Origin of the sequence: Mycolicibacterium brisbanense (genome assembly GCF_001570425.1) — a bacterium.
Lineage (GTDB): Bacteria > Actinomycetota > Actinomycetes > Mycobacteriales > Mycobacteriaceae > Mycobacterium > Mycobacterium brisbanense.
Genome location: NZ_BCSX01000019.1, coordinates 1 through 54,977, shown reverse-complemented (window position 1 = coordinate 54,977; position 54,977 = coordinate 1). Strand labels below are relative to the sequence as shown.

Below are 54,977 nucleotides of genomic sequence, written 5' to 3'. Positions count from 1 at the left end.
TTTCTCAGCCCACTCGACACTCGTTCTAACGCCGCGGCGCTGGAGTATTTCGAGCTCTTCTTCGTCGCCGAAGATGCCATCGAATGCGATCTGCACCTCAGCGCAAGCCGTCAGAATGCGCCGACGCGCCAGAATCATCTGACGCTTGAGTCTTTCTTCCGCACTTGCGAATTGAGCTTCGCCGCCAATTTCGTCACCGAGATTGTAGACGGTTAACGGGAAGTTCAGAATATCCGCTATAGCGAGCGCCTCTGTTATTCGGGGTTCGCGAGAGCCGTTCTCGATTCTAGTTATCGCAGAACTGTCGAGCTTGATGCGGTGATATTCCTCCAGTATCTCGGCGAGCTGCCTCTGCGTGAAGCCCTGGTCCTCCCTGGCTCGCTTCACTCGTTGCCCAAAGCCCCGAAAGCGGGCTATCCCACCAGACTCATCCGCCTCTTTGTTGGCCATAACGGGAGCTTACTGCACTGGTGCAGCGCGGCAGCGTTGACTGCAGCAGATTCCAGTGGTAGTTGTTGATGCGTCCTCGCAGCATTGCTGCACCAGAACAGCAGAAAGGGGCTACACATGGACGACGAGCTCATCGGCACCCCGGCGGTGTCGCAGATGACCGGGTTGCCGGTCGGGACGTTGCGGTACTTCCGCAGCACGGACCAGGGGCCGGCGAGCTTCACCCTGGGAAAGCGCGTGGTGTACCGGCGCAGTGAGGTTGAGCGCTGGATCGCTGAGCAGGAGCAGGCGACTAGGCGCGGCGGTACCAGCCCGGAGGTCGCCTGATGCGGGATCTCCCCCAGCAGGATCACGCCGACCTCGGATTGATCGAGGACGACAACACCCCGGATATGCGAAAGGCCCCGGCGGCAACCGAGGCCCTTCGGAACGAACCACCAAGCAGCAGTCACCACAACCACGAACTGGAGTTCTAGATCATGACTGTACAGATGCAGTGCAAGCACTGCACGGTTCCCACCGATGGTGGCGACACCTGCAGCTTCTGCGCCACCTACACCCCGCCGGCCACCGTCTCTCAGCGGCTCGACGTCCTCGTGAACCGTCTGGACCTGCTGCGCCACGACGGCAACGAGATCCTGAGGGAACTCCCCACGGACGCACCACTGTTCGCTGTCGCCGACCTAGTGACGGCGCTCGGTCATCTGCGCCAAGGCGCAATAGCGATCGACAAGGCCAGCGACCGCCTTGAAGCCGATGCCCAGGCGGTGAAGTAATGACGCACAGCGACAGCATGATGATTCACGAACCCGTACTGCCCGTCGGTGCTGAATCCGCTGACAGTTGGGAGCCGGGCGACAGCGAGTTCCCCCCGTACCGCATCGTCTCCGGATCTGAGCGCCGCGTCACCGACAGTGACATCGAGGTGAAAGCCACCGCGATCCAGTGGGCCAACGGCAGCATCGAGGACGGCACGGTCGATGAGTGCCCGAAGATCTGGATCAACCGGACCGACCTGAATTCGGACCAATCCCGGGAACTTGCGGCTCATCTGCTGGAGCTGGCCGCGCTGGTCGACGGGTGGGTACGGCGATGAGCTACGACGACGCTGCTGGCGACCTGATGGCCGTCGAATCTCTGAAATGCGCCCCCTGGTGCACCGTCGGCGACCACACCCGCGAGAAGTTCCGCGCCGATCAGAACTGCTGGGGCCCAGACCATCCCGTCGTCCTCGGACTCGACGATAATGCACCGGCCGCGCATCTGAGTATCGAGGAACAGCTCGAACAGGATCCGGCGCGGATCACGCCGTGCGCCTACAAGGCATGGCGGGGGCTGCCGGTCGTGTACCTGCATGTGTACCGGCCGCACGAGACCGAGCACATGGACTTGGACGCTAGCGTCAAGCTCACCCCGGGCGAGGCCGGCGAACTTGCGAGTGCACTTATGGCGGTCGTCGCGGAAATCGGCGGTGCGAAGTGAACAACGTGGAGACCCGCCCCCTCACCGGGGCGGGTTCTCCCGCACCAGAACCTTCAGAAGACCGTGGTGAGCAACGAGTCGCCGTGCCCTGCAACGTCTGCGGGCACTGGCTGGTCGACCCGCTGTCGGTTCAGCTCGGTGTCGGTCCTCGCTGCCGCGGAGACGCCGATGGATAGCCAGCAAGCATCGTGGTGGCCGACCCACGAATTCATCACCGCGTTGGTCAACAAGGCCAATCTAGGGCCGCTGCCGACCGCAGGGACCCCGCAGTGGTGTGCCCTGCCCGACAGCGACCCACGAAAACTGTTGGCCTTAGCCGCGGCTGGGGAGCACTGGGTATTGCGTACCGAGATCGCTCAAGAGAAGCGTGCCGAAGCTGGCCGCGAAATCTGTGCTGCCGCTGACTGGTCCACTCTCGCCCAGCGGATCCGCAACCGCGACAACAGCGTCTACGTACCGAGGAGGGAAGCGTCTTGACCGACGATGAATTCTGGTCAGCTACCGACCAACTCAAGCTGATCCACCAGTGGGCACGAGCGAGTTACGTAGCGCCATGGGCGCTGCTGGTGGCGATCCTGCCCCGAGTGATCGCGACGACCGGCCCGCACGTGATGCTCCCCGGCCCGCCAGCGCCCGCGTCGTTGAACATGGGCGTCGTCCTCGTCGGCCGGTCAGGGGCCGGCAAAGGCGTGACCGACAAACTCAGTCGCGTCGTGTGGCCCGCAGACATCCACGAGGAGGGTCTGGGGTCGGGGCAGGGTATCGCCGAGCTGTTCAAGGAGCAGAAGAACCCCGAGGATCGGATCACCCGTGCGCTGATCTCCGTGTCCGAGATCGACCATCTGACCGCCCTCAACGCCAACCAGGGGAACAACACCAGGGCTGCGGTCAAGGCCGCGCTGACCGGTGATCGGTTGGGCAGCAAGGGCGCCTCCGCTGCCACGACGCGGGCGGTACCGGCCGACTCCTACCGGCTCTGCTTGTCCATCAGTGCGCAGTTCGGACACTGCGGAGTTCTTCTTGATGACGTGTCAGGTGGCACGCCGCAGCGCCAGATCTGGATGCTGGTCACCGATCCCGACATGCCCGAGGAGCTTGGCCCGACCCCCGATCGGGTGTTGGACGTCTCGCTCCCGTCGTGGGCAGAGACGGGCAACCAGGTGCTGATCCAGTACGGCCCGCCGGAGATCCGCAAGTACATCAACGCCGGCCTGTGGGCCAGCGGACGCGGAGCCGTGGAGGCCATCGACGGTCACCGGACCTTGACGAGGCTCAAAGTCGCCGCGGCCCTAGCGATCCTCGATCACCGAATGGTCGTCTCCGCAGTCGACTGGGAGCTGTCCGAGGTCATCATGGCCAAGTCGGACGCCACCCGGAACGCCGTCGTGGAATACGACCGCGTCGCTGCCCGAGCAAAGGTTCAGGAGCGGGCGATGTCGCGGGCCACGTTCGACGAGTTGATCGACGATCGGCATGCCACGACGGTCCGCAGCCGGATACTGCGCCTGCTGGCCGCCGGCTCGATGTCGCGCAGCGAGCTGCGCCGCGCTATGGGCAAGCAGCACTATCGCGAAGCCTTCGACGCCGTCTTGCCGCACCTGGAGAAAATTAGCCATGTGGTAGTAATCCCCGGCGAGAAGGCGCCGCACTACGCGCTCAACCGCGAGTTCACCGGTGAACCGGAGTTCACCTCAGAAAACACGAGGTCAAGCGGGGTGAACCACGAGTTCACGGGTGAACCATCCGCTACCGTCACTGACCTGGATTCCCGCAGGTCACTGGATTTACACCAGCCCAAGCTGTCCTGCGCGAAGTGGCTCGACAACTACGTCATCCAGCGCCGAGCCGCCGGAGAAACCACCTTTAACTCATTTGCTGTAAGGTCGGCAGCCGCCACCGAAGGCTACTCCGAGAACCTCCTACACCAAGCCATCGCCGCCCACCCCGACGTCAACATGCTCGACCGCAAAGGCGACAACCCGACCTGGTCCATTACCGGCGAACCGACCGGATATCAGCCCGTACTGTCATGGTTCAACAACTGGCTCGACGCCCTTCCAGCAAACGCTGTTGAGATCGACAAGGCGGCGCTTAAGCAGGACTGCGAGGCAGCCGACCACAGCTGGGAATCGCTACGTCGGGAAGTCGTGCAGCGCTGCCCGCGCATCGAGTCGGTGAAGAACGGCCGCGCCACCGTCTGGCGCATCGTCACCACCGAAGAGCACGCCGAGGACGCCTCGTGAGCAACACCTGGACTGATCTGCTCGCCGCCGTCGGTGTCGCCCCAGCACTGCCCGGTGCCCGCTGCCGCGGCAAGCACCACCTGTTCGACGACGCCGGCAAGGACGAGGCCCCTGAGGTTGTCGCGCAACGGCATCAGCAGGCTCTCGGACTGTGCCGTTCCTGCCCGGCACTCGCGTCGTGCGGTCGGTGGGTCGACAGCCTGCCCCGGTCGCGGCGCCCGCCTGGTGTCGTCGCTGGCGTCGTCCATGCTCCCAAGCCGCCAGGCCGACCCCGCAAGGAACCAGCGTGACCAGCAAACTTGTGGCGACCCCGGGGGGCGGGGTTGCCGTCGAGAACGGTGGGAGGTCGACCCCTAGCCGATTCCTATGGCGAATCTCTCTCCGATGTTTTCCACAACCACAACCCGCTGACCTGCACTTTTTTGAATCGCGTCACGGGCCGCGCACCGGAGGCCAGCTCCGCCGCCGCAACTCCCAGCAAACCCACTGACCTCGCCAGCAAACACTGAAAGGCATCACGACATGACCGATAAACAGCACCTCGACCCCTCCGACTACCGTCGGGCCGCGGTCCTGACCAAGCATCAGCGCAACGGCAATATCGCCGGCGTCCTGGCGATCGTCGAGGAGACCAACACCGCCGACCGCGCAGCCGAGTTGATGCTCGCAACGATGGCGCTGCACGGCACGTTCATCCGGCGCCTGCGCACCGCCGACGGCATCACCCTGATGGCCGACTGGGTGCACGGCATGGGCGGCGTGGACACACCCGATGCCGCGCTGATCGCCCGAGCCGCACGCATTCTGGAGTGCCACGCCAACAACGATCTCGGTGGTATCGACCGGGAGATGCGCGCGGCGACCGCAGAGGACCGTGCCACCGAGCAGTTCCTTGCACTGCTGGATCTGTACGAAGTCGCGCTGCCCGAGCTGACCAGTCGTGCTGCTCTCGGGTGGATCGACACCCAGATTGAGGTCCTCCGGCTGGAAGAGGCGTGGGACGAATGAGCCACTCGTGTAGGCTGTTCCGTAGCTCGGTATCACGCGAGACGCCGGGAGCCTCAGGGGAGGCCAACCCGCGCTATCCCGGTCACCATGCGACGCAAGCGAATTCCGCACGTCCTGGCATAGGTGAAATCCGATGAGCAACATCCTCTTTCGCACCGCTGCTCTCAATTCGATTGAGGGCCGCACGATTCACGGCATCGCCGTCCCGTACGAGCAGATCACGAACATTCGCGAACTGGACGACATGGGCAGGATCGTCGAGCACCGCGAGAAGTTCACCTACGGCAGTTTCGCCCGGTCCATCCGGGAACGCGGCCACAAGGTGAAACTGCTTGTGGGTCACGATGAGCGAAAGCTGCCGGTGGGTAGGGCGGTCGACCTCCGCGAGGATCGCGACGGCCTCATGGCTGCTTTCGAGGTCTCCGACACCACCGCGGGCAACGATCTCTTGACGTTGGTCCGCGAAGGCACCGTGGACAGTTTTTCCATCGGCTTCACACCGATCAAAGAACGGTGGGAACGCGACCTCCGGATCCACCTGGAAGCCGGCCTCCGGGAGGTGTCGGCGGTGACCTGGCCCGCCTACCCGGGTGCGCAGATCGCCGGTGTTCGCTCGCAATCCTCTGTTGTCATCCCCCGGTCGGTCGCCGAAGCGCGGCTGTCCCTTCTCGATTGGTGAACTCTCATGACCGATACCGACGTTTCGACAATGACCATGGAGCAGACCCGCGCCGCGGCGCAGCAGCTGCTCGACAGCACCACCGGTGACCTCGAAGGCGCCGACGCCGAACGCTTCCAAGCACTCTCCGCGCGCGCTCAGCAGCTCCGCGAGCAGGAGCAGAAGCGCGACACTGCCCGCCGGGACATGGTGCAGCGCTTGGCCTCCGGCGAGGCGCGTGCCTTCGCTGGCACCAGCAGCCTCGGTGACGAACAGCGCGCCGTCGACCGTGCGCCGGCTGGACCCGCGGTCCAGTTGCGCGACACCGCCATGCAGACCCTCGAACGCGCCGTCGACGCCGAACGGCTGGACGCGCGCGGCGCCGAACTCGTCGAGGACCTGATGACGCGGTCGGGCACCCCGATGTCGCAGACCTGGACCCAGCGCTACGCCGCCGCGGCCGGAAGCGAGCATTACGAGCGCGCGTTCGCCAAACTGATCGGCAACCCCACCCAAGGACACCTCACCTGGACACCGGAGGAGGCCGACGCCTACCGCCGCGTCGCCGAGGTTCAAGCCGAGCAGCGCGCCATGTCCACCGGCGACAGCACCGGCGGGTACATGATCCCGCTGACACTGGATCCGGCGATCATGCTCACGAGCAACGGTTCCATCAATCCGCTACGGCAGATCAGCCGCGTAGTGCAGACCACGACCGACACCTGGCAGGGTGTCACCTCGGCTGGTGTGACCGCCGAGTGGATCGCCGAAGCGGCCGAGGTCGCCGACGCCAGCCCCACGCTCGCCGGCCCCTCGATCCCGGTCAACAAGGCCGATGCGTTCGTGCCGTTCTCCTTCGAAGTCCAGGGCGACGCGCTCAACTTCATGTCCGAACTCGGCGGCCTACTGACCGACGCTGCCGAACAACTCTCCAATACCGCGTTCACCACCGGCAGCGGCACCGGGCAGCCCAAGGGCATCATCACCGCCCTCACCGGTGGCCCGTCGTCGGTGGACACCGCCGCGGTCGCCACCCTGGCCGCTGGTGACATCTACGCCCTGCAGAACGCGCTGCCCCCGCGCTTCCAGGCCAATGCGCAGTGGTGCGCCAGCCTCGGCATCCTCAACAACCTGCGGCAGCTGGAGACCACCGCGGGTGCGCTGAAGTTCCCGTCCCTGCAAGACAATCCGCCGCGCCTGCTGGGCCGCGCAGCCAACGAGCTGTCCAACATGGTGGCCACCACCACAACCGGCAGCAAGATGGCTCTCTACGGCGACTTCCGGCAAGGGTTCGTGATCGTCGACCGCATCGGATCCACGCTGGAGCTGGTACCGCACCTGTTCGGCGCCAACCGCCGGCCCACCGGTCAACGCGGTGCACTGCTGTGGTTCCGCACCGGCTCCGATGTCGTGGTGCCCAACGCTTTCCGGATGCTCAACGCGAAGTAGCAGCTTCCGTGGCCGGGTCGTCAGTTCCCCGGCCACGGACCGGCCCCGGCGTCAAACCCGTCCTTTCATCGGGCAAGGCGCGCCACGACGGCAACGATCTCCAGCACGAGCTGCGACCTGCGCCGGGGCCAACAACACCACGGTCCGACTGGGCCCCGGGGGTGGGCAGGGGATCGCGGCCGACGCCCCAACCCTGACCCCGCCCCAGTCAGGCTTCGCAGTGTGTACGGAATCTGGGAGATTTACCCGATATATCGGCTCAGAATCCCCAGACCCGTACAGATCGTGAGACCTGACTGGGGCGGGGTCAGGTGGAGCTGGTTGCCACGATCGACATGCCGCCCCCTGCCTGCGGTGAAGTGTCGGATCTCCGCGCTACCGTGCCGGACATGCAGATCACCACCGAAGCGGACCGAGACCGATACTGGCACCAGATCGGCTTCCACACGGCAGCAAGCAAGAACGGTAGCCATAACGGTGCGCCGTGGCCTCTGCAAGTGCAGGTGGCCGCGCTCGTTGGCAACGCCGACATCGAAGCGTCGTTCTCGCACTTCGACGGTGCCGGGCCGAGCATTTGGTCGGTTGCGCTGATCACCTCAGATGGCCGCCTGATCCGCATTCGCATGCAGTTTGACGCCGAGCAGTACGACTTGGATCAGGATCAGGCCACCACCGCCGAGCCGGTAGCTGCGACCGTGAGCGAATCATGGGTGCGCCGGCTAAGCGATGTCGTGAGCCTTGACATTGGCAGTGTGAGGATGAGGCCGAACGGGTTCGGACGGGTGACGCAAGATGTCCTCGACGTCGGCGACGTCACCGTGACGTTCCGGGACGGCGAGGTCGTCAACCTTGGCGTCGACCAGCTGACTATGACTATGTACGACGATCGCCAGCGATCTGATGGCTTTATCGCCCGGTTGCGCCATCACACTGGGCTGTAGGTCACTCCGTCCGCAGAGCGTCCGCAGTAGATTCTCGAGCCACCCCTTTTGACCAACACGGTCAACGCTCTGACCTCGACTTATTCACTCACCCCAACACGTCCAACATCAGCAAACGCCCAGGACGTGGAGTTCGGGACGAAGAGGTCGTGGGTTCGAATCCCGCCACCCCGACAGTGTGATCAAGGCCCTGACCAGTGATTTCTGGTCAGGGCCTTGTCGTTTGTCCAGCGGTCACGCATACCACTTGTGGTACATCGCCGAGTCGGTTCCCTCGACGAAGCAATCGAGCCGGCCGCTCGCCCAGGAGCTGGCGCCGACTCCCGACGACAGCACGCCGCCGAGGTCTTCCTCACCGCTCCAGGCACCGTCCCACCACTTGTGCATCATGTGGAAAGTGGCGCCCGGATAGAAGACGTCGATGCGGTTCGGGCCCCACGAGACCGCGCCGGGATCGCCACCGACGTAGCCACCGAGTGACTCCCAGCCGTGCCACCCCGCGCCGTCCCACCACTTGTGGTACAGCCGGCTGTCGGTGCCCTTCACAAAGGCATCCAACCTGTTCGCCGACCAGGAGGCGATGGCGGGGCTGGAATCGAGTGTGCCACCGAGATTTTCCCAGCCTCCCCAATGCTGCCCGTCCCACCACAGGTGCCACATGGCCGAGTCCATCCCGCGAGCAACCACATCGATGCGGTTGGGACCCCAGGAAACTGCCGCAGGATCCGAGGACAACAGTCCGCCCAGTGACTCCCAACCGCTCCAGCCGCCCTGATACCACTTGTGATACAGCCGGTGATCCGTACCGGTGACGAAGATGTCCAATCGTCCTGAGCCCCAAGAGCAGATGGCGGGGCCGCTCTGGCAACTGCCGCCGAGGTTCTCCCAGCCGCCCCAATGCGCACCGTCCCACCACCGGTGGTAAACGGCCGAATCGGTGCCGCGTGCCACGATGTCGATGCGGTCCGACGACCACGAGGTCGCACTGGGTTTCGATGTCAGAATTCCGCCGAGCGACTCCCAGCCGCGCCACCCGTGGGTCACCGGCAGTTTGACCCCCTGTGCGGTGGCGAAGGCGTAGGTGTCGAAATTGCACTCGCCGTAGCCGATCTTGAAGAATCCGCCGTCTCCCCACGACGTGCCCCACGAGTTCTTCGCGATCCAGCACTGCTCGGCCTCCGAGTAGCCGATCACCTCGACGCAATGGCCGCCCTGGAAGGAGCCGGTGACATGGTGATAGACCCCGGTACCGCCGAAGCTGAAGAAGTCGTCGTAGACATCGAACGACGCCGAGCAGGGGCCGACGTTGCTCAGATACTCCTTCCTGGCGTTGATATCGGTGATCAGGCCGTGGCTGGTGATCGACACCTGGGTCGCCGCACGGTTGGGTGTCGGAACTACGTGCGGCACCCACAGATGCGTCGTGGGATCGGTGACCGGCGGGTTGTCGAACGCGGTCATGTACGGCAGTGCAGCATCACTGACCACACCGCGCAGCCGTATCTGCTCGAGGCAAGCATCCGCATTCCATCCACCACAACTGGCGCCGTGCGCCGAGTTGAAGTGCGAGTCGGCTTCGGAAAGGTCGAGCAGCTGACCATTTTCGATGGAGGCCATCGATTCGACCACGGCGGTACAGCAGAAGGAGACGCACGATCCGCAGCGCTTCTGGTCTTTGACGGACGTGACGTGGTTTCCGTTGCGATTACGCCAGTCGACGGCCGGCGCGAATGCTCCTGGGGCCGCCACGGCCGCCGCTTGGGGCGGCGCCGCGGCGAGTGCAAGATCGGCCTGGGTGAAAATGACACCCAAAAGTGCTTTCTTTTCGTCGTCGCTCAATTGCGTCTGAGGGGTGACACGGGCTGTCCACCGGGCACCCGAATTACGCAGTTCTTGATTCAGCGCATCGACGTCCAACACGGGCATGATGGTCTCCATTCATTCCTGGCGAAAGTTATTCGCAGTTTTTCGGGAACCCGGGTTGAGGCCACATTAGATTCGCCAGGCCAAGGGGAAAAGCGTAGTCAGCTACTCGAATTCGGCGCCCTACCCAGCAGGACGAACAGGCGATATGTCGCACGTAGACGTTGGTGAGAAGCGCTACCTATAACCGGTGCCGGATACTCAGCGATGAAGTGAGTATTCGATCACTGGTTCGAGAAAGCTCACTTTTGTGCGATTCTTGCATTCGCAATGATGGGAGCTGCGGGCCTTACCGCAGACAGTAGAATTTGTCCAGAACACCGGATCCAGAGGGACGGATGAAACAATGATCACGGCGCATGTGGGAGAAGTCGTCACCATCGACCTGTCATCGTCGCCGTCGACCGGTTACAAATGGGACGTCCAACAAGTCCCTGATGGCGTCGCCGTCGTCAACACCACCTTCACTCCCCCGCCGCCCGATGTGGTCGGGGGCAGCGGCGTCCAGCATTTCGAGGTCCGGGCGGATCGGCCGGGCTCTTTCGTGTTGACGTTCACGCTCAAGCGCCCCTGGGAACCCGATGGCGTCGAGACCAGCAGTGTCGATCTACAGGTCGGGTGACCGTTCCCACGGCCCAGCCCACCCGAAGAAGAGCATGGGTTGTTCGCCACCATCGAAGCCAACCGCCCTGTCTGAGCCACGCCTCAATCGCCGTGGCGGCCCTTCTTCTTGCCGTGTGGCGGCGGCTTCTCTTCGCCCTGGTCCGCGGTCGGCGGGTGTGGCACGACACCCATGAGAGCCGTGGGCTCCGTCGTCGTCGGCGGGGCTACCGGCGACGCGGGCGCCTTTTCTGGTGAACGATCGACGGCCAGCAGGATGACGCCGAGGATCACCGCGGCGGCGGCCACTGCGGCGATCAGCCCGATCTTGAGGCGCGAGCGCCGCCCCGACGGGTGAGCCGGCGCAGGTGGCAGGACCGTCGACGCCGGCTGCATCATCGGCAGCGGCGTCGTCATCACCCGGGTCGCCGGGCGCGCAGGCTGTCCGGTCAAGGCCGCGCGCATGGCTTCGGCGTCACCGAACCGGAACTGCGGCTCGCGGGCCATCGCCGACTCCACCACGAACACCACACCGGGATCGACGTCGGGGCGCAGCTTTCTGATCGGCACGGCCGGCTCGTCGAGGATGGCCCGCATGGTGGCCGCCGGGTTGTCCCGGTCGAACGGCCGCAGGCCCGTCAGCGCTTCGTAGCCGAGGACACCGACGGCGTACAGATCGTCCGACGGCGACGCGGGCTGGCCCGTAAGTCGTTGCGGGCTCAGATAACTCATGGTTCCGAACAGTTCACCGGTACGCGTGTGGCTGCCGCCTTCGGTCTTGGCGATGCCGAAGTCGGAGAGCTTGGCGGTACCGGAGGTCGTGATGAGGACGTTGCCCGGTTTGATGTCGCGGTGCAGGATGCCGGCAGCGTGGGCGGCCGACAGACCCGCGAGCACGTCGGCCAGCACGGCGCGAACCCGGTCGACCGACATCGGCCCGGCGGCGATCTCGTCGGCAAGGGAACGCCCGGGCAGCCGCTCCATGACGATGAACGGCGTGCCGTGATGCTCCCCGCTGTCGTGGACCACGACGATGTTCGGATGGTTGAGTGCCGCGGCGGCGCGGGCCTCGTCGTCGAACCGGCGCCGCAGACCGTGATCGGTCACCCAGCCCGCGTGCAGCAACTTGATCGCGACCGGGCGCGCCAGCCGGGTGTCCCACCCGTCGCGAACCTCGGCCATCCCGCCGCGACCCAGGATGCTGCGCACCTCGTAGCGGTCGACGAGGAGCTCATCGGTTCTCCCCATACCCGGACTATCGCACACCGGGCTGAGGCCCTGGCATGCTCAACCCATGCCCCGGTTCACGCTGGAAACCGCCGACCCCGAGTTCTTCACCACTGCGCCGCACATCTTCCGGTACGCCAAGCGTTTTGCTGCCACGCCCGAGCGCGTGTGGGATTCGCTGACCTCCGACGAGTCGCTGGCCGCCTGGGGGCCGTCGGTCACCAAGATCACCTGGCTGTCTCCGCGCCCATTCGGTGTCGGCACCTCCCGCGAGGTGGCGCTGGCGCCGGGCGTGGTGAAGGTGCACGAGACGTTCTTCCGGTGGGAGGACGGCCGCCGGTACTCGTTCGCCGTGGACCATGCGAACATTCCGTCGCTGCGCCGGTTCGCCGAGGACTACCTGATCGAGCCTGCGGGCGATAGCCAGACGCAGTTCACCTGGATCGTGGCGATCGAGCCGAAGCCGGCGTTCGCGCTGCCCTTCAAGGCGTTGGCGCCGGTGGTCAAGGCGGCATTCGGCCGGCTCGCCTCCGACGGTGAACGATACTTCGCCGGACAGGTGTGAGATAGCTCCCAACCAAGTGGTTGATAGCGTCTGGTCGATGACCGCGCAGAGCTGGATCGCCCGACTGCTGAAGTTCGAGCGGGACGGCGACACCTTCCGGATCCACGAGCCCAAACGCTCGGCAGTTGCGCGCCTCTACGGCGGGCTCATCGCCGCTCAGGCGCTGGCCGCAGCGGGGGCCACCGTCGGGCCCGGCAAACTACCGCAGTCGCTGCACGCATACTTCGTCCGCGGGGGTCGTTACGACGCCGAGGTCGAATTCCAGGTCGAGCGCACCCGCGATGGCCGCAGCTTCGACACCCGCCGGGTCACCGCGATCCAGAACGGCGCGGTGATCCTGGAGATGATCGCGTCGTTCCACTTGCCCGAGCCGGGTGAGGACTGGTACCCCGACCTTCCGTCCAACCTTGAATTCGACTCTGCCGCACCGAAAGAGACAATGCTCGACTTCGGTGACTGGTTCGAGCTGCGCACCGTGCCCGGCGACGAAACGGAGTTCGCGGTCCCGCCGTTCTGGATCAGATCACGCAAACAGATCGAGGACGATCCGTTGATCAGGGCCGCAACACTGGCGTTCATGTCTGACCTGGGTCCGGTCCCGGCCGCGCTGCCGCCCCATGTCGAGTTGCGACGCAATCTCGGTTTCGCCGCCAGCCTGGACCACGCGATCTGGTTTCACCGCCCGTTCCAGCCCGAGCAGTGGCACCGGTACGAGGTGCGGTCGGTGAATCACAACGATTCGCGAGGCCTGTCGGTCGGATCGCTCTATGCGCTGGACGGGACGCTGGTCGCCAGCACCACCCAGGAAGCACTCTGGCGCCTGTGACCCGCTTTGACACGTGTCGAGGACTGTGACGAAGCGCGCGTTGACGCGATAAACCCACAGATCAGACAATTATTTCCGTGTTGGGAAAAAACGAGCGGGAACTGGTGGCTGACGTCGAGGAGCGATTGGTGAAGCGCTTCGCAGAGGTCCCGCCCGCTCGTGTGTCCACCGCGGTACTCGCCGCCCACACCCGATTTCAGGACAGCTCCGTCCGCGACTTCATCCCGCTTCTGGTGGAGCGCCGCGTGAGTGCCGAGCTGGCCGCCCTCAGCTGAGCTACAACCGCGCTTTCACGGCCGCCGACAACCGCGCGCCGTCCGCCTTACCGTCGGCGATCGCCGTCGCGACCTTCATCACCTGCCCCATCTGACGCATGCTCGGTCGCTCGCCGATGTCCTCGGCCACCTGAGCGATGGCCGAGTCGGCGACATCGGCCAACTCGGCGTCGGTCAACGGCGTCGGCAGGTATTCGTCGATGACCCTGGCCTCGGCATGCTCGTTGGCCGCCAACTCACCACGCCCGTTCTGCGTGTAAATCGCGGCGGCTTCCCCGCGCTTCCTGGATTCGCGGGCCAGCACGGCGATCACTTCGGCGTCGGACAGCTCACGCGCCTCCTTGCCGGAGACCTCCTCGGTCTGTATCGCGGCCAACAACATTCGCAGCGTCGCGGTTCGCAACTTGTCCTGCGACTTCATCGCCGCGGTCAGATCCGCGCGCAACCGGTCCTTGAGTTCGGCCATGGCCACAACCTACGCCGCCCGGCGGCAGGTCACGTTGTCAATTTTGCCGGTGATCGACAGGATGGAGAGATGACCAACGACGCCGGCGGGTATTCGCCGTACCCGCCGCCGCCGGGCCAGCCGGGTTACGGACCCCCGCCCGGTTACACGCCACCACCCGGTTACGGACCGCCACCGGGTTATCCGCCGCCACCCCCTGGCTACGCACCACCACCCGGCTACGCGCCGCCACCCGGGTATCCGCCGCCACCACCCGGTTACGGACCGCCGCCCGGTTACGCGCCGCCACCGGGCTACGGACCGCCACCACCTGGTTACGGACCGCCGCCCGGCTATCCGCCCTACGGGCCCCCACCGGGCTACTCGGTGGCATTCAAGCCGGGAGTCATACCGCTACGGCCACTGAGCCTTTCGGACATCTTCAACGGCGCCGTCGGCTACGTGCGGGCCAACCCCAAGGCCACGCTCGGGCTCACCACCGTCGTCGTCGTGGTCGCGCAGGTCATATCGCTGCTGCTGCAGATCGGCCCGCTGACCACGTTCGGCGATTACACCTCGACCCTGCAGGGTGATACGCCGTCGCCGGAAGCTCTCGCATTGGTCTCTGCGGGCAGCCTGGCCGGCGTCATCGTCGCGGCGCTGTCGGGGGTGTTGCTCAGCGGCATGCTCACAACGGTGGTGGGGCGTGCCGTCTTCGGTGGAACGATCACCATCGGCGAGGCCTGGCAGCGGCTGCGCGGCAGGTTCTGGGCGTTGCTCGGCCTGACTGCGCTGGAAGCCTTGGCATTCGGTCTGATCGGCGCGATCATCGCGCTCATCATCGTGATCGCCGCGAGCGCGGGCGGTGGCGTGGCGGCGTTCGTCGTCGGTGCGCCGCTGGTGTTGGCGGCCATCGTCGGGCTCGTCTACGCGGGCACCGTGCTGCTGTTCGCGCCGCCGCTGATCGTGCTGGAACAACAACGGATATTCGCCGCCATCGCACGGTCGTTCGCTCTGGTGAAGGGCGACTTCTGGCGCGTGCTGGGCATCTGGCTGTTGGCGGGCATCGTGGCCAGCCTGGTCGCCGCGGCGGTCGGCATACCGTTCGGCATCGTGGGCGGGCTGCTCAGCGGCTCGCCGTCCGGCATCTCGATACCGGGGCTGATCGTCTCGGCGATCGGCAGTGTCATCGGACAGATCATCACTGCGCCGTTCAACGCGGGTGTGGTCGTGCTGCTCTACACCGACCGGCGCATCCGCGCCGAGGCCTTCGACCTGGTGCTGCAGACGGGTGCGGCCGGGCCTGCCGAATCCACCGACCAACTGTGGCTGACTCAGCCGAGGTGACGTGAGCGCCATCGACATCGACCGCGACGCCGCGCACGACGCCGCGCAAAACGAGCTCAGCAAGCCGATCTACCCGAGATCGTCGGCGACGCAGCAGTTCCTCGACTGGATCACCGAGCTGTTCTATCGGCTGGCCATGCAGGGTTCGAAGATCCCAGGCGGCTGGTTCACCATCGCCGTACTGGCGATCCTGCTCGTGCTGGCCGTGGTGATTGCCGTGCGGACGGCGCGGCGTACGATGCGCACCAACCGCGGCCGCCAGTACGCGCTGTTCGGCAGTCAGGAGCTCAGCGCGGCCGAACATCGCCGCACGGCCGAGCAGTATGCGGCCCAAGGCAATTGGGCGGCCGCCATTCGTCACCGGCTGCGCGCGGTGGCCAGACATCTGGAGGAGACGGGGGTTCTCGACCCGGTGCCGGGCAGAACCGCGACCGAACTGGCGCGCGACGCATCAGTCACCCTCGGCGATCTGTCGAGCGAACTATTCAGCGCCGCAGGCACATTCAACGACGTCACCTACGGTGAACAGCCGGGCAGCGAATCGGCGTACCGGACGATCGCCGATCTCGACGGCCGGTTGCGCGACCATGGCCGCACGCCGGTCGGCGCCGCAGCGGCAACCACCGGTACCGACGGTTGGACACCGGTGCGATGACGTTGCGTTGGCGCACAGCGCGATGGGTGCTGCTGGCTGCGGTTGCCATCGTCGCGGTGGCCGCGGTCAGCACCTACCTGACCGCCCCGCGCCCGGGCGGCAGGCTCGATCCCGAAGCGACCGGACCCGACGGCGCGCATGCCCTGGTCTCGCTGCTGCGCCAGCACGGTATCGACGTGATCACCGCCAACACGGTCGGCGACGTGCAGCGCGCCGCTACTCCCGACAGCCTGGTGGTAGCCGCGCAGACGTTGTATCTGTCCGATGACGATCAGTTGCACCAGCTGGCCTCGGCGCCGGGCGATCTGCTGCTGATCGAACCCGTCGGCAAGACCCGAGAGGCGTTGGCACCGAAGATCAAACAGGGCAAGGCCAGTTCGTTCGGCGGGGGTGCCCCCGACTGCGATCTGCCCGAAGCCGCCCGCTCCGGTGATGTCGAGCTCGGCCTGACCAACACGTTCGAGCCCGTCGGCGACACGAAGGTGACGCGGTGCTACGAGGGCGCTGTGGTGCGCTACCAGGACGGTGGTCGAACCATCACCGTCGTGGGCACCGGGGACTTCATGGCCAATGGCGGCCTGCTCAAGGCCGGCAATGCCGCCCTCGCGATGAATCTGGCCGGTGACCGGTCCCGGGTGATCTGGTATGCGCCCCAGCACCCCGAAGGCGAATCACCCGGCAACACCGGCATTTCCGATCTGCTGCCCAGACAGGTTCGGTGGGTCGTGCTGCAGCTGGCCCTTGTTGTGCTGCTGCTCGCGGTGGCCAGCGCCCGGCGACTCGGACCCCTCGTCGCTGAATCGCTGCCGGTGGTGGTGCGCGCGTCCGAGACGGTCGAGGGCCGCGGGCGGCTGTACCGCAGCCGTCGCGCGCGCGACCGTGCTGCCGACGCCCTGCGGTCGGCCACCGTGATGCGGCTGCTGCCGCGCCTCGGGCTCACCACCGGCGCCGCGCCCCAGGCGGTCGCTGCCGCAGTCGCCGCACGCGGCGGAGGTGACGCCGGCACCGTCGGGCACATCTTGTTCGGCCCGGCCCCTGGCACCGATCCCGACCTTGTAGTTCTGGCCAATCAACTCGACGACATCGAAAGGCAGGTCGCGCAGTCGTGACTCAGCCCGCCCTTGATTCCGATACAGCGCGAAATGCATTGCTGTCCTTGCGAAATGAGATCGCCAAAGCGGTCGTCGGGCAGGACGCAGTGGTCAGCGGGCTGGTCATCGCACTGCTGTGCCGCGGCCATGTCCTGCTCGAAGGTGTGCCCGGCGTGGCCAAGACCCTGCTGGTGCGGACCCTGGCCGCCGCGCTGCAGCTGGAATTCAAACGTGTGCAGTTCACGCCCGACCTGATGCCCGGCGACGTCACCGGATCATTGGTGTACGACGCGCGCACCGCCGAGTTCGAATTCCGCGCCGGGCCGGTGTTCACCAATCTTCTTCTCGCCGATGAAATCAACCGGACTCCACCGAAAACCCAGGCGGCGCTCTTGGAGGCCATGGAGGAGCGCCAGGTCAGCGTCGACGGGCAGCCCCGGCCGCTGCCCGACCCGTTCATCGTGGCGGCCACCCAGAACCCCATCGAGTACGAGGGCACCTACCAGCTGCCCGAGGCGCAGCTCGACCGTTTCTTGCTCAAACTCAATGTGCCGCTGCCGCCGCGGGATCAGGAGATCGCGATCCTGGGCCGTCACGCTCACGGCTTCGATCCCCGCGATCTATCCGCGGTACGGCCGGTGGCCGGAGCCGCCGAGTTGGCCGCCGGCCGCGAAGCGGTCCGGCAGGTGCTGGTCGCGGACGAGGTGCTCGGCTATATCGTCGACATCGTCGGCGCCACAAGGCATTCCCCGGCCCTTCAACTCGGGGTGTCCCCACGCGGCGGCACCGCGCTGCTGGCCACCGCGCGGTCCTGGGCCTGGTTGTCCGGCCGCAACTATGTCACGCCCGACGACGTCAAGGCCATGGCGCGGTCGACGCTGCGACACCGCATCGCGTTGCGTCCCGAGGCCGAGCTGGAAGGCGCCACCCCTGACGGTGTGCTCGACGGCATCCTGGCGGCCGTGCCGGTCCCACGCTGATGGTCCTCACCCGCCGCGCCGGTGTCGCCGCGCTGATCGCCGCTGTGCCGATCGCGCTGGCGCCCTGGTCGGCAACGGTTTTCGTGGTGCTGCTGGCGGTGCTGGTGATCGCGATCGGGGTGGATGTGACGTTGGCGGGCCGCCCCGCGTCGGCGGCAATCGTCCGCAGCGGGGACAGCACGGCACGGCTGGGGCAGACCGTGGACGCGGTACTGACGGTGCACAACACCGGGCGTCGCCGGATGCGGGGACAGTTGCGCGATGCCTGGGCTCCGAGCGCAGGCGCCGATCCCCGCACTCACCCATTGAATATCGCTGCCGGACAACAGGTTCAGCTCACGACTCGGTTGCGGCCGGTGCGGCGCGGCGACTTACGGTCGGAGTTCATCGCAGTGCGGGCTATCGGTCCGCTCGGCCTGGCCGGGCGTCAGCGCACATTACCGGTCGCGGGGCATGTGCGGATCTTGCCGCCGTTCCTGTCGCGCAAGCATCTGCCGTCGCGGCTGGCCCGGCTGCGCGAACTGGATGGCGCCATACCGGTGCTGATCCGCGGGCAGGGCACCGAATTCGATTCCCTGCGTGAGTATGTCGTCGGCGACGACGTCCGCTCGATCGACTGGCGGGCCACCGCCCGCCGGGCCGACGTGGTGGTGCGCACCTGGCGGCCGGAACGCGACCGCCGAGTGGTGATCGTGCTCGACACCGGGCGCACGTCGGCAGGCCGCGTCGGTGTCGACCCGACCGCGAGCGATCCGAGCGGCTGGCCCCGGCTGGACTGGTCGATGGATGCGGCGCTGCTATTGGCGGCCCTGGCGTCGCGGGCCGGTGATCACGTGGATTTCCTTGCCTTCGACCGGGTTACCCGCGCCGGGGTGTGGGGCGCGTCGCGCACCGAGCTGCTGGCCCAACTGGTGGAGGCGATGGCGCCGCTGCAACCGGCCCTGGTGGAATCCGACGCGTCAGCGATGGTGGCCGCGGTGACCCGGCGGGTACGCCAACGCGCCCTGGTGGTGCTGCTGACCGACCTCAACGCCTCGGCACTCGACGAAGGGCTCATGGCAGTCCTGCCCCGGCTGTCGACGAAACACCAGGTGCTGCTGGCGGCAGTGGCAGACCCCAGGGTCGAGCGGCTGGCCGCCGGCCGCGACGACGCCGCGCAGGTGTACGACGCGGCAGCCGCGGAGCGGGCCCGCAACGACCGGCGGACCATCGCAACCCGGCTGCGGCGCAACGGCGTTGACGTGGTCGATGCCGCGCCCGAAGATCTGGCACCAACCCTCGCCGACCACTACCTCGCGATGAAGGCGGCGGGGAAGCTCTAGTTTTCCTGCGCGAGCAGACACCGGGGTACCGCAAGGGCGGCGTGTCCCGTACCGCGGCGTCTGCTCGCGGGAGAAAAGCGGGAAAAACCTAGCCGACAGGAACGACGTCGGGCGCGTCCTCGACATCGCCGGTCTCACCGGCCCGCACGGCCTTGCGGCCGAAGTAGATGACGTAGGCCAGGAACGCGACCTCGACGGTGACACCGATGCCGATGCGCACCGCGGTGGGCAGTGGTGACGGCGTCACCATCGCCTCGACCAGACCGGAGACCAGCAGCACCGCCGCCAAACCCACTGCGACAGCGACCACCGCCCGGCCCTGTTCGGCGAGCACCTGCCCGCGCGGCCGGTCACCGGGTGCGATCACCATCCAGCCCAACCGCATCCCGACCGCCCCGGCCAGGAATACGGCACTGAGCTCCAAGAGCCCGTGCGGCAGGATCAAGCCGAGAAACAGATCGCCCTTGTTGGCGGCGAACATCAGCCCGGCGATCACGCCGAGGTTGGCCGCGTTCTGGAACAGCAGATACGGGATGGGCAGCCCGAGCAGGATCGCGAAGCCGATGCATTGGGCAGCCACCCAGGAGTTGTTCACCCACACCTGCAGCGCGAACGAGCCGGCCGGGTTGTCGCTGTAGTACGACGCGAAATCGTGGTTGACCAATTGGTCGATCTCGCTTGGGGTTCCGATGGCGGTATGCACCTCGGGGTTGCCGCCGACCCAGAAGGCCAGGGCGAACACGACCCCCATGAACACCACCGCTGTGCCGAGCCACCAGCGCCATGACCGGTAGGCCACCACCGGGAAAGACACCGTCCAGAACCGGACGAACTCGCGCCAGAGCGGGGCATGCGCGCCGGTGACCACGGAACGGGCCTGCGCCACCAATCCCGACAGCTTGCCGACCAACACCGAATCGCGCGATGCCGATCGCACCATCGACAGATGGGTGGACACCCGCTGGTACAGGTCCACCAGCTCGTCCACCTCGGCGCCGGTCAGCCGTCTGCGCCGTTTGACCAACTGCTCCAGCCGGTCCCAGGTGGCGCGATGGGCCAGCACGAACGCATCGACATCCACCCGGCCGATGGTAATCGGTAGGTTGGGACGCTATGTCCTACCAACCGGCGTCGGCGCCCGGACCTGTGGTGACCGGGGATGCGGTGATCCTCGACATCCAGATCGCGCAGCTGCCGGTGCGCGCGCTCGCCTCGATTATCGACATCCTGGTGATCGTCGCCGGCTACGTCGTCGGGGTGATGTTGTGGGCACTGACCCTCACCCAGCTCGACGATGCGCTCTCGGCGGCGATCCTGATCATCTTCACGGTGCTGACGCTGGTCGGTTATCCGGTAGTCATGGAGACGACGACGCGCGGCCGCTCGCTGGGCAAGATGGCGCTGGGCCTGCGGGTGGTGTCCGAGGACGGCAGCCCGGAACGCTTCCGTCAGGCACTGTTTCGGGCGTTGTCGGGGTTCATCGAGATCTTCATGTTCACCGGCGGCCCCGCGGTGATCTGCAGTCTCATCTCCCCCAAGGGCAAACGGATCGGCGACATCTTCGCCGGCACCTTGGTGATCAGCGAGCGCGGGCCCAAGCTCACACCGCCGCCCGCCATGCCGCCGATGTTGGCGTGGTGGGCCTCGTCACTGCAGCTCTCGGGGCTCGGTACCGAGCAGGTCGAACTGGCCCGCCAGTTCCTGTCCCGGGCGGGCCAGCTCAACCCGCGCATCCGCGACGAGATGGCGCAGCGGGTGCTGCACGAGGTCGCCACGCGGATCTCGCCGCCACCGCCACCCGGCGCTCCGCCGCAGTTCGTGCTGGCCGCGGTGCTGGCCGAACGCCACCGGCGGGAGGTCAGCCGCCTGCTGCCGCCCACGCCCGGCCCATACCCGCAGACGCCGCAGTACGCGCCACCACCGCCACCGCCGCCACCTCCCGGCCAATCCGGCGGATTCGCTCCGCCGAACTGACCACCCGCCGGTGATGGGACACACATGTCCCATTTTGGCCCAATCGTGCTACATTTTGATGCATGAGTATCCAGGTGGCCACCCAGGGCGGAGTGCGTGAGCGCACCCGCAGGGCGATCCTGGATGCCGCGATGACGATGCTGGCCGACCATCCGGCCGCCAGCATGGCCGAAATCGCCGCGGCGGCGAACGTCGGGCGCAGCACGGTACACCGCTATTACCCGGAGCGTTCGGATCTGCTGCGCGCGGTCGCGTACCACGTCCATGCGCTCAGCAGCGCCGCGATCGAACTCGCCGAACCCACCAACGGGCCGCCAGAAGCCGCGCTGCGTCGCGTGGTGGAAAGCCAGCTCGACCTCGGCCCCATCGTGCTGTACATCTACAGCGAACCGACCATCCAGGCCGATCGCGAGCTGGCAGCGCATCTGGACACCGGCGACGAGGCGATCACCGAAGTGCTGGAGCGTGCATCCGCGGAGTGTCCCGAATACCCCCCTGGGTGGGCCCGCCGCGTGTTCTGGGCACTGCTGCTGGCCGGCTACGAGGCCATCAAGCAGGACGGCACCGCTCGGCATCAGGTGGTCGACGCCATCATGAACAGCCTCACCGCCGGCACAGTTCACCTGCCGCGTAGCTGAATTCCTCTGCACTACATAGCTTTTCATTTTTCTTATTGACCTACAGGAGTCTTTTCATGTCCGCCTGCCTCGACGCAACGCCGTCGCAGACAGTCACCACCCCCAAACGCGCCTGGATGGCGCTGGCCGTGCTGATGCTGCCGGTGCTGCTCATCGCCATCGACAACACCGTGCTGGCCTTCGCATTGCCGATGATCGCGGAGGATTTCCGGCCCGCGGCATCGGTACAGCTCTGGATCGTCGACGTCTACTCACTGGTGCTCGCCGCACTGCTGGTCGCGATGGGCAGCTTCGGCGACCGGATCGGCCGGCGCCGCATCCTGCTGATCGGGGCCAGCGGCTTCGCCGTCATGTCGGTCGCGGCCGCGTTCGCCCCGAGTGCGGCGTACCTCGTCGCCGCCCGCGCCGCCCTCGGCGTGTTCGGCGCGATGCTCATGCCCGCGACGCTTTCGCTGATCCGGAACATCTTCACCGAGGCCGGCCCCCGGCGGCTCGCCATCGCGATCTGGGCGTCCTGCTTCACGGCAGGCACCACGCTCGGCCCGATCGTCGGCGGCGCCCTGCTGCAGCACTTCCATTGGGGTTCGGTGTTTCTGGTCGCCGTGCCGATCCTGCTGCCGCTGCTGGTGCTCGGCCCGCGCCTGGTCCCCGAGTCCCGTGACCCGAACCCGGGCCCTGTCGACCTGCTGAGCGTGACCCTGTCGTTCACCGCGATGCTGCCGTTTGTCTGGGCCGTCAAAACCGTTGCACACGACGGGTTGTCGGTGCCGGTCAGCATCGGCTTCGCCGTCGGCATCGTCTCGGGCGTGTTGTTCGTGCGCCGGCAGAACCGCAGTGCCACACCGATGCTCGATATGAGCCTGTTCTCCTACGGCCCGTTCAGCTCGTCGGTGCTCGCGAACTTCCTGTCCATCGTGGGCTTGATCGGGTTCGTGTTCTTCATCTCCCAGCATCTGCAGCTGGTACTGGGCCTTTCGCCGCTGGCGGCGGGTCTGGTCACCCTGCCCGGTGCTCTGGTGTCGATGATCGCCGGTATCGCCGTGGTGAAGGCAGCCAAACGCTTTTCGGTGCCGACGCTGATGGTGGGCGGCTTGACGTTCGTCGCGGCGGGCTTCGCAATGATCATGCTGTTCCGTCACGACCTGACGGTGGTCGCGGTGATCGTGTCGTTCATCGTGCTGGAACTCGGGGTGGGTGTCTCGCAGACGGTGTCCAACGACACCATCGTCGCCTCGGTGCCTGCCGCGAAAGCCGGTGCGGCATCGGCGGTCTCCGAGACCGCCTACGAGCTCGGCGCGGTGGTCGGCACCGCGACGCTCGGCACCATCTTCAGCGCGTTCTACCGGACCAACGTCGAGATTCCCGCCGGGCTTACGCCGGAGCAGGCCGGTGCGGCCGGCGAGAGCATCGGCGGCGCCGTGTCGGTCGCCACCGAGCTGCCCGCGGAAACCGCGGCGCGCCTGCTGGATTCGGCCCGCTCGGCGTTCGACTCCGGCATCGCGCCGACGGCGGTGATCGCGGCGGCGCTGTCGCTGACGGCCGCGGCGATCGTGGCGTGGTCGTTCCGCGGAACCGCTCAGCGGTAACGCAGACCGGCCAGCAGCAGCGCCCCGGCGAGCAATCCGCTGCCCGTGCGGACGTGGTTCCACGCCGTCCAGGTGCTCAGGTATGTCTGCCATTCGGTGGCCGCATCGGCCAGGTCGACACCGTCGAGGTGGTTGTTCATGGGCACGTTGAACAACATCGTGACGACCAGGGGAAGCACCCCGACGATCGCACCGGCCAGCAGCAGCCAGCCGCCCGGCCGGTTCAGCTGGAACAGCGCGACGACGCCGACCGCCATCGCCAGCACCGCCGATCCGAGGAAGAACAACAGGAACGCGGGGTTGGCGTTGGCCTCGGCGTTGATGCCGCGCATGGCGGTGATCGCGGCGACCGGGCCCGTGCGATCCAGACCGCGCATGACGAACGTGGAGAAGCCGTAGAACAGGCCGCCCGCGGCGGCGCTGGCCAGTGCGGTGGTGGCGGTCAGTGTGGTGACGGGGTTCATGGCTTCAGTCAACGGCCATCGGCCGGGACGTTCCATCGCTGGAAGTCCTGTTTACATACGCAGGAGTCTTGAGAGGATGTGCGTGATGACACGCGACTTCGACACACTGATCGCCGAGGCGGACGCCGCACCGGTCGACGGGTGGGATTTCTCCTGGCTCGACGGCCGCGCCACCGAAGCCCGGCCGTCGTGGGGCTACCAGCGACTGCTCGGGCAGCGGCTGTCCTCGGTGACCTCGGCGCTGGATCTGCAAACCGGTGGCGGCGAGGTGCTCGCCGGCGTGCCCGCCTTCCCGCGGACCATGGCGGCGACCGAGGCCTGGCCCGCGAACCTGGATCGGGCCACCCGGCTGCTGGGCCCACGCGGTGTCGTGGTGGTCGCGGCGCGCGACGAGCCACCGCTGCCGTTCGCCGACGGTGCGTTCGAACTCGTGACGAGCCGGCATCCCGTCACGGTGCGGTGGGCGGAGATCGCCCGGGTGCTCACCCCCGCGGGCCGCTACTTCGCTCAACATGTCGGTGCGGCAAGCGTTTTCGAGCTGGTGGAGTTCTTCCTCGGACCACAGCCGGAGGCCCGCGGCAAACGCGATGCGGGCGACGAGAGTGCGGCAGCGCAGGCAGCAGGCCTTGAGATCGTCGACGTGCGCTCCGAACGGCTGCGGATGGAGTTCTTCGACATCGGCGCGGTGGTGTACTTCCTGCGCAAGGTGATCTGGACGGTGCCCGGCTTCACCGTGGCCGGCTACCGCGACCGTCTCCTGCGGCTGCATCGCCAGATCGAATCGGAAGGGCCGTTCGTGGCGCACTCGGCGCGGCATCTGATCGAAGCCCGCAAACCCGGCTGACGGTTACGCTACGGCTGTGGACGCGCTGGCCGGACTACTCGACGGCGTGCGGGCGCGGGGTGCGTTCGTGTTGCGGATGCAGCTGGACCCGCCGTGGTCGATGCGTATTCGCGACGAGGCACCGCTGACCTTGATCTGCCAGACCGCGGGCAGGGCCGTCATCGTCGGCGACACCAGCGGAACGACCTGGCTGGATCCCGGGGATGTGGCGGTGACCCGCGGCACCGAGCACTACACGTTCGCCGACGATCCGGCCACTGCGCCGTCGGTGGTGATCCACCCCGGGCAGCGCTGCACCACGCTCGCGGGCGCCGATCTGCGTTTCGAGCTCTCACTCGGCGTGCGAACGTGGGGCAACGCCGCGGCAGGCGCGAACCAGTCCGTGGTGTGCGCGTACGAGGGCCGCAGTGCGGTGAGCGCCCGGCTGCTCGACGCCCTGCCCGATGTGCTGGTGGTGCGCGGCACCGACTGGGATTGCCCGCTGGTGAACCTGCTCGCCGCGGAGGCGGGCAACGACGGCCCGGGCCAAGAGGCCTACCTGGACCGGCTGCTCGACCTGCTGCTGATGGCGGTGCTGCGCAGCTGGTTCGCCCAGCCCGGCAACGCTCCCGCCTGGTGGCGGGCCGAGCAGGATCCGGTCGTCGGCCCTGCCCTGCGGCTCATGCACCACAACCCCGCGCACCCGTGGACCGTCGCCAATCTTGCTGCCGCCGTGGGATGTTCACGTGCCGTATTCGCCCGTAGGTTCACCGAGCAGGTCGGCGAGCCGCCGATCGCGTTCCTGACCGGCTGGCGGCTGGCGCTGGCCGCCGATTTGCTCTCCGGCAGCCGCGCCACGGTCGCCGCGGTGGCCCGGGAGGTGGGCTATTCGACGCCCTTCGCATTGAGCAGCGCGTTCAAGCGGGCATACGGCATCAGCCCCAACGCACACCGCGCCCTTGCGGGTTGAGACTTGACGCGAGACCGCACACTCGCGACTATCTCACCGAACCCTTTGACACAGAACGGATATCACATGTCGATACGTTGGGGCATCGTCGGGCCCGGTCGAATCGCGGCGAAGCTGGTGAGCGACTTCGCCCACGTACCGGACGCGACAGTGCTCGCGGTAGCCTCCCGATCCGCTGATCGGGCAAGCGCATTCGCCGACAAATTCGGCATCGAGCGCAGCTACGGTTCGTACCGGGAAATCATCGCCGACCCCGACATCGATGTGCTGTACGTCGCGACCCCGCATACGCACCACCACGCCATCGGGCTTGCCGCTGCGGCGGCAGGCAAGGCGTTGCTGGTCGAGAAGTCCTTCACCGCAACCATCGAGGGAGCCGAATCGCTGGTGGACGCGGTGCGCAAGCACGGTGTGTTCGCGATGGAGGCGATGTGGACCCGCTTCCAGCCCGCGGTCGTGGCCGCGCGCAAATTGCTCGCCGAGGGGGCGATCGGCACGGTCCGGTCGGTGCAGGCCGACCTCGGTGTGACGCGGGCCTTCGACCCGACCGATCGGGTGTTCGCCCACGAACTCGGCGGCGGCGCCCTCTTGGACCTGGGCGTCTACGTGGTGTCGTTCGCGCAGATGGTGCTGGGAAATCCGACATCGGTATCGGCGCTGGGTTCGCTCGAACCGTCGGGGGTGGATGCCGACGCGACCCTGCTGCTCGGTTTCGACGAGGGCCGGACCGCCACCCTGATGTGCTCGCTGCACAGCCCGATGCCCGGACACGCCCGGATATTCGGCACCACAGGGTGGATCGACATCCTGCCGCGCTTCCATCACCCGAATTCCTTTGTGCTGCACCGGCAAGGTCACGACTCCGAGCAGTTCGACCTGCCCGCAGTGGGAGACGGGTTCTCGCACGAACTCATCGAGGTCACGGAGGCGCTGAAAGCAGGCCGCACCGAGAGTGCGGTGATGCCGCTCGATGACACGCTGACCGTGCAGCGGGCACTGGAGGATGCGCTGGGGCAACTCGGCGTCCGATTTGTCGAGGCCGACTTCGTGTAATTGTGTGACGCTTGCCTTGGTGGCGGTCGACGGGAAACCGAGGGCGCCCGGGCCAGCCTCCCTACTCAAACGGGTAGATCAAACCATCCCAAATTGGCGTTCCTCCCACCCAGAAATGACAGGACGATGTGTATCAAGTCCCACCTCTGGATGAGGAGAAGAGAATCATGTCCGCCGCCAAGACCTACCCCGCCTCGGAAGTAACCCGGGACAGCATCAGCAAGAACGTCGCCCTGGTTCGGGACGAGATCGCGAGCACCACCTCCAAAGTCAACGAAGAGCAGGTGGCCATCCTGGCTCGCCATCTCGTTCGGGGCGGCCGAGTGTTCGTGGCCGGTGCCGGTCGCAGCGGGCTGGTCCTGCGCATGGCCGCCATGCGGCTGATGCACTTCGGGCTGAACGTGCACGTCGCGGGCGACACCACCACCCCGGCGATCGCCGACGGCGACCTGCTGCTGGTGGCGTCCGGCTCGGGCACCACCTCCGGTGTGGTCAAGTCCGCCCAGACCGCCAAGAAGGCCGGCGCCCGCATCGCCGCCTTCACCACCGATCCGAACTCGCCGCTGGCCGGCCTCGCCGACGCTCTGGTGATCATCCCCGCCGCGCAGAAGACCGACCACGGCTCGCACATCTCGCGGCAGTACGCCGGGTCGCTTTTCGAGCAGGTGCTGTTCGTCATCACCGAGGCCGTGTTCCAGTCGCTGTGGGACCACACCGATGTCGAGGCCGAGGAACTCTGGACGCGCCACGCCAACCTGGAGTGATCGCGCCCGCTACCGGCCTCCACAGTTCCCCACAGACGGCAGAAAGCTGAATTCGATGACCGAAAGCATCCGGCCCGCAGAGCTTTTCGAGGGCAAGCTCGACGAGGCCCTGCTCGCCCCGCCCCTGGCCGAGGTGATCGGCGACGAGATCCCCACCCGGATCGCCATCCCCTTCAAGAGCGAAGACGAGCGCATCCTCTCCGGCGTCTGGGAGGCCGACCCCGGCCTGTCCCGCTGGGAGTTCCTGGACCGCGGCGAATCGATCCACGTCCTCGAAGGCCGCATGGTCGTCACCGAGGATGGCGGCGAGCCCGTCACCGTGGAAGCCGGGTCTGCCGCCTTCTTCCCCATCGGCTGGAAGGGAACCTGGGAGATCCAGGAGCGCATCCGCAAGTTCTTCGTGATCTTCGCGGCTTAACCCGGTCCGCGGTCAGGCCCAGGGGGACACCCCCGGGCCTGTCTGCGTGAGTGGGACCGCCACGGGATCCATGCCCGCACAGAGAAGCCCGCACAGAGAAACAGAAAACAGAAAGGTACAACCAATGACCGAAGTTTTCCGGCCCGTCGACCGCTTCGAAGAGGACCTCGAAGTGGCTCAGCTCGGCCAGCCCTCGGCCGAGGTGCTGGGCGACCCGATCGCTACGCGTTCTTCCGTTCCGTTCATCGACGAAGATCACGGCATCCGTTCCGGTGTCTGGGAGGCCCAGCCGGGTCTGTCCCGCTGGGAGTTCATCGACCGCGGTGAAATCATCCACGTGCTCGAAGGACGCATGATCGTCACGCAGGATGGCGGTTCGCCCGTCACCCTCGAAGCCGGATCTGCCGCCTTCTTCCCCATCGGCTGGACGGGAACCTGGGAGATCCAGGAGCGCATCCGCAAGTTCTTCGTGGTCTACGCGAAGTAGTCAGTGTTTGTCGGGCCCGGGGCATGTCCCCGGGTCCGACAAACCCACTGCCATATCCCGCGGAAACCTTCGCTCTACCCGCCCCACGTGGTACCGACGCCTCTGATCTCGCCACCGACGCGATGATGCCGTCACTGCCCGGCCTCGGCGCAATTCACTTGAATACTGCGACGGCCCTTGACGATCGCGCGACGCGTCGCCCACCTCGAACCACCGCCGAGCTCAACCACTGGTACCCCACCGAGCAGTGGTCACGGGCCCGCAGCCGCACCGACGCAGCTGCGCGGCGATACCGAGGAGCCAGCGGTGCCCAAACCCTCGCACCTACCTCCTACGAGCTGAGTCGAAACATGAAAATCGGAATCCTCACCAGCGGCGGCGACTGCCCCGGATTGAACGCGGTCATCCGCGCCGCCGTGCTCAAAGGCATTGCCGTTCACGGTCTCGAATTCGTTGGGTTTCTCGACGGATGGCGCGGCGTCGTCGAGGGCGACGTCATCGACATCCCGCGCAGCATGGTCCGCGGCATCGCCAAGCAGGGCGGCACGATCCTCGGCACCTCCCGCACCAACCCGTTCGACAACGGCGGCGGACCCGAGGTCATCAAAGGGCACATGGACCGGCTGGGTATCGACTCGATCATCGCCATCGGCGGTGAGGGAACCTTGGCTGCCGCCAAGCGCCTCAACGACGCCGGCTTGAAGATCGTCGGCGTCCCGAAGACCGTGGACAACGATCTCGATGCCACGGACTACACCTTCGGTTTCGACACCGCGGTGCAGATCGCGACCGAAGCGATCGACCGCCTGCGCACCACGGGCGAATCGCACCACCGATGCATCATCGCCGAAGTCATGGGCAGGCACGCGGGCTGGATCGCGCTGCACGCCGGCATGGCGGCCGGCGCCCACGCCATCCTCATCCCGGAACAGAAGATCAGCATCGACCAAATCATCCAGTGGGTGAAGGGCGCTCACTCGCGCGGGCGGGCACCGCTGGTTGTGGTGGCAGAAGGGTTCGTTCCCGAGCACCTGGAGTCGCCGCACTCGCAGCGGGGGCTGGATGCCTTCGGCCGTCCCCGGCTCGGCGGGATCGCCGACCAGCTGGCGCCCGAGATCGAAAGCCGCACCGGCATCGAGACCCGCGCCACCATCCTGGGCCACATCCAGCGCGGCGGCGTGCCATCGGCTTTCGACCGGGTCCTGGCCACCCGGCTGGGCATGGCTGCCATCGACTCCGTGGTGGCCGGCTACTGGGGCACCATGGTCGCGCTGAAAGGCACGGAGATCGAACAGGTGAGCTTCGAAGAGGCCCTCGGCAACCTCAAGGCCGTTCCGCTCAGGCGCTACGAAGAGGCCGCGTACCTGTTCGGCTGAGCTACTCCCCCAACGGTTCTGGCCGACCCGCCGCTGAGGGCGGATCGGCCAGAATCAGTGCTTTGCCGTCAGACCTGCTTGGCTCTGTGCCACCGCTTGGCAGCGACCTGGTACGCGTCGAGCAGGCTCAGGGCGTACACGAAAACCCCTCCGGCCACTCGTCCGATGGCAGACGCCTCCGGTGGTGCCACCATGTAGGTGACCACGCCCAGCAGCACGATGTAGAAGGCAAACACCAAGCCCCGTCGGGGCTGTCCGTTCACCACCTGGCCCACTCCCGGTAGGAGTATGGCGATGCCGAGGACCATCAAGGGATGGATCAGTCGGTTCACAGCGACTCTGCCTCCGATACTGCCACCGGGCGACGCGGGTTCAGGCCGACGGCCCGATCGCAGAGCCCGTCGATCATGGTGACTGCCTTACGCAGATCCTCCGCCGTCACCCGTGCTCCGGAGAGATCGGCCCGCCGAGTGACGCGGTAGGCCGTCGAATTCGCCTGTGCGCCACGGACGACGCAGCGGACGCCCCGCTCGGTCACCAGAACCTGTTTGACCTCGGCGTCCTCGGTGACCAAACCGACTGCGGCTTCGACCAATTCACGGTCCACGCCGTCGGGATCACACGCCACCGACACCCACTTCGGCCAGGCCGGGTCACGCCACCGCGGCAGATCGCGGTGGCCCGAGTAGAACTCGTTTCCGGTCTCGTTGCTGAGCACCGACAAACTCGGCTGCCCCGGCATGCGCTCACGCACCGTGACGATCAGGCGCAGCACCGGGACAGTGCGTAGTGCGAGAGCGTCGACCACCGGCTCCACCCGGACGTCCCGGTCCCCGAATCGGCCGTACAGCAACGGGAATTCGAGGCCGCGGGGAACGACACGGCATTGTTCGAGCACATCGGTCGCGTGCTCGAACAATGCCGCCCGGTCGCGCTGAACGCGGGCCACGTGACGGCGGTGCTGGTAGGTCAGCACCACCGCCCCGACCACGGCCATCGTCAGCGCGACCCAGAGCGTTCCGGACATCAGTAACCTCGAGGACGCGGCAACGGCGCGGTGAACTCGGCATCCCGGTCGACGTACTTGAACCGCCGCAGAACGAACCACACCGATGCGAGCAAGTAGAACACCAGGATGGACATCAGGGTCGTGCCGTAACCCAGGTAGGTCGCGAAGAACACGATCGCCGCGATCACTGCCAGTGCGATCGACGGGATCGGGTGCATCGGCAGCGTGTAGGCCCGCTTGATGGAGCCGATGGGCCACAGCTTCCGGAACCTCAGCATGTTGACGACCATGAACGCGTAGGTCAGCAGGCCCGACAGGATCGAGAAGGTGATCACGGTCGACAGCAGCGTCGGCTTGTTCAGCAGCAGCGGCAGGATCGCGAAGGCGATGGCCACCGGCACCAGGAACAGGATCGAGCGGTACGGCGTCCGGTACCGCGGGTGCACGGCTCCGAACCACTCGGGCAGGTAGCGGTCGCGGCTCATCGCGAACCAGGACCGCGACGAGTCCGTGATGCAGCCGTTGGCCGAGGCGAGGGTCGCGGCCAGCGTGCCGAGGAACAGCAGCCAGACGAGCACACCGGAATGGGTGAGCTGCGCAGCGTCGAACAGCGGCGTGATCGACGTGCCCAGGTACTGCCAGGGCAGCAGTGACGCGCACAGGTACCAGGTGAGGCTCGCCGCGATGATCAGCGTCATGATGCCGGCCAGGCTGCCGAGCGGGATCGACCGGCTTGGCGAGCGGCACTCCTCCGCGGCCTGGGCGGTGCCCTCGATGCCGAGGTAGAACCACATGCCGAACTGGAAGGCCGCGATCACGCCGATCCAGCCGTAGGGAAGCCCGGCATCCGGCGATGAGACCAGTGCGCTGAACTGCGTGCCCATGTCCCAGCCGGACACCCCGATGAACAGCGCGATGATGGTCAAGAACGCGAAGCCCGTGATGATGAAGTTCACCGACAGTGTCGCCAGCACGCCGCGGTAGTTCAGCAGTGCCAGCAGCAGGATCGCCAGCACTGCGAACGGGTAGGCCGACAGGTGCTGCTTGTTGCCGAGCAACCCCGACATCGTGGTGAGCAGGTCGCCGAGAACGTTGGCGTTGGCGGCCTCCAGCATGGTGTACGCCATGGTGAGATACAGCCCGACGTTGAACGCCATCAGCGGACCGATCGAGTGCTTGGCCTGGGCGTATTGACCACCGGCTGCCGGGATCGCCGACGCGACCTCAGAGTTGATCATGACGACACAGGTGTAGAGCAGACCGACGAACCAACAGGCGATGAGCGATCCGTACAGGCCGCCCTTCTCCACCGTGAAGTTCCAGCCCATGAACTCGCCGACCAGCACGATGCCGACACCCAGCCCCCAGATGTGGATCGGGCCGAGCACCTTCTTCAGCGTGAGCGCTTCGGTGCCTCCACCGGTACTGACTTCGCTCATGATTGACGCCTTTCACTGTCATCCGAGTCGCTGGCGAAATGCTGCCATTGCGCGTCCTCGCCGAGATCCTCAATGGTGTGCACGAGGAATTCCTCGTCGTAATCGCGGCTGACCTTGTACGCGTCGAAAAGCATCCAAGCGGCGACCAGCGCAGCCAGAACCCAGGCGCCGTATTCGAAAAGTGTCCAAAAATTCATGATTCCCGTCCCGGTCCGAACCTGGCTGTGATGACTTCGCGGTATTCCCGGAACGACATGAGATACACGAATGCCAGGTACGCGGCGGCCAGCGCGGTTATCCCGATCAGCGGCAGCCATTCGATCGTGTATTTGTTGTCGCTCGGCGTATTGGCCGTTGCCAGATCTCCGACAGTCGCGTCGTCGACCATGTCTTTCGACTTCATGAGTTCGAACTGTTGCTTTTCGGCCGGGCTCATATTCAGCTGAGAGATGGCGGTGGGCTCCGACGCGGCAGGCGCCTGGTCCTCCTGCGCGAACACGAAAGTCGTGACGAACAGCGTGATGAACAGCAGGGCTATCAGGCTCGCTGCGTCCACGAACTGTCCGGCCTTGGACTGCCGCGTGGAAGCTGACGTCGTATCCGTCATGCCGCGGTCACCTCCGCGCTGCGCGTGGCCTGCTTGGCCTGCTTGGCCTGCCGGTTCGCGTCGAGGTGGTGGATGTCCTCGCCGTAGACGTGCTCCCGCTCGATCTTGTACCGCCGGGCCATCGAGAGCAGGCCCAGTGAGTTGAATGTTCCCAAGATGACGAACGCGACCGCGAGTATTGCCTTGACTTTCACGTTGTCGATGACGCCGAATGCGGCGAAATACGTGAACAGCAACGTGGCCCACATCAAAGCCGCGAGTAAAGTCGCGACGCCGACGTCTCGCTTGAACATGGATTCAATCCGTGCATCGAGCCCAGGGTCCATGACAAATTACCTCTTCCTGCGGCAATGCCGCATTCTTCCCGGCATCGAAGAATGCCAGAATGGTGGGGGGCACCGAATTGGTGAGCGACAGAAATTTCAGCGAATTACAGCGAAGTGTGGCGAGCTGCCAACGAGCGGCCTACGACGTCCTGCACGACGTCGACGGAGCCGCGGCGCTACGGATACGGGGGCGTTGCCCTCAGTGCCGAGAGCAGGCTCGACGAGCGAACGAGTCGCCAACCACCGAGCCGACCTCGACGATCCACGTGGATCTCCATAAGACCTCTCGTTCTCGGAGACACTCCGATGACGACGCAAAATCGGTTTCCCGACACGAAACTCTGTTTCCCAGTAAGAATAGAACAACGTGCGCGGGGCGTGTGTCAAGGGTCACATCGCGGGAGGTCGTGTGATGTCCGGATATGCCCAGCTGAGCGGCGTGATACCCGAACCCGATCCAGGGCCGCGCACGCGGTCAGGGGCTGCCCGGGCGACCTCAGCGATGGCCCGTGCGCACCCGAAAGGCTTTGAGCTGACTCGCTATTCGACGGCGACACCGGCGCCCGGCACGCACGCCGACAACGGCCCGGGCGAGCGCCCGGGCCGTGACGGTTTCGACTGTGGTGGTTATGACGGCAGGGGTGTTCCCACAGGGACCACCCCCTGCCACCTGTCTGCGCTACGAAGGGGTCAGAACGTCTTTCCGGCCGAGCCGAGCTGCTGGGTGGCTTCGACGAGCCGTGCCGCCATCCCGGCTTCGGCCTTGGCGCCCCACACGCGCGGATCGTAGGTCTTCTTGTTGCCGATCTCGCCGTCGACCTTCAGCACACCGTCGTAGTTCTTGAGCATGTGGTCGGCGACGGGACGCGTGTACGCGTACTGGGTGTCGGTGTCGATGTTCATCTTGATGGTGCCGTAGGAGACGGCGTCGGCGATCTCCTGCTGGCTCGAGCCCGAGCCGCCGTGGAAGACGAGGTCGAACGGCTTGACCTTGCCGATCTTGGCGCCGACCTGCTCCTGGATGTCCTTCAGGATCTCCGGGCGCAGCTTCACCCCACCCGGCTTGTACACACCGTGCACGTTGCCGAACGTGAGAGCCGTTATGTAGCGGCCGTTCTCGCCTGCGCCCAGGGCGTCGATGGTGGCCAGCGCGTCGTCGACCGTGGTGTAGAGCTTTTCGTTGATGGCGTTCTCGACGCCGTCTTCCTCACCGCCGACGGTGCCGATCTCCACTTCGAGCACCATCTTGGCCGCCGCGGTGCGCGGGAGCAGCTCACGGGCGATCCGCAGGTTCTCCTCGAGGGTCTCGGCCGAGCCGTCCCACATGTGCGAGTTGAACAGCGGGTTGCGGCCGGCCTTGACCTCTTCCTCCGAGGCGGCCAGCAGGGGCAGCACGAAACCGTCCAGCTTGTCCTTGGGGCAGTGATCGGTGTGCAGCGCGATGTTCACGTTGTACTGCTTGGCGACCTCGCGCGCGAAGGCTGCGAATGCGAGGGAACCGACCACCATGTTCTTCGCCGATGCGCCCGACCAGTAGGCGGAGCCGCCCGTGGTGATCTGGAGAATGCCGTCGGACTCGGCGTCGGCGAAGCCGCGCAGGGCCGCGTTGAGCGTCTGGGAGGACGTGACGTTCACAGCCGGGTACGCGAAGCCGCCCGACTTCGCCCGGTCGAGCATCTCGGCGTAGATCTCTGGTGTTGCTATGGGCATGCTGCCTCCTGTTTTGAGTTTTCGTCGGCGGGAACGAGCTTCGGCCCAACCGTAGGCACCGCACGAATGTCGGTTCCCTGCAGCGCAGCCGTCGACCTCCCGGCGTTGTGGCCAGGGAAGGTCGACGGCTGCCGTACCGAGGCGTCGAGCGCTTGGCGGGAAGCGCCGGGTTACTCGACGACCTCGCCGGTGGTTTCGTAGGTGGCGATCTTGCCGATTCGCCGGACGTGGCGTTCGGCGTTGCTGAACGGCTCGGCCAGGAACGCCTCGATCAGTTCGGTGGCCTCCTCGACGGAGTGCTGGCGGCCACCCACCGCGACGACGTTGGCGTCGTTGTGCTCGCGGGCCAGTTTCGCCGTGTCGAGGTTCCACACCAGGGCCGCACGCACGCCCTTGACCTTGTTCGCGGCGATCTGCTCACCGTTGCCCGAGCCGCCGAGCACAATGCCGAGGGCGTCCACGCCGGCGGCCTGGTCGGCCACCACCGCGAGTGCGGCATTGATGCAGAACGCGGGGTAGTCGTCCTCGGCGTCGTACACCTTGGGCCCGTGGTTCACCATCTCGTAGCCCTTGGCTGACAGGGTCTCGATCAGGTGGGAGCTGAGCTCCATGCCGGCATGGTCGGTTGCGATATGAACGCGCATGTATCTGGGTCCTTCAGAGTGGTCGGGGATCCGGCGCTACTTGGCAAATGCGAGCTGGGCGTTCTTGCGCAGCGATTCGATGGCTTCCTCGGGAGACGGCTTGCCGTACACCGACGATCCTGCCACGAAGATGTTGGCGCCGGCCTCCGCGGCACGGGCGATGTTCTCCTCGGTGACACCACCGTCGACCTGGATGGCCACGTTCACACCGGAGCCGTCGACGGCCGCACGGGCCCGGCGGATCTTGGGCAGCGTGACGTCCAGGAAGGCCTGGCCGCCGAAGCCCGGCTCGACGGTCATGATCAGCAGCATGTCCAGTTCGGGCAGCATGTCGAGGTACGGCTCGACCGGAGTGGCCGGGCGCAGCGCCATGCCCGCCTTGGACCCGCGCGCACGAAGTTCGCGGGCCAGCTTGATGGGAGCGACGGCCGCCTCGACATGGAAGGTCACCGAGTCCAGGCCGGCGTCGGCGAACATGGGTGCCCAGCGGTCGGCGTCGGCGATCATCAGGTGGGCGTCCAGCGGGATGGGGCTCACCTTCTGCAACCGCTGAACGACCGGCAGACCGATCGTCAGGTTTGGGACGAAGTGGTTGTCCATGACATCCACGTGCGCAGCATCAGCGTTGCTGATGCGAGCCAGCTCGGCTTCGAGGTTGGCGAAGTCGGCCGAGAGGATGCTGGGGTTGATACAGCATTTCTGCGGTGCAGCGGACATGGCGTCTGCCTTTCGATAGCGGTCAGTCAGGGCATGCGGGCCTTCGGCCACGGATCGCGCCGCGGCCCGGTTGCCGGCCGCCGTGGAAACCGTTCGGTCTCCACGGCGGCCGAGACAACCCGGAGGCGGGTTAGGAACCCTTCTTGGCAGAGGCGAGGGCACCCTCGACGTCGGCCAGGAGGTCCTTCCAGCTGGCGACGAACTTGTCCAGGCCTTCGGACTCGAGCAGTGCGACGACCTCATCGTAGGAGATGCCGAGGCCCTCGACGGCGCTGAGCACCTCTTTCGCCTCGTCGTACTTGCCGGTGATGGTGTCGCCGGTGACCACGCCGTGGTCGAAGGTGGCGTCGAGGGTCTTCTCCGGCATGGTGTTGACGACGTTGGCAGCGACGAGCTCGGTGACGTACAGGGTGTCCGGGTAGGCCGGATCCTTCACGCCGGTCGATGCCCACAGGGGACGCTGCGGACGCGCACCGGCCTTGGCCAGCAGTGCCCAGCGCTCGGTGCTGAAGAGCTCCTCATAGACCTGGTAGGCCAGGCGCGCGTTGGCGACGCCTGCCTTGCCCTTGAGTGCCTTGGCCTCGTCGGTGCCGATGGCGTCGAGGCGCTTGTCGATCTCGGTGTCGACGCGGGAGACGAAGAAGGACGCGACCGAGTGGATCTTCGACAGGTCGTGGCCGTTGCTCTGAGCCTGCTCCAGACCGGACTGGAAGGCGTTGATCACGGCGCGGTAGCGCTCCAGCGAGAAGATCAGGGTCACGTTGACGCTGATGCCCTCGGCCAGCACGGCGGAGATGGCTTCCAGACCCTCGCGGGTGGCCGGGATCTTGATCAGGACGTTGTCCTTGGCGACCTTCTTGTACAGGTTCTTCGCCTCGGCGATGGTGCCTGCGGCGTCCCACGCCAGGCGCGGGTCGACTTCGATGGACACGCGGCCGTCGACGTTGTCGGTGGCGGCGGCGACCGGCGCGAACAGGTCGCAGGCGTCGGCGACGTCGGCGGTGGTGATCTCGAAGATCGTCTCTTCGACGTTGGCGCCGCGCGCGGCCAGCTCGGCGATCTTCGCGTCGTAGTCGTTACCGGTGGTGATCGCGGCCTGGAAGATCGACGGGTTGGTGGTGACGCCGACGACGCTCTTCTCGTCGATCAGCTTCTGCAGCGAACCGCTGTCGAGGCGATTGCGGGACAGGTCATCGAGCCAGATCGACACACCGGCGTTGGAAAGCTGTGCAGTGGGGGTTGCGTTGCTCATCGCTTCTGCTTCTTCCTTACAAATATCGAAATACGTTGGCTGGTTTGCGGTCGCGCCGCGGGACGGCCCGGTGGGCGGTCCCGCGGCGCGCCGGCGCCAGGCAGTTACGGGGTCACTTGCCGGCGGCGGAGAGGGAGTCCTTGGCGGCGGCGACGACCGCTTCCGTGGTGATACCGAACTCCTTGAACAGGCGCTTGTAGTCCGCCGAGGCACCGAAGTGCTCGAGGCTGACGGACCGACCGGCGTCGCCGACCAGTTCCTTCCAGCCCAGGGCCAGACCGGCCTCGACCGACACGCGAGCGGTGACGGCGGCGGGCAGCACGGACTCGCGGTAGGCGGCGTCCTGCTTGTTGAACCACTCGACGCACGGCATGGAGACCACGCGGGTGGCGATGCCCTCGGCCTGCAGTGCTTCGCGAGCCTGGACCGCCAGGTGAACCTCGGATCCGGTGGCGATCAGGATCACCTGGGGATCGACACTGGCGCCGTCTTTGGAGGCCTCGGCCAACACGTAGGCACCCTTGGCCACACCGGCCGCGGACGCGAAGGTGTCACCCTCGGCCGCGCCTTCGCCACGGGCGAAGGTCGGGATGTTCTGCCGGGTCAGCACGATGCCTGCCGGGTTCTCGTGGTTCTCCAGGATGGTCTTCCACGCCACGCCGACCTCGTTGGCGTCGCCGGGACGGACGACATCCAGGCCGGGGATGGCACGCAGCGTCGAGAGCTGCTCCACGGGCTGGTGGGTCGGGCCGTCCTCGCCGAGGCCGATCGAGTCGTGCGACCACACGTACACCGACGGCACACCCATCAGGGCGGACAGGCGGATGGCCGGGCGCTGGTAGTCACTGAAGATCAGGAACGTACCGGAGAACGCGCGGGTGGGGCCGTGCAGCGAGATGCCGTTGACGATCGACGCGGCAGCGTGCTCGCGGATGCCGAAGTGCAGGACCCGTCCGTAGGGGTTGCCCTTCCACGCATTGGTCGAGCGCGATTCCGGAATGAACGACGGCGATCCCTCGATGGTCGTGTTGTTCGACTCGGCGAGGTCGGCCGAACCACCCCAGAGCTCGGGCAGCACGGGGCCCAGCGCGTTGAGGACCTTGCCGGACGCGGCACGGGTCGAGACGTCCTTGCCGGCTTCGAAGGTCGGCAGAACGGCGTCGACGCCGTCGGGAAGCTGCCTGGCCTGGATGCGCTGCAGAAGTGCCGCGCCCTCCGGGTTGGCGGCCTGCCAGGCCTGGAAGGACTCTTCCCATTCGCGACGTGCGGCCGCTCCGCGGTCCACGGCCTCGCGGGCGTGCGCCAGGATGGCCGGCTCGACCTCGAAGGACTTGGCGGGGTCGAAGCCCAGGACTTCCTTCACCGCCGCGACTTCCTCGGCGCCCAGGGCAGAACCGTGGATCTTGCCGGTGTTCTGCTTCTTCGGGGCGGGGTAGCCGATGATGGTGCGCAGCGAGATGATCGACGGCTTCGAGGTCTCGGCCTTGGCGGCCAGCAACGCCGCGTGCAGCTCCTCGACGTCTTCCTTGTACTCACCGGTGCGGGTCCAGTCCACGCGCTGGACGTGCCAGCCGTAGGACTCGTAGCGCTTGAGAACGTCCTCGGTGAAGGAGATGTCGGTGTCGTCCTCGATCGAGATGTGGTTCTCGTCGTAGACCACGACGAGGTTGCCCAGTTCCTGGTGTCCGGCGAGGGACGACGCCTCGGACGTCACACCTTCCTGCAGGTCGCCGTCGGAGGCGATGACCCAGATGGTGTGGTCGAACGGGGAGGTTCCGGGGGCGGCGTCGGGGTCGAGCAGGCCGCGCAGGCGACGCTGCGAGTAGGCGAAGCCGACGGAGGACGCCAGGCCCTGGCCCAGCGGGCCGGTGGTGATCTCAACACCCTTGGTGTGCTTGTACTCCGGGTGGCCCGGCGTCAGCGAGCCCCAGGTGCGGAAGGCCTGCAGGTCTTCCAGCTCCAGCCCGTAGCCGGCGAGGAACAGCTGGATGTACAGCGTCAGCGACGAGTGTCCCGGCGACAGGATGAACCGGTCACGGCCCAGCCATTCAGCGTCGGTCGGGTCGTGCCGCATCAGCTTCTGGAACAGCAGGTAGGCCGCCGGGGCCAGGCTCATCGCCGTGCCGGGGTGGCCGTTGCCGACCTTCTCGACGGCATCCGCGGCCAAGACCCGGACGGTGTCCACAGCGCGCTGGTCCTCGGCCGTCCAGTTCAATGACGTGGAATCGGACGCGGCGCCGATCACATCTACTGTCTGTGTCACGTGTTATCCCCTTTGATTCGGTCATCTGATTCGGTCATCGGCCGGTGAGGGCCGCACGGATGCTTCTGGTAGATCGCGTGGTATCGATGATCGCGAACCAAACGGGCAGGGGAAACGCTATTTTCTGACGGTTAGGACTACACTTTCGGACTGGCTGGGGGATTTCAACGCCCGTCTTCGGCGGATAGACTGGCCGGCATGAGCACAGCCATCGACCAGCCGCTGAGGGCGTCTTCCCTGCTCACGACAGACCTGCCGTGGCCGCTTCTGCATACGGTGGCGTCGTTGGCCGAAGCCCCGCTCATCCAGATAGCCGAGCGCCTGCGCACCGCTACCCTGCCCTACCTGAAAAGCAGTGCGCTGGTCATCTTCACCGAAGACTGCACCGGACGGCCGCAGAAGAAGGCCGGCGCCGAAGAGATCATCTCCCGGGTGTCCATCACCGAGCTCGACGCGCTTCGCGCCAGCCTGGGCGACGAGACCTTCTGGTCCGGCAAGGCTGAGCTCGCCGGCGAGCCGCGCTCGCTGTACGCGCTCAAGCACGCCTCCAGCGGCGCGCTGCTCGTCCTGACGGATCCGGAGCCGGCGCCCGGTGCGGACCACGACACCGGGCTGGACCTGGTGACGTATCTGTGGCGCATCGCCGCCCAGCGCATCCAGGAGAAAGTGGCCGACGCCCCGCCGTCGTACCTGCTGGAATCACGGGCGGCCTCGGCTGAACGTGTCCGCGTGACAGCGGAATTGACCGATCTGCACTCCACCACCCTGGAGACCCTGCTGGCGGCCTTGCGCTCGTCGTCCCTCGACGACGCGACCGCGCGCACGACCGTCACGGACCTCGCCGCCAAGGCCCTGGTCGGGTTGCGGACGCACAGCGACCGCACGACGGGTCTGGTCGAGGTGCCGGTCGCCATCGCCTTCGAGCGCCTACGGGAGGATCTGCGACCGCTGACGCGCTTCAGCGGCCTGGAGATCGAATTCATCGAGCCGCCGCAGAACGGCAGGGCATTGCCCGGCGAAGTCGCCCACGCGGGCCGCGCCATCGTCCGTGGCCTTGTGCTGGCCATGATGGAGCAACCCGAGATCAGCCGGGTACGCACGCAGTGGGACTGTGACGGCGAAAACCTGCTGATCAACGTGCGCGACGACGGTCGAGGCATGCTCGCCCCCGACGCACCGAGCATCGGCCGCCTCGACCGCCAGGTCCAGGCGCTCGCCGGGCAGTTGCGGATCGAGGTCATGCCCCGCTGGGGCGCGGACGTCTTCGTCACGCTCCCCCTCGACCTGCCCGCCCGCCCGGCCGCCGCCGGCGACATCGCCGGATGGGACCTCGCCCCCCGGGAACTCGAAGTGCTCCAGCATCTGGTCGCCGGACAGCGCAACCGGACCATCGCGCTGACGCTGGGCATCAGCGAGAACACCGTCAAGTTCCACGTGCGGAACCTGTTCCGCAAGCTCGACGTCAGCTCACGCACCGAGGCCATCGCGCTGGCCAACAGCCACGGCCTGCGGTGACGCCGTAGCCGTTGCCCGCGGCGTCACGACGCTTTCTGCTGCACCGGGAAAGTTCCGAGGCTGCGAACCGTCTCGCCGAAGACCTCGTCGGGGTCGAGACGGCGGAGTTCTTCGGCGAGGCAGTCCTTGAGGGTCGGGCGCGGCAGGGAGATCCGCTGCACGGGCTGTCCCGGCTGGGTCAGCTCTGCCACCGAACGGTCCGGCCGGACCAACTCGATGTCCCCGGCGGCACGGCTGAGTCGGACCCGGCGGATGCCTACCCCGGCGCCGTCGGCCACCACAGTGACCGGAACCTGCAGGGACAACTTGAGCCAGGCCGCGAGCAGCAGCGTGCTCGCCGAGTCCGAGGCGCCCTCGACGGTGACGGCGGTGATGGGCGAGGCATCCGCATGGTCCAGCGCCGCCGCCAGCTGGATGCGCCACTTCGTCAGGCGGGTCCAGGCGAGATCGGTGTCACCGGCCCGGTAGCTGTCGCGAAGACGCGCCAACGCCGCCTGAGGTTCACCCTCGCTGGCTGCGTCGGTGATCCGGCGGTGGGCGATGCGCCCGATGGACGTCTCGCCCGCGTTGTCCGGGGCACCGTGCGGCCACCAGGCCACGATCGGCGCGTCGGGCAGCAGCAGGCCGGCGACCAGCGATTCGCCTTCGGTGGCCAGCTCGCCGTAGCCGCGCAGGATGATCACCTCGGAGGCGCCGGCGTCCCCACCCACCCGGATCTGAGCATCCAGTCGGGTCGGAGCCGAAGCCCCGCTGTCGCTGAGGACGATGATCCGGCAGGGGTGTTCGCGGCTGGCCTCGTTGGCGGCCTCGATGGCGTCCTCTTCGAACCCGGACCGGGTGATCACCACGAGGGTCAGTACCCGGCTGAGCGCGATCACGCCGCCTTGCTCGCGCAGCGTCGAGAGTTCCTTGGAAACCTCTGCGGTGGTGGTGTCCGAAAGATCTACGATCATGGCCGTCTCCAGGTCCGCCCATCGCGGGCAAGTAGCTCAGTGGCCGAGGCGGGGCCCCAGCTTCCGGGTGCGTACGGTTCAGGCTGTTCGTCGAGGCTGGCCCAGTAGGCCTCGAAGGGATCGAGGATCTTCCAGGACAATTCGACTTCGTTGTGCCGGGGGAACAGCGGCGGCTCACCCAGCAGCACGTCGAGAATGAGGCGTTCGTAGGCCTCGGGGCTGGACTCGGTGAAGGAGTGGCCGTAGCCGAAGTCCATGGTCACGTCGCGGACCTCAGTCTGGGTGCCCGGGACCTTGGAGCCCAGCCGGATCGTGGCGCCCTCGTCGGGCTGAACCCGGATCACGACGGCGTTCTGGCCGAAGTCGTCCTCGGCGAAATCACGGAACAGCAGGTTGGGTGCGCGCTTGAACACCACGGCGATTTCGGTCACGCGGCGGCCCAGGCGCTTACCCGCGCGCAGGTAGAAAGGCACTCCGGCCCAGCGCCGCGTGTTGATGTCCACGCGGATGGCCGCATAGGTCTCGGTGGTGGAATCCGCCGGGATACCCTCTTCTTCGAGGTAGCCCAGCACCTTTTCGCCGCCCTGCCAGCCGCCGGTGAACTGTCCCCGAGCCGAGTGGGTCGACAGGTCGTCCGGCAGCTTGACCGCGGCCAGGACCTTCTCCTTCTCGGCACGCAGATCGTCGGCGTCGAACGAGATCGGCTCCTCCATGGCCGTCAGCGCCAAGAGCTGCAGCAGATGGTTCTGGATGACGTCGCGAGCCGCACCGACGCCGTCGTAGTAGCCGGCCCGGCCGCCGGTGCCGATGGATTCGGCCATCGTGATCTGCACGTGGTCAACGTAATTGGCGTTCCACAGCGGTTCGAAGAGTTGGTTGGCGAAGCGCAGGGCCAGGATGTTCTGGACCGTCTCCTTGCCCAGGTAATGGTCGATCCGGAACACGGCGTCCGGCGGGAACACGGACTCGACGACGTCGTTGAGTTGGCGGGCCGACTCCAGGTCGTGGCCGAACGGCTTCTCGATGACCACCCGGCGCCACTTGTCGTTCTCGGCCTGCGCCAGCCCGGACTCGGAGAGTTGGCGGCAGACCTGTTCGAAGGCCTTGGGTGGAATCGAAAGGTAGAAGGCGTAATTGCCGCGCGTGCCGCGCTGCTCGTCGAGATCCTCCAGCGTGGCGCGGAGCCGTTTGAACGCCGTCTCGTCGTCGAACGCGCCCTGGACGAAGCGGATGCCTTCGGAGAGTTGCTCCCACACGGCCTCGTCGAACGGAGTCCTGGCGTAGGCCTTGACGTTTGCCTTGACCTCGGCGGCGAAGTCCTCGTCTGTCCATTCGCGCCGGCCGAAGCCCACCAACGCAAAGCTCGGCGGCAACAGGCCGCGGTTGGCGAGGTCGTACACCGCGGGCACGAGTTTCTTACGGGCGAGATCGCCGGTCACTCCGAACAGGACAAGGGACGATGGACCGGCGATGCGGTTCAAGCGACGATCGCGCGGATCCCGGAGCAGGTTGCGTCCGGGCCTCACACTCGAATCACCGTGGTCAGCGGACATGGTGGAATTCCAGCTCTCGACAAGGCGGTACGGCGTCGTCGACCTCACGGTTGCGCGAATGTGTCAGCGGGCGGGGTCTTCCCAGGGAGGAGCGCGCCGCCGAGCGAACACGTGTGCAGACGGGTACCGCGGCGGGTGAGTTGATTTCAGGGTAGAAAAGCCAAAAGGTGGCGTCCCGCAACTGCTTTCAGGATGCGGGACGCCACCGTTATGGGATTGCCAGACGATGGGATCAGGCGATCGCGGCGCGCAGTTCCTTCGCGGCGGCGGCCGGGTCGGCTGCACCGTAGATGGCGCCACCGGCGACGGCAACCTCTGCGCCGGCCTTCTGGACCGCGGGGATGGTGTCAACCTTCACGCCACCGGCCACGGAGAACGGAACGCGGGCCTTCTCGCCGGCGGCGAGCAGACCGTTCAGGTCGAAGCCGGGCTTGGCCTGCTCGTCCAGACCGGCGTGCATCTCGACGAACTTGGCACCCAGGGCGCGAACTTCCTGTGCACGGGCGGCCTTGTCCTCGATGCCGATCAGGTCGACGACGACGCCCTTGTTGTGGGCCTGGGCGGCCTTGACGGCACCCGCGATGGTGGAGTCGTCGGCCGAGCCGAGGACGGTGACCAGGTCAGCGCCGGCCTTGAACGCGATGTCGGCTTCGAGCTCGCCGGCGTCCATGGTCTTCATGTCGGCGAAGACGATCTTGTCCGGGTGAGCGTTCTTGACGGCGGTGATGACCGACAGGCCTTCGGCCTTGATCAGGGGGGTGCCCAGCTCGATGATGTCGACGTACTGGGCAACCTTGCCGGCCAGCTCGAGGGCGGCTTCGGTGGACAGCAGGTCGATGGCGACTTGGAGCTTCATTGTGTGCCTTCTTTCTCTTGGGTACTGCGATGGGTATGGAATGTGAAGTAAGAGTTGGTCGTCGAGGTCCGGGTCACTCGAGGTTGGCGTGGCGCGTCCAGAGTTCCTCGGCCTCGACATCGGTGTGATCCCACAGCGACTGGAACACGGCCTCGGTGACGACGAACAGCACCTGCTCGAAAAGCGACCCGGCGTACTGCCGCGAGATGTGCGAGCCGTGATCGGTCTTCTGCGCGGCGGGGATGACCACCACGGAGTCGGCCAGCGCGGCCAGCGGCGAATCCTGGTTGGTGGTGAAGGCGGCGATGCGCGCCCCGGCCTTCTTGGCCGTCTCGGCGGACTTGACCACACCGGAGGTGGTGCCCGAGCCGGACGCCACCAGCAGTAGATCACCGGCGGCGATCGCCGGGGTGGTCGTGTCGCCCGCGACGTGCACGGTGAGGCCGAAGTGCATCAGCCGCATGGCGGCCATGCGCAGGACCAGCCCGCTGCGACCGGCGCCGGCCACGAAAACCCGTCCCGGCTGGACGATTTGGCGAGCGAGGACAGCCACCTGCTCCGGGTCGACTTTCGCCGCGGTGTCCGCGACCTCGTCCCGAACAAGGGAAAGGTTGTTGGCGATGTCGTCTCCGACGACCTTCACAGCGCCGTCAGCTTCTGCAGCTTGCGTCATGGTTACCCCCTTCGATCGGTCGTCGGGCCGCGACGGCCCGAACGGATGATTGGCTTGACTGACAGCAATGATTCCGAAGCGAACGGGTGGGGGTAATACTGTTTTCTGACGGTTCTGACTACACTTTTGGATTGGTCAGCCACCCTGAACCGCCCGTCGGGCCCGGGCCGAGGGTGCCGAACCGCGCCGCCCCGAGGCAATCAGCAACCCGGCCGCGGCACCGTAGTCGGCACCGCAGACGGCGGCTTCGACCTAGGATCGACTCACCTCGTAGTCCATTCTCGGAGCGCAGACTTTTGGCCACGCCGACCCCCTTCCAGTCGCAGATTTATCGGTCCCTGCCGGAAATCGAGAGGGCCGACGCGATTGTCGAGAGAATCTCCAAGGCGATCGCCCTCGGCCTGCTCAAAGTAGGTGAACGCCTGCCTCCCGAGGCCGCACTTTCGGAGATGTTCGGCGTCGGCGGCGCGACCCTGCGCGAAGCCTTGTCGGAACTGCGCGAACGAGGGGTCGTCGAGACGCGCCGCGGCCGCAGCGGGGGAACCTTTGTCGTCAATCAGCCCGAGCCCGAGACCGACATCATGCGGGAGTGGTTTCTCACGACATCCATCTCGGAAATCCGCGACATCGGCGACGAGCATTCCGCAATCGCCGCCGCTACCATCCGGCTGGCATGCGAGCGAGCGGAAGCACACGACTTCGAACGTCTCCAGGAACTTGCGCGGGCCCTGGTCCTCGCCGAGACCCCGGAAACACGCGCATCCGCCGACAGCCGCTTCCACATCGAATTGGCCGTGTCCGCGCAATCACCGCGGCTGGCCAACGCCGAAATCCGCCTTCAGGAAGAGACAGTTCGGCAGCTGTGGGCGCCCTTCGCGGTCGCAGAGGCATACGACCCTGAACTCGCCACCGCCGAGCATTTGGAACTGGTCCGGGCAGTGGCTCAGGACCACCCCGAAAGGGCCCAGAAACTGACACTTGAACACATCAGGCGGAACATCTTCCACTTGATCGACACGAAACTCGTTCTCGGATATGCCCAGTCGAGACCGAGCAGTCCCGCAACCGCACCCGACGGCAGTTCCTCCGCTGAGGCCGCAATGATCCAGGAGGGCCAATGAACTCCACCACTGAAGTCTCGCGCGCTGTCGACGCCCTCACCTCATGGATCAACGGTGTCGCCACCGAAACCAAGAGCCTCGCCAAAGATGTTGCCGCGCTGCTCGATCGAAATCTCGCGGGCAAGTCGAAGGTGAGCAGGGCGGCACTTGCCGGGTTGGACGAGCTCTCCCGGAATTTCCTGACGAAGAACACTTACGCCATCGGCGCGGGCACCTTCTTCGCCGCGGCCTCCGTCGAGGAGGGCGGCCACGCTTTCGAATGGTGGTTCCGCAAGGAATCGGGTGCCCTCGGCCGGCTGGATTTCGACATGACTCCGGGCAGCGCCCGGTATTACGACTACGAGAAGCTGCCGTTCTTCTCGACCGCCGCCGCGACGGGTGAGCAGACGGTCTGGGGCCCGTACATCGACTACTCGGGCTGCGAGGAATACATCCTCACGTTCATGGCGCCGTTCTCCGTCCACGGGCACTTCTCGGGAGTGGCGGGGTGCGATATCCGGCTCACGGACCTGGAGCCCATCATCATGCCGGATCTGCTGCTGATTCCGGGCGATGCCGCCCTGGTCAACTCCAGCAACCGGGTCGTTCTCGGCAATTCCGGGATGTATCTGGTCGGTGAGCGCATCAAATCCGGTTCGCCCGATCAACATCGAATGACTCTCGATGTTCCGCACCTGGGGCTCTCGTTGATCTACACCACCAGCAGGCACTCCTCCCCAGCGCAGACGTGACGAAAGGCGGGAAGGCAGAGTGGTTCTGCCTTCCCGCCTTCATCGACCGCTAACCGGCGACAGGAACCACCTGAGCCTTTGAGCGGTGCCATTCATGCTGGGAGTACGCCCAGATCGGGATGTAGACCGCCAAGACCAGGAAGCCGACCCAGGTTGGGGCCCAACCGACCTCGAGGCTGTTCAGGTACACCACGCCGACGACACACAGCGGGAGGTTGAACAGGCCGAAGGCCAGGGCTACGCCCTTCCAGCCCTTGGGTGCCTCGAAAGGCCGTTCCAGGCCGGCGAAGGCCGGGTCCCGCTTCGCCTTGACGTAGGCGAACAGGCTGATGCCGTTGGCGCAGGTGTAACCGATCGCCGAGGCAGCGACGATGGCCGCGGGGTTGCCCATGGAGATCAGCACCAGGTTGAAGATCGCGATGACCAGCATTGCCACCCACGGAGTTCCCTGGCGATTGGTCTTGCCGAGGGCCTTGGGAAGGTTGCCTTCCACGGCCATCGAGTGCATGGCACGAGACGATCCGAGGTAGGCCGTCTGGATGATCAGGACCATCGCGGCGATCAACATGATGATCGTGATCGCGGAGCCTGCCGAGCCGAAGACGGCGTTGGCGACGGGAAGCAGTGGCGACACGGCTTCGGCCTGGACGCCGTCGACGCCCAGCACACCGATCACCGCGGCCTCGACGAGCACGAACGAGAAGAAGCAGATGATGCCGCACGAGAACAGTGCTTTGGCAACGTCTTTGGCGGGATTCTTGTATTCGGGGCCGTAGATCGCCGCGGTTTCCCAGGCGCAGGCACTCCACTGGGCGATCGCAAAGACGCCGAAGAGAATCAGGATGTGGTGCAGGTCCCAGGACCAGTCGGCAGGCATCCAGTCACCGGTGATCTTGGACATGTCGAAATGTCCGGTGGCAAAAGGCGCCACGGTCAGGATGACGAGCGGGATCAGCGATATGGCCGCCAGAACGTAGCCGAGCTTGGCGCCGTCTTTGAGGCCGAACCAGTTCACCACGAACAGAATGCTGAAAATCACCACGCCGGACATCAGCGACAACTGGTAGTCGGTGAACATGTCCAGCGCGGGGAACAGCCCGTGCAGGTAGCCGCCGACCAGGATGGAGAAGATCGCCAGCACCGGCGTCCAGGCGAACCAGTAGCTCCAGGCGCTGAAGCCGCCGAGCAGCTTGCTCATGTCGTATTTGCCCTGGCGGTTTCCGTTGCCAAAAACATGCTGCGCAAATCCGGGCAGACCGGAGGCCTCCGGGAAGGTGGTGGCCATTTCGGCATAGGCGGTGCTCTGCGCAAAACCCTGCAGCACCGACAGACCCCAGACGAGGATCGCCGCGGCGGCGAGATACATGGGGATGTAGCCCAACGACGGCAGGATCAACAGTGGCACACCCAACGCGATGGCCAGGCCCTGCTTCCAGTCGATGGACCTCTTGAGGTCACCGACTTCTTCGGAATGACTATCTGTCACAAGGATCTCCCTTTGGATATTCGAGGGGGTGTCGATTTTCGGCGGTTGGCTGGGGTGCCGAGCGAGTCCGGCGTCGAGGTTTTGCGGAAGGCACCGGTGCGGGGTCCGGGAGGGTGTCGTGACGAGAGCCGGACGGCTTCCGCGGCGCTGTGAGTTGGATCACGTCAGAGGCTACAGCTTAATGTTGCAGTCCGGTAGCTTTTATCGAGACTTTTTTTGGCACACGCAGCGGACGCACAGCAGAGACGCGACCCGTCGGCACCCGGAAAGCGGCGCTGCACGCCCCGCCGCAACGCCCGCCAGCAGGCAAGATGTCCGCTTCGACCGGTTCGGAAACATACCTCAGATCCGAAACCTGGCAACTCGCCGTGAAAGATCGGCGAGAACCCTGTCAACGTCGACAACCGAGTGCTCGACGCGCGGCCGTCGTCGCCGGTTGCGGGACACCCAATACGCACCCGAACCCACAACCTGCGAGCAGTCCGGGGTGCGCCGGTGTGTTTACCGGCCATAACGGACCCGAAATTGCTTGTTCGAGAACCGATCCGCCCGACGGACTGGGGCAGCCGGCCAACGTGGACGAGGCCCCCGAGCCGCCCAATCCGAGGCTCGACACCGTGCCGAGAACGCGGTAACGACACCCCACCGCGGCGTGCAGCGCCCCGACGGTGACCGCGCCGGCGAAGATGGGCGCAGAGCTGCGCACCGTGCGCCGACGCATCACCGCTGGTAAGCGCCGCGCAGCCAACCGATTCCGGCGCGAGGGGCTAACGAGACGCAACGCTTTCCAGTCCAACCAGCCGTGAATATTTCTAAAAAAGTCTGGACTAGATGAATTAAGTGGCGTAGCTTCTGCGGTGGGACGTGATCGGCATCACAGCAGCAGGGCTCAAGCCAGAGCTCGGCTGGCCTTCGAGGAAGAGCGGGTGCCGGTCGCCGAGGATCCCCGAGGGACCTCGACCCGGGAGCTCCTGACCTAGTTTTCGGCGCGCCGTCACGCGCTCCGAAATCGACCAGTCCTGTCGTACGACGGTCAGGCCCGACAACCGTGATCAGCTCTGACACAACAGGAGTAAGCAAGCATGACGACAGAAATCACAACCATCGGAACCCTCACCAAGGCTGGGTCCATCCACAAGGTGGAGAGGGGCTACGAGGGGCTGCCGAGCATGAACGAGCCCGGTGTCGACGCCGCGATCGGTGATGCCCTCCACAACCCGGAGGGCACCGTCATGAGTGCCGGATTCTTCGAGCTGAAGAAGTCAGAGCCCTTGGTGTACACGTACACCTACGACGAGATGAAGCTCGTCGTCAAGGGTGAGTTCATCCTCACCGACCAGGACACCGGCGAGGTCACCCACGCCAAGGAGCGCGACGTGCTGTTCTTCCCCAAGGGCACCACCGTCAAGTTCGAGACCCCTGAGTACGGCCTCGGCTTCTTCGCCGGCGACCGCACCTTCGCCCCGTAAGGACTGAAACCCAATGCGTTCCACGTCTATGTCGTTGGAGCCGGGTTTCCGCGGTGTCATCTGTGCGTCGTTCGGCGACACAGGTGACACCGCGGGTCGGGACACCGGTGACCGGCCCAGATACGACCTCCGTTTCACGTCAGCCAACCCGGAAAGCCTCGCCGAGCTGAGGTCCGCGCTCGACCGGTCATGCGTCGGCGCCCGTCTCGTCCTCGCCGGCCCCGCAGTCGACGTTCATGCCGCGTCCGCCGCCGCCCAGGACTGCGGCATGGTGGACGAAGAGATCACCCTGCTGCCCGATCAGGACAGCCCGTGGGTCGTGTTCTGCGGCCATTGCCACGTCGGCACCACCACCACCGGTGTGCACGGATCCGTCGAGGTGCCCTGCCAGGGATGCGGCATCGTCCTCGCCACCACCGACCACTTCTCTCGCCGTCTCGGCGGGTACCTGGGTTACTCCGCCCACGCCGAGGAGGCATGATGACCGCCACTGAAGCCCTCGAGCCCATCGTCCACCCGGCGATCGAAGACGGCATCGAGCTCGAAGTGACAAGCCGTGTGATGCAGACGAATTCGATCGTCAGCATCGCGCTCAGCGACCCGTCGGGGGCGACCCTGCCCTCCTATGTCGCAGGCAGCCACCTGGTGATCCAGTACGGCGATTCCGCGAATCTCGGCGCGAATGCCTACTCGCTCACCGGTTCTGGCGACGATCCGACCGAATACACCATCTCGGTCCTGCTGGTCGAGGACGGCGGCGGCGGTTCGTTGGCCATGCACCGGCTCGCCGTCGGCGACCGCGTGTGGGTTTCGCGCCCCCGCAGCAACTTTGCGCCGGTCACCAACGCCAAGCACAGCCTGTACGTCGCCGCGGGCATCGGAATCACGCCGTTGGTTTCGCATGCCATGAACGCGGCCAAATGGGGCGTGTCGGCGTCGATGATCTACGTCTACCGGCCCGGCGAGGGTGCGCACGTCGAGGACGTCCGGGAACTGATGGGACCGGCGCTGACGGAATGCCATGGCCGCGAGAATTTCCAGCAGGTCCTCTCCAAGGCGCTCACCACCCAGCGACTCGGTACGCACCTGTATGTCTGCGGGCCCGCCGACTTCATGGATTCGGTCATCAATCAGGCCCGCGAGTTGGGCTGGCCGGAGGCGCTGCTGCACCTGGAGCACTTCGGCGCGGGTGAGCTGGACGCGGGCGAACCGTTCACGGCGATCCTCGCCCGCAGCGGCGTCCGATTGGAAGTTCCGCCCGGCGTTTCGTTGCTGGAGGCCCTCGAAAAAGAGGGCAAGCAGATCCCCAACATGTGCCGCAAAGGCATCTGCGGCGAGTGCACGATTCCCGTACTCAAGGGAACTCCTCAGCATCGGGATCTCTACCTGAGCGACGAGGAGAAGCAAGAGAACGAACTCATGATGTGCTGCGTATCCCGCAGCATGGGTGAAGAATTGGAGTTGGACCTGTGACTATCACCATCGACAACGACCTGGATACGGCGACCCTGCCGGATCGGATCCGTCGTTTTCCGTTCCCCTACACCGGTGACAACTACCGCTACAGCGCCAACGTCGAGCCGTCCCGCAAGCTGACGGTGACCGAAGCCGGTGGCTGGGGCACCACCGTGGTGGACGTCGACGAGTTCTACGTCGAAGATCTGAAGCTTCGCGCCGAGGTCCTGCAGCGGGATCCCTCGCGCATCAACACCCTGCCGCACATGCGCCCCGCAGTGTGGGACGCCATCGTCACGCTGCTGCCCGAAATGGCCGAGGACAACCCCGACACGATGTCCTGGCAGCGCGACGGCGACCGCGTCCGCTGGCGGAACACCTTGCTGAATCTCGACATCGAGTTCACCGTCGGCGACGACGCGTCACTGCCCACCGGGGATCCGTTGGACTTCCTGGGCAGCCAGATCCAGGACGACATCGTCTTCCTCGAGCAGCGTGACAAGGCGCTGTGGCTCGACGCCGGTGTGGTCACGTTCGCCGCGGACTGGTCCATCGGATTCGACGTCGGCATGAGCTTCACCGAGATCCACAGCCCTGTCCCGCGGGTGCACGAGGAGAAGATCATCTCCCGGGCCCAGCATTTCCTCATGAGCCTGCAGCCCGGCGAGTCCTATCGCCGGACCAACTGGACCATGACCGTCGACCGCCGCCTGGACACCTCCACCGAGACCTACCCGCAGTGGGCAGGCGATCGCAGCACGATCTCGACAGACCCGGCCCTCCCCGAGCGCGTCCACCTGCGGGTGGAAGTTCAGCAGCTCATCCGCCTGCCCCGCTCGGGTGCGGTCCTGTTCCTCATCCGGACCTACCTGCTGCCCCTGACCGACATCGCCAAGGTCCCGGCCTGGCGTCGGCGCATGGGCGAGGTGCTGGCCGAACTCCCGGATGACATGGCCGAGTACAAGGGCATCATCCGCTACCGCAAAGCCGCGTCCGACTGGCTGCTGTCCGGATAGGATGACGGCGAGTTCTGCCCGTTACGCCGTCCCGGCTGATCCGGCAGCTCACCCAATCCGCAGTCACCACGCCTGTGACTCGTCGCGCACAAATACCGACCAAGGAAGTTGTCCAGTGACTCTCGTCAGTGAAGCCCGAACCGTAGTGGGGAATACTTCCGCAGAGTCGTTGTGTCTCAACGGTGATGGACTGCGCGAGCCGGCCAAGGGCTTGGCAAGGACCCGCAAATCGTTGCGGGCCCTTGCCAAGCGGCGGATCGCCGATCTGCACGTCGAGGTCTGCGTCGGGCCGTGGTCACTCGGATGGTTCGGAGACGCCGACGGACGGCGTTTGATGCGGGCCCCGAGCCGGGCACCCCGCAGTATCAACAAGGCGCAGCTCGCCTGCAGCGACGTTAGGAAGCGATGACGACTCGGCTTATTGACAACTTCGACGGCGTGCTCGCAGACCTCGACGGCGTCGTATACACCGGCCCCCGCGCGATCGACGGCGCCACCGAGGCGCTTGACAAGCTGGCGGGCGAGGGCAAGAGCCTCGCATACGTGACCAACAACGCGTCGCGCTCGCCCGAAGAGGTTGCGGCCCACCTCAGGGAATTGGGTGCCCCCGCGACCGCCGAGCAGGTGTTCGGATCCGCCCTGGCCGGAGCAGAACTGCTGGCGCGCCAGGTGCCCGCAGACGCGACAGTGCTCGTCGTCGGCAGCCAGATCCTCGCGGACTCCGTCAGGAAGCAGGGACTCGTCGTCGTCTCCGCATCCGAGGGTCAGCCCGACGCCGTCATTCAGGGGTTCTCCCCCAACCTCGGCTGGAAAGATCTCGCCGAGGCCTCCTACGCGATCCAGGCGGGCGCCCTCTGGGTCGCGACGAACCTGGACATGACCCTTCCGCAGGAGCGCGGGTTCGCTCCCGGCAACGGCGCACTGGTGGCCGCGATCGCCACCGCTACCGGCAAATACCCCCTGGCAGCAGGGAAACCCGAACCGGCCCTTTTCGAGACGGCGGCGCGCCACTCCGGTGTCGAGCGCCCCCTCGTCGTCGGCGACCGGCTCGACACCGACATTCTGGGCGGCAATCGGGCGGGCATGGCCACGGTCCTCGTGCTGACCGGAGTGGACTCGCCCCAGACGGCCCTGACGGCCCGCGTCGACGAACGGCCCAAGTACATGATCCGGTCCCTCGGCGAGCTCTACGACGAATACCCGCAGACCACCGCCGATAACGGCGCCTACTCGTGTGGCGATGCGCTGGCGCGGGTTTCGGGCTCGAAGCTCTCCATCAGTGGCCGTGAAGATGACCTCAACAGCTGGCGCGCCGCGTGTGCGGCCTGGTGGGCGGCACATCCGGACACGACGCCGGAGGCTGCGCCGAAGATCGTTTTCTCGGCCGCCTGAAAGCCATGCGTAGGTCAGAGCGCCCTGCCAGTGGCGGGGGCTCTGGCCTCGCTGACATATCCGGTTGCGCTGCCGGTGCAAAAGCGTTCTGCGATAACAACTATGGGAAGGCTGCTGGATGACGAACACGGGTAGGACCGGGACGGCTCAAATCGGGGTGACGGGCCTGGCGGTGATGGGTTCCAACATCGCCCGCAACTTCGCCCGGCACGGCTACACCGTGGCCCTGCACAACCGCTCGGTCGCCAAAACCGACGCCCTGCTCGCCGAACACGGCTCCGAAGGCAACTTCGTACGCAGCGAAACCATCACCGAATTCCTCGACGCCCTGGAAAAACCCCGCCGCGTACTGATCATGGTCAAAGCCGGCGACCCCACCGACGCCGTGATCAACGAACTCGCCGACGCCATGGAACCCGGCGACATCATCATCGACGGCGGCAACGCCCTCTACACCGACACCATCCGCCGCGAAAAAGCCATCCGCGAACGCGGCCTGCACTTCGTCGGCGCCGGCATCTCCGGCGGCGAAGAAGGCGCCCTCAACGGCCCCTCGATCATGCCCGGCGGCCCCGCCGAGTCCTACACCTCCCTCGGACCGCTGCTCGAAGAAATCTCCGCCCACGTCGACGGCGTCCCCTGCTGCACCCACATCGGCCCCGACGGCGCCGGACACTTCGTCAAAATGGTGCACAACGGCATCGAATACTCCGACATGCAACTCATCGGCGAGGCCTACCACCTGCTCCG

General features: G+C 66.2%; 63 protein-coding genes (1 of these 63 running past the window's edge). 41 read left to right on the top strand and 22 right to left on the bottom strand.

Features of this window, described 5'->3' with window-relative positions:
* Positions 1-450 carry the 5' portion of a helix-turn-helix domain-containing protein gene (locus RMCB_RS08210; RefSeq protein ID WP_084388403.1) on the bottom strand. It extends 291 nt beyond the left edge of the window, so 450 of the gene's 741 nt are visible here — the first part of the coding sequence; its start codon is at positions 448-450; the stop codon falls past the left edge of the window.
* A gap of 117 nt (positions 451-567) precedes the next feature.
* Between RMCB_RS08210 and RMCB_RS08205 the strand changes: the two genes are divergently transcribed.
* The 13 genes from RMCB_RS08205 to RMCB_RS08155 all read left to right on the top strand — a co-directional run bounded on the left by RMCB_RS08205 (position 568) and on the right by RMCB_RS08155 (position 8,231).
* Complete coding sequence (locus RMCB_RS08205; RefSeq protein ID WP_062828401.1) at positions 568-777, top strand: helix-turn-helix transcriptional regulator; 210 nt, start codon at positions 568-570, stop codon at positions 775-777.
* Complete coding sequence (locus RMCB_RS36000; RefSeq protein ID WP_165606266.1) at positions 777-926, top strand: hypothetical protein; 150 nt, start codon at positions 777-779, stop codon at positions 924-926. Before RMCB_RS08205 ends, RMCB_RS36000 begins: the two co-directional genes overlap by 1 nt.
* 3 nt (positions 927-929) lie before the next feature.
* Positions 930-1,226, top strand: a complete 297-nt coding sequence (locus RMCB_RS08200; RefSeq protein ID WP_234792048.1) for a hypothetical protein — start codon at positions 930-932, stop codon at positions 1,224-1,226.
* Positions 1,226-1,546: a hypothetical protein gene (locus RMCB_RS08195; protein WP_062828399.1), complete on the top strand. Its 321-nt coding sequence runs from the start codon at positions 1,226-1,228 to the stop codon at positions 1,544-1,546. The genes RMCB_RS08200 and RMCB_RS08195 overlap by 1 nt, the downstream gene beginning before the upstream one ends.
* Positions 1,543-1,932, top strand: coding sequence for a DUF6907 domain-containing protein (locus RMCB_RS08190; RefSeq protein WP_062828398.1), 390 nt, complete (start codon positions 1,543-1,545; stop codon positions 1,930-1,932). Before RMCB_RS08195 ends, RMCB_RS08190 begins: the two co-directional genes overlap by 4 nt.
* The gene (locus RMCB_RS36895; RefSeq protein ID WP_322788708.1) at positions 1,929-2,108 is read left to right on the top strand and encodes a DUF6011 domain-containing protein; all 180 of its coding nucleotides are present in this window, start codon (positions 1,929-1,931) and stop codon (positions 2,106-2,108) included. Before RMCB_RS08190 ends, RMCB_RS36895 begins: the two co-directional genes overlap by 4 nt.
* Positions 2,101-2,409, top strand: coding sequence for a DUF2742 domain-containing protein (locus RMCB_RS08185; RefSeq protein WP_072278438.1), 309 nt, complete (start codon positions 2,101-2,103; stop codon positions 2,407-2,409). Before RMCB_RS36895 ends, RMCB_RS08185 begins: the two co-directional genes overlap by 8 nt.
* Entirely contained in the window at positions 2,406-4,175 is a 1,770-nt protein-coding gene (locus RMCB_RS08180; protein ID WP_062828397.1) for a hypothetical protein, read from the top strand. Before RMCB_RS08185 ends, RMCB_RS08180 begins: the two co-directional genes overlap by 4 nt.
* Positions 4,172-4,465, top strand: coding sequence for a hypothetical protein (locus RMCB_RS08175; protein ID WP_062828396.1), 294 nt, complete (start codon positions 4,172-4,174; stop codon positions 4,463-4,465). The genes RMCB_RS08180 and RMCB_RS08175 overlap by 4 nt, the downstream gene beginning before the upstream one ends.
* A 232-nt stretch (positions 4,466-4,697) precedes the next feature.
* On the top strand, positions 4,698-5,183 hold the full coding sequence (locus RMCB_RS08170; RefSeq protein WP_062828395.1) for a hypothetical protein: 486 nt from the start codon (positions 4,698-4,700) through the stop codon (positions 5,181-5,183).
* Between the two features lie 133 nt (positions 5,184-5,316).
* Positions 5,317-5,862, top strand: coding sequence for an HK97 family phage prohead protease (locus RMCB_RS08165; protein WP_062828394.1), 546 nt, complete (start codon positions 5,317-5,319; stop codon positions 5,860-5,862).
* A 6-nt stretch (positions 5,863-5,868) separates the two neighbouring features.
* Complete coding sequence (locus RMCB_RS08160) at positions 5,869-7,290, top strand: phage major capsid protein (RefSeq protein ID WP_062828393.1); 1,422 nt, start codon at positions 5,869-5,871, stop codon at positions 7,288-7,290.
* A 389-nt stretch (positions 7,291-7,679) separates the two neighbouring features.
* Positions 7,680-8,231, top strand: coding sequence for a hypothetical protein (locus tag RMCB_RS08155; protein ID WP_131805502.1), 552 nt, complete (start codon positions 7,680-7,682; stop codon positions 8,229-8,231).
* A 234-nt stretch (positions 8,232-8,465) separates the two neighbouring features.
* On the opposite strand, the gene RMCB_RS08150 is transcribed toward RMCB_RS08155, so the two are convergent.
* On the bottom strand, positions 8,466-10,157 hold the full coding sequence (locus RMCB_RS08150; protein ID WP_165606265.1) for a DUF8189 domain-containing protein: 1,692 nt from the start codon (positions 10,155-10,157) through the stop codon (positions 8,466-8,468).
* Between the two features lie 343 nt (positions 10,158-10,500).
* On the opposite strand from RMCB_RS08150, the gene RMCB_RS08145 reads away from it, so the two are divergent.
* Complete coding sequence (locus tag RMCB_RS08145; protein ID WP_062828390.1) at positions 10,501-10,776, top strand: protease inhibitor I42 family protein; 276 nt, start codon at positions 10,501-10,503, stop codon at positions 10,774-10,776.
* Positions 10,777-10,859: 83 nt separating this feature from the next.
* Here RMCB_RS08145 and RMCB_RS08140 read toward each other — a convergent pair whose 3' ends face one another.
* Positions 10,860-12,002 (bottom strand): serine/threonine-protein kinase, encoded by a 1,143-nt coding sequence (locus tag RMCB_RS08140; protein ID WP_062828389.1) that lies wholly within the window; start codon positions 12,000-12,002, stop codon positions 10,860-10,862.
* A gap of 46 nt (positions 12,003-12,048) precedes the next feature.
* On the opposite strand from RMCB_RS08140, the gene RMCB_RS08135 reads away from it, so the two are divergent.
* The 3 genes from RMCB_RS08135 to RMCB_RS08125 all read left to right on the top strand — a co-directional run bounded on the left by RMCB_RS08135 (position 12,049) and on the right by RMCB_RS08125 (position 13,647).
* A complete protein-coding gene (locus tag RMCB_RS08135; RefSeq protein WP_062828388.1) occupies positions 12,049-12,546 on the top strand; it encodes an SRPBCC family protein in 498 nt (165 codons plus the stop codon).
* Positions 12,547-12,583: 37 nt separating this feature from the next.
* Positions 12,584-13,372: an acyl-CoA thioesterase gene (locus RMCB_RS08130; protein ID WP_062828387.1), complete on the top strand. Its 789-nt coding sequence runs from the start codon at positions 12,584-12,586 to the stop codon at positions 13,370-13,372.
* A gap of 77 nt (positions 13,373-13,449) precedes the next feature.
* Positions 13,450-13,647, top strand: coding sequence for a three-helix bundle dimerization domain-containing protein (locus RMCB_RS08125; protein ID WP_062828386.1), 198 nt, complete (start codon positions 13,450-13,452; stop codon positions 13,645-13,647).
* Between the two features lies 1 nt (position 13,648).
* On the opposite strand, the gene RMCB_RS08120 is transcribed toward RMCB_RS08125, so the two are convergent.
* Positions 13,649-14,113 carry a GatB/YqeY domain-containing protein gene (locus RMCB_RS08120; protein ID WP_062828548.1) on the bottom strand — a complete coding sequence of 155 codons (465 nt, stop codon included), beginning with the start codon at positions 14,111-14,113 and terminating at the stop codon, positions 13,649-13,651.
* A gap of 69 nt (positions 14,114-14,182) precedes the next feature.
* On the opposite strand from RMCB_RS08120, the gene RMCB_RS08115 reads away from it, so the two are divergent.
* The 5 genes from RMCB_RS08115 to RMCB_RS08095 are packed head-to-tail and all read left to right on the top strand — an operon-like array spanning position 14,183 to position 19,487.
* Positions 14,183-15,439, top strand: a complete 1,257-nt coding sequence (locus RMCB_RS08115) for a DUF7847 domain-containing protein (protein WP_062828385.1) — start codon at positions 14,183-14,185, stop codon at positions 15,437-15,439.
* A gap of 1 nt (position 15,440) precedes the next feature.
* Positions 15,441-16,094 carry a DUF4129 domain-containing protein gene (locus RMCB_RS08110; protein WP_062828384.1) on the top strand — a complete coding sequence of 218 codons (654 nt, stop codon included), beginning with the start codon at positions 15,441-15,443 and terminating at the stop codon, positions 16,092-16,094.
* Complete coding sequence (locus RMCB_RS08105; protein WP_062828383.1) at positions 16,091-17,203, top strand: DUF4350 domain-containing protein; 1,113 nt, start codon at positions 16,091-16,093, stop codon at positions 17,201-17,203. Before RMCB_RS08110 ends, RMCB_RS08105 begins: the two co-directional genes overlap by 4 nt.
* Complete coding sequence (locus RMCB_RS08100; RefSeq protein ID WP_051243726.1) at positions 17,200-18,165, top strand: AAA family ATPase; 966 nt, start codon at positions 17,200-17,202, stop codon at positions 18,163-18,165. Before RMCB_RS08105 ends, RMCB_RS08100 begins: the two co-directional genes overlap by 4 nt.
* Positions 18,165-19,487 carry a DUF58 domain-containing protein gene (locus RMCB_RS08095; protein ID WP_062828382.1) on the top strand — a complete coding sequence of 441 codons (1,323 nt, stop codon included), beginning with the start codon at positions 18,165-18,167 and terminating at the stop codon, positions 19,485-19,487. Before RMCB_RS08100 ends, RMCB_RS08095 begins: the two co-directional genes overlap by 1 nt.
* Before the next feature lie 88 nt (positions 19,488-19,575).
* On the opposite strand, the gene RMCB_RS08090 is transcribed toward RMCB_RS08095, so the two are convergent.
* A complete protein-coding gene (locus RMCB_RS08090) occupies positions 19,576-20,568 on the bottom strand; it encodes a stage II sporulation protein M (RefSeq protein WP_062828381.1) in 993 nt (330 codons plus the stop codon).
* A gap of 32 nt (positions 20,569-20,600) precedes the next feature.
* Here RMCB_RS08090 and RMCB_RS08085 point away from each other — a divergent pair, with 32 nt between their 5' ends.
* The 3 genes from RMCB_RS08085 to lfrA all read left to right on the top strand — a co-directional run bounded on the left by RMCB_RS08085 (position 20,601) and on the right by lfrA (position 23,685).
* Entirely contained in the window at positions 20,601-21,461 is an 861-nt protein-coding gene (locus tag RMCB_RS08085; protein WP_062828380.1) for an RDD family protein, read from the top strand.
* A gap of 62 nt (positions 21,462-21,523) precedes the next feature.
* Positions 21,524-22,099, top strand: coding sequence for a TetR/AcrR family transcriptional regulator (locus tag RMCB_RS08080; RefSeq protein WP_062828379.1), 576 nt, complete (start codon positions 21,524-21,526; stop codon positions 22,097-22,099).
* Between the two features lie 56 nt (positions 22,100-22,155).
* Positions 22,156-23,685: an efflux MFS transporter LfrA gene (gene lfrA / locus RMCB_RS08075; RefSeq protein ID WP_062828378.1), complete on the top strand. Its 1,530-nt coding sequence runs from the start codon at positions 22,156-22,158 to the stop codon at positions 23,683-23,685.
* On the opposite strand, the gene RMCB_RS08070 is transcribed toward lfrA, so the two are convergent.
* On the bottom strand, positions 23,676-24,149 hold the full coding sequence (locus tag RMCB_RS08070; RefSeq protein ID WP_062828377.1) for an anthrone oxygenase family protein: 474 nt from the start codon (positions 24,147-24,149) through the stop codon (positions 23,676-23,678). The genes lfrA and RMCB_RS08070 overlap by 10 nt on opposite strands.
* An 85-nt stretch (positions 24,150-24,234) precedes the next feature.
* On the opposite strand from RMCB_RS08070, the gene RMCB_RS08065 reads away from it, so the two are divergent.
* The 7 genes from RMCB_RS08065 (at position 24,235) to RMCB_RS08035 (ending at position 30,040) form a co-directional block, all read left to right on the top strand.
* Complete coding sequence (locus RMCB_RS08065; RefSeq protein ID WP_062828547.1) at positions 24,235-24,993, top strand: methyltransferase domain-containing protein; 759 nt, start codon at positions 24,235-24,237, stop codon at positions 24,991-24,993.
* A gap of 16 nt (positions 24,994-25,009) precedes the next feature.
* Positions 25,010-25,942 (top strand): AraC family transcriptional regulator, encoded by a 933-nt coding sequence (locus RMCB_RS08060; RefSeq protein WP_062828376.1) that lies wholly within the window; start codon positions 25,010-25,012, stop codon positions 25,940-25,942.
* Positions 25,943-26,008: 66 nt separating this feature from the next.
* Entirely contained in the window at positions 26,009-26,995 is a 987-nt protein-coding gene (locus RMCB_RS08055; protein WP_062828375.1) for a Gfo/Idh/MocA family protein, read from the top strand.
* A gap of 167 nt (positions 26,996-27,162) precedes the next feature.
* A complete protein-coding gene (gene hxlB / locus RMCB_RS08050; RefSeq protein ID WP_062828374.1) occupies positions 27,163-27,759 on the top strand; it encodes a 6-phospho-3-hexuloisomerase in 597 nt (198 codons plus the stop codon).
* 55 nt (positions 27,760-27,814) lie between these two features.
* Positions 27,815-28,177, top strand: coding sequence for a cupin domain-containing protein (locus RMCB_RS08045; RefSeq protein WP_062828373.1), 363 nt, complete (start codon positions 27,815-27,817; stop codon positions 28,175-28,177).
* A 124-nt stretch (positions 28,178-28,301) separates the two neighbouring features.
* Complete coding sequence (locus RMCB_RS08040; RefSeq protein WP_029369237.1) at positions 28,302-28,664, top strand: cupin domain-containing protein; 363 nt, start codon at positions 28,302-28,304, stop codon at positions 28,662-28,664.
* A gap of 350 nt (positions 28,665-29,014) precedes the next feature.
* Positions 29,015-30,040, top strand: coding sequence for an ATP-dependent 6-phosphofructokinase (locus RMCB_RS08035; protein ID WP_029369236.1), 1,026 nt, complete (start codon positions 29,015-29,017; stop codon positions 30,038-30,040).
* A 68-nt stretch (positions 30,041-30,108) separates the two neighbouring features.
* Here the strand turns inward: RMCB_RS08035 and RMCB_RS08030 are convergent, their stop codons facing one another.
* The 11 genes from RMCB_RS08030 to tkt form a co-directional block, all read right to left on the bottom strand.
* Positions 30,109-30,372 (bottom strand): hypothetical protein, encoded by a 264-nt coding sequence (locus RMCB_RS08030; RefSeq protein WP_109784207.1) that lies wholly within the window; start codon positions 30,370-30,372, stop codon positions 30,109-30,111.
* Positions 30,369-31,067, bottom strand: a complete 699-nt coding sequence (locus RMCB_RS08025) for a hypothetical protein (RefSeq protein WP_062828372.1) — start codon at positions 31,065-31,067, stop codon at positions 30,369-30,371. The genes RMCB_RS08030 and RMCB_RS08025 overlap by 4 nt, the downstream gene beginning before the upstream one ends.
* Positions 31,067-32,488 carry an APC family permease gene (locus tag RMCB_RS08020; RefSeq protein ID WP_062828371.1) on the bottom strand — a complete coding sequence of 474 codons (1,422 nt, stop codon included), beginning with the start codon at positions 32,486-32,488 and terminating at the stop codon, positions 31,067-31,069. Before RMCB_RS08020 ends, RMCB_RS08025 begins: the two co-directional genes overlap by 1 nt.
* Complete coding sequence (locus tag RMCB_RS08015) at positions 32,485-32,685, bottom strand: hypothetical protein (RefSeq protein ID WP_029369232.1); 201 nt, start codon at positions 32,683-32,685, stop codon at positions 32,485-32,487. Before RMCB_RS08015 ends, RMCB_RS08020 begins: the two co-directional genes overlap by 4 nt.
* On the bottom strand, positions 32,682-33,095 hold the full coding sequence (locus tag RMCB_RS08010; RefSeq protein ID WP_062828370.1) for a hypothetical protein: 414 nt from the start codon (positions 33,093-33,095) through the stop codon (positions 32,682-32,684). The genes RMCB_RS08015 and RMCB_RS08010 overlap by 4 nt, the downstream gene beginning before the upstream one ends.
* Positions 33,092-33,388, bottom strand: a complete 297-nt coding sequence (locus tag RMCB_RS08005) for a hypothetical protein (RefSeq protein WP_062828369.1) — start codon at positions 33,386-33,388, stop codon at positions 33,092-33,094. The genes RMCB_RS08010 and RMCB_RS08005 overlap by 4 nt, the downstream gene beginning before the upstream one ends.
* A gap of 723 nt (positions 33,389-34,111) precedes the next feature.
* On the bottom strand, positions 34,112-35,131 hold the full coding sequence (gene fbaA / locus RMCB_RS08000; RefSeq protein WP_062828368.1) for a class II fructose-bisphosphate aldolase: 1,020 nt from the start codon (positions 35,129-35,131) through the stop codon (positions 34,112-34,114).
* 170 nt (positions 35,132-35,301) lie between these two features.
* On the bottom strand, positions 35,302-35,775 hold the full coding sequence (locus RMCB_RS07995; protein WP_029369229.1) for a ribose-5-phosphate isomerase: 474 nt from the start codon (positions 35,773-35,775) through the stop codon (positions 35,302-35,304).
* 36 nt (positions 35,776-35,811) lie between these two features.
* Positions 35,812-36,492, bottom strand: coding sequence for a ribulose-phosphate 3-epimerase (rpe, locus tag RMCB_RS07990; RefSeq protein ID WP_029369228.1), 681 nt, complete (start codon positions 36,490-36,492; stop codon positions 35,812-35,814).
* Positions 36,493-36,622: 130 nt separating this feature from the next.
* Positions 36,623-37,744: a transaldolase gene (tal, locus tag RMCB_RS07985; RefSeq protein WP_029369226.1), complete on the bottom strand. Its 1,122-nt coding sequence runs from the start codon at positions 37,742-37,744 to the stop codon at positions 36,623-36,625.
* Between the two features lie 112 nt (positions 37,745-37,856).
* Positions 37,857-40,007: a transketolase gene (gene tkt, locus RMCB_RS07980; RefSeq protein WP_062828367.1), complete on the bottom strand. Its 2,151-nt coding sequence runs from the start codon at positions 40,005-40,007 to the stop codon at positions 37,857-37,859.
* A 198-nt stretch (positions 40,008-40,205) separates the two neighbouring features.
* On the opposite strand from tkt, the gene RMCB_RS07975 reads away from it, so the two are divergent.
* A complete protein-coding gene (locus RMCB_RS07975) occupies positions 40,206-41,522 on the top strand; it encodes a helix-turn-helix transcriptional regulator (protein ID WP_062828366.1) in 1,317 nt (438 codons plus the stop codon).
* A 23-nt stretch (positions 41,523-41,545) separates the two neighbouring features.
* On the opposite strand, the gene RMCB_RS07970 is transcribed toward RMCB_RS07975, so the two are convergent.
* The 4 genes from RMCB_RS07970 to hxlB (RMCB_RS07955) form a co-directional block, all read right to left on the bottom strand.
* The gene (locus tag RMCB_RS07970) at positions 41,546-42,475 is read right to left on the bottom strand and encodes a glucose-6-phosphate dehydrogenase assembly protein OpcA (RefSeq protein WP_036423735.1); all 930 of its coding nucleotides are present in this window, start codon (positions 42,473-42,475) and stop codon (positions 41,546-41,548) included.
* Positions 42,472-44,028 (bottom strand): glucose-6-phosphate dehydrogenase, encoded by a 1,557-nt coding sequence (gene zwf, locus RMCB_RS07965; RefSeq protein WP_062828365.1) that lies wholly within the window; start codon positions 44,026-44,028, stop codon positions 42,472-42,474. The genes RMCB_RS07970 and zwf overlap by 4 nt, the downstream gene beginning before the upstream one ends.
* 232 nt (positions 44,029-44,260) lie before the next feature.
* A complete protein-coding gene (gene hxlA / locus RMCB_RS07960; RefSeq protein WP_029369222.1) occupies positions 44,261-44,884 on the bottom strand; it encodes a 3-hexulose-6-phosphate synthase in 624 nt (207 codons plus the stop codon).
* A gap of 73 nt (positions 44,885-44,957) precedes the next feature.
* On the bottom strand, positions 44,958-45,557 hold the full coding sequence (gene hxlB, locus RMCB_RS07955; RefSeq protein ID WP_062828364.1) for a 6-phospho-3-hexuloisomerase: 600 nt from the start codon (positions 45,555-45,557) through the stop codon (positions 44,958-44,960).
* Between the two features lie 296 nt (positions 45,558-45,853).
* Here hxlB (RMCB_RS07955) and RMCB_RS07950 point away from each other — a divergent pair, with 296 nt between their 5' ends.
* A complete protein-coding gene (locus RMCB_RS07950) occupies positions 45,854-46,678 on the top strand; it encodes a FadR/GntR family transcriptional regulator (protein WP_062828363.1) in 825 nt (274 codons plus the stop codon).
* Complete coding sequence (locus tag RMCB_RS07945; RefSeq protein WP_029369218.1) at positions 46,675-47,409, top strand: cache domain-containing protein; 735 nt, start codon at positions 46,675-46,677, stop codon at positions 47,407-47,409. Before RMCB_RS07950 ends, RMCB_RS07945 begins: the two co-directional genes overlap by 4 nt.
* A gap of 49 nt (positions 47,410-47,458) precedes the next feature.
* On the opposite strand, the gene RMCB_RS07940 is transcribed toward RMCB_RS07945, so the two are convergent.
* Positions 47,459-48,895 carry an APC family permease gene (locus RMCB_RS07940; RefSeq protein ID WP_062828362.1) on the bottom strand — a complete coding sequence of 479 codons (1,437 nt, stop codon included), beginning with the start codon at positions 48,893-48,895 and terminating at the stop codon, positions 47,459-47,461.
* Between the two features lie 1,082 nt (positions 48,896-49,977).
* On the opposite strand from RMCB_RS07940, the gene RMCB_RS07935 reads away from it, so the two are divergent.
* The 6 genes from RMCB_RS07935 to RMCB_RS07910 all read left to right on the top strand — a co-directional run.
* Entirely contained in the window at positions 49,978-50,364 is a 387-nt protein-coding gene (locus RMCB_RS07935) for a cupin domain-containing protein (RefSeq protein WP_029369216.1), read from the top strand.
* A 13-nt stretch (positions 50,365-50,377) separates the two neighbouring features.
* Positions 50,378-50,845, top strand: a complete 468-nt coding sequence (locus RMCB_RS07930; RefSeq protein ID WP_062828361.1) for a dimethylamine monooxygenase subunit DmmA family protein — start codon at positions 50,378-50,380, stop codon at positions 50,843-50,845.
* Entirely contained in the window at positions 50,845-51,837 is a 993-nt protein-coding gene (locus RMCB_RS07925) for a PDR/VanB family oxidoreductase (RefSeq protein ID WP_084388402.1), read from the top strand. The genes RMCB_RS07930 and RMCB_RS07925 overlap by 1 nt, the downstream gene beginning before the upstream one ends.
* Entirely contained in the window at positions 51,834-52,835 is a 1,002-nt protein-coding gene (locus tag RMCB_RS07920) for a heme-dependent oxidative N-demethylase family protein (RefSeq protein ID WP_084388401.1), read from the top strand. The genes RMCB_RS07925 and RMCB_RS07920 overlap by 4 nt, the downstream gene beginning before the upstream one ends.
* Positions 52,836-53,240: 405 nt before the next feature.
* Positions 53,241-54,227, top strand: coding sequence for an HAD-IIA family hydrolase (locus RMCB_RS07915; protein WP_062828360.1), 987 nt, complete (start codon positions 53,241-53,243; stop codon positions 54,225-54,227).
* Positions 54,228-54,345: 118 nt separating this feature from the next.
* Positions 54,346-54,977 (top strand): NAD(P)-binding domain-containing protein (locus RMCB_RS07910; RefSeq protein WP_234792045.1); only part of this gene is annotated, 632 nt, incomplete at its 3' end.

Coding starts and splice junctions, on each gene's coding strand:
- RMCB_RS08140 (WP_062828389.1), bottom strand. CDS start 12,002: ATGGGGAGAACCGATGAGCTCCTCGTCGACCGCTACGAGGTGCGCAGC.
- RMCB_RS08085 (WP_062828380.1), top strand. CDS start 20,601: ATGTCCTACCAACCGGCGTCGGCGCCCGGACCTGTGGTGACCGGGGAT.
- tal (WP_029369226.1), bottom strand. CDS start 37,744: ATGAGCAACGCAACCCCCACTGCACAGCTTTCCAACGCCGGTGTGTCG.
- RMCB_RS08205 (WP_062828401.1), top strand. CDS start 568: ATGGACGACGAGCTCATCGGCACCCCGGCGGTGTCGCAGATGACCGGG.
- RMCB_RS08045 (WP_062828373.1), top strand. CDS start 27,815: ATGACCGAAAGCATCCGGCCCGCAGAGCTTTTCGAGGGCAAGCTCGAC.
- RMCB_RS08080 (WP_062828379.1), top strand. CDS start 21,524: ATGAGTATCCAGGTGGCCACCCAGGGCGGAGTGCGTGAGCGCACCCGC.
- RMCB_RS08185 (WP_072278438.1), top strand. CDS start 2,101: ATGGATAGCCAGCAAGCATCGTGGTGGCCGACCCACGAATTCATCACC.
- hxlB (WP_062828374.1), top strand. CDS start 27,163: ATGTCCGCCGCCAAGACCTACCCCGCCTCGGAAGTAACCCGGGACAGC.
- RMCB_RS08195 (WP_062828399.1), top strand. CDS start 1,226: ATGACGCACAGCGACAGCATGATGATTCACGAACCCGTACTGCCCGTC.
- rpe (WP_029369228.1), bottom strand. CDS start 36,492: ATGTCCGCTGCACCGCAGAAATGCTGTATCAACCCCAGCATCCTCTCG.
- RMCB_RS08160 (WP_062828393.1), top strand. CDS start 5,869: ATGACCGATACCGACGTTTCGACAATGACCATGGAGCAGACCCGCGCC.
- RMCB_RS08025 (WP_062828372.1), bottom strand. CDS start 31,067: ATGTCCGGAACGCTCTGGGTCGCGCTGACGATGGCCGTGGTCGGGGCG.
- RMCB_RS08015 (WP_029369232.1), bottom strand. CDS start 32,685: ATGAATTTTTGGACACTTTTCGAATACGGCGCCTGGGTTCTGGCTGCG.
- RMCB_RS07945 (WP_029369218.1), top strand. CDS start 46,675: ATGAACTCCACCACTGAAGTCTCGCGCGCTGTCGACGCCCTCACCTCA.
- RMCB_RS08070 (WP_062828377.1), bottom strand. CDS start 24,149: ATGAACCCCGTCACCACACTGACCGCCACCACCGCACTGGCCAGCGCC.
- RMCB_RS08005 (WP_062828369.1), bottom strand. CDS start 33,388: ATGTTCAAGCGAGACGTCGGCGTCGCGACTTTACTCGCGGCTTTGATG.
- RMCB_RS07995 (WP_029369229.1), bottom strand. CDS start 35,775: ATGCGCGTTCATATCGCAACCGACCATGCCGGCATGGAGCTCAGCTCC.
- RMCB_RS08170 (WP_062828395.1), top strand. CDS start 4,698: ATGACCGATAAACAGCACCTCGACCCCTCCGACTACCGTCGGGCCGCG.
- RMCB_RS07935 (WP_029369216.1), top strand. CDS start 49,978: ATGACGACAGAAATCACAACCATCGGAACCCTCACCAAGGCTGGGTCC.
- RMCB_RS08055 (WP_062828375.1), top strand. CDS start 26,009: ATGTCGATACGTTGGGGCATCGTCGGGCCCGGTCGAATCGCGGCGAAG.
- RMCB_RS08010 (WP_062828370.1), bottom strand. CDS start 33,095: ATGACGGATACGACGTCAGCTTCCACGCGGCAGTCCAAGGCCGGACAG.
- RMCB_RS08020 (WP_062828371.1), bottom strand. CDS start 32,488: ATGAGCGAAGTCAGTACCGGTGGAGGCACCGAAGCGCTCACGCTGAAG.
- hxlB (WP_062828364.1), bottom strand. CDS start 45,557: ATGACGCAAGCTGCAGAAGCTGACGGCGCTGTGAAGGTCGTCGGAGAC.
- RMCB_RS08150 (WP_165606265.1), bottom strand. CDS start 10,157: ATGCCCGTGTTGGACGTCGATGCGCTGAATCAAGAACTGCGTAATTCG.
- RMCB_RS08165 (WP_062828394.1), top strand. CDS start 5,317: ATGAGCAACATCCTCTTTCGCACCGCTGCTCTCAATTCGATTGAGGGC.
- RMCB_RS08135 (WP_062828388.1), top strand. CDS start 12,049: ATGCCCCGGTTCACGCTGGAAACCGCCGACCCCGAGTTCTTCACCACT.
- RMCB_RS08105 (WP_062828383.1), top strand. CDS start 16,091: ATGACGTTGCGTTGGCGCACAGCGCGATGGGTGCTGCTGGCTGCGGTT.
- RMCB_RS08035 (WP_029369236.1), top strand. CDS start 29,015: ATGAAAATCGGAATCCTCACCAGCGGCGGCGACTGCCCCGGATTGAAC.
- RMCB_RS08200 (WP_234792048.1), top strand. CDS start 930: ATGACTGTACAGATGCAGTGCAAGCACTGCACGGTTCCCACCGATGGT.
- RMCB_RS07930 (WP_062828361.1), top strand. CDS start 50,378: ATGCGTTCCACGTCTATGTCGTTGGAGCCGGGTTTCCGCGGTGTCATC.
- RMCB_RS08115 (WP_062828385.1), top strand. CDS start 14,183: ATGACCAACGACGCCGGCGGGTATTCGCCGTACCCGCCGCCGCCGGGC.
- RMCB_RS08065 (WP_062828547.1), top strand. CDS start 24,235: ATGACACGCGACTTCGACACACTGATCGCCGAGGCGGACGCCGCACCG.
- RMCB_RS08120 (WP_062828548.1), bottom strand. CDS start 14,113: ATGGCCGAACTCAAGGACCGGTTGCGCGCGGATCTGACCGCGGCGATG.
- RMCB_RS07975 (WP_062828366.1), top strand. CDS start 40,206: ATGAGCACAGCCATCGACCAGCCGCTGAGGGCGTCTTCCCTGCTCACG.
- RMCB_RS07915 (WP_062828360.1), top strand. CDS start 53,241: ATGACGACTCGGCTTATTGACAACTTCGACGGCGTGCTCGCAGACCTC.
- RMCB_RS08155 (WP_131805502.1), top strand. CDS start 7,680: ATGCAGATCACCACCGAAGCGGACCGAGACCGATACTGGCACCAGATC.
- RMCB_RS08145 (WP_062828390.1), top strand. CDS start 10,501: ATGATCACGGCGCATGTGGGAGAAGTCGTCACCATCGACCTGTCATCG.
- zwf (WP_062828365.1), bottom strand. CDS start 44,028: ATGTCCGCTGACCACGGTGATTCGAGTGTGAGGCCCGGACGCAACCTG.
- RMCB_RS08040 (WP_029369237.1), top strand. CDS start 28,302: ATGACCGAAGTTTTCCGGCCCGTCGACCGCTTCGAAGAGGACCTCGAA.
- RMCB_RS08130 (WP_062828387.1), top strand. CDS start 12,584: ATGACCGCGCAGAGCTGGATCGCCCGACTGCTGAAGTTCGAGCGGGAC.
- RMCB_RS08190 (WP_062828398.1), top strand. CDS start 1,543: ATGAGCTACGACGACGCTGCTGGCGACCTGATGGCCGTCGAATCTCTG.
- RMCB_RS07970 (WP_036423735.1), bottom strand. CDS start 42,475: ATGATCGTAGATCTTTCGGACACCACCACCGCAGAGGTTTCCAAGGAA.
- hxlA (WP_029369222.1), bottom strand. CDS start 44,884: ATGAAGCTCCAAGTCGCCATCGACCTGCTGTCCACCGAAGCCGCCCTC.
- RMCB_RS07925 (WP_084388402.1), top strand. CDS start 50,845: ATGACCGCCACTGAAGCCCTCGAGCCCATCGTCCACCCGGCGATCGAA.
- fbaA (WP_062828368.1), bottom strand. CDS start 35,131: ATGCCCATAGCAACACCAGAGATCTACGCCGAGATGCTCGACCGGGCG.
- RMCB_RS08095 (WP_062828382.1), top strand. CDS start 18,165: ATGGTCCTCACCCGCCGCGCCGGTGTCGCCGCGCTGATCGCCGCTGTG.
- lfrA (WP_062828378.1), top strand. CDS start 22,156: ATGTCCGCCTGCCTCGACGCAACGCCGTCGCAGACAGTCACCACCCCC.
- RMCB_RS36000 (WP_165606266.1), top strand. CDS start 777: ATGCGGGATCTCCCCCAGCAGGATCACGCCGACCTCGGATTGATCGAG.